The following is a 57671-nucleotide window of genomic DNA, read 5'->3' as shown; positions in this document are numbered from 1 at the left end:
AACCTTTATGATGAACTGTCCAGAGGACCTGTTGTCCTCACTTTCTATCGGGGCGGATGGTGCCCGTTCTGCAACAGTCAGCTGAAGGCTTATCAGAAGCTACTGCCGGACATCGAAGCCCTTGGGGGCCAGTTGATCGCGGTCAGCCCGCAAAGCCCCGACAACACGCTTTCCCAGCAGGAGAAAGAAGAGCTGACCTTCCAAGTGCTGAGCGACACCAACGGTCTCGTGGCTGCTTTCTATAACATCCTTTACGACGTTCCGGATTATATCCAGAACATGATGAAACAAATGGTCATGGACCTGGCGGAATACAATGCGACGAACCGTTGGATCCTGCCGATTCCTTCCACCTTTATGATCGACGAATCCGGCATTATCCGTTCTGCTTACGTGAATCCGGACTTTATGCAGCGGTTGGATCCGGAAAATATTTTGCAGGAATTGAGAAAGCTGTAAACCCTACGATAATAATTGCTATATCTGTGTTCCATAGGAGCGGCATGATTAAATGATTGGAATAAAGAACGAATTTCTCTGATGGGGGAGTTCGTTCTTTTTCTTATAATATCAGAAAGTATAAACTCCAGAGCCATGGCTCCCTAATATTGCAAGAAAAACTTCCTTTAAACGCGGTCTGTCTTCTGGGAAGGTACGTCGATAGAGTTTTTCTTATAATATCAGAAAGTATAAACTCCAGAGCCATGGCTTCCTGATATTGCAAGAAAAACTTCCTTTAAACGCGGTCTGTCTTCTGGGAAGGTACGTCGATAGAGTTTTTCTTATAATATCAGAAAGTATAAACTCCAGAGCCATGGCTTCCTGATATTGCAAGAAAAACTTCCTTTAAACGCGGTCTGTCTTCTGGGAAGGTACGTCGATAGAGTTTTTCTTATAATATCAGAAAGTATAAACTCCAGAGCCATGGCTTCCTGATATTGCAAGAAAAACTTCCTTTAAACGCGGTCTGTCTTCTGGGAAGGTACGTCGATAGAGTTTTTCTTATAATATCAGGAAGTATAAACTCCAGAGCCAAGGCGGCTTCCTGATATTGCAAGAAAAACTTCCTTTAAACGCGGTCTGTCTTCTGGGAAGGTACGTCGATAGAGTTTTTCTTATAATATCAGGAAGTATAAACTCCAGAGCCAAGGCGGCTTCCTGATATTGCAAGAAAAACTTCCTTTAAACGCGGTCTGTCTTCTGGGAAGGTACGTCGATAGAGTTTTTCTTATAATATCAGGAAGTATAAACTCCAGAGCCAAGGCGGCTTCCTGATATTGCAAGAAAAACTTCCTTTAAACGCGGTCTGTCTTCTGGGAAGGTACGTCGATAGAGTTTTTCTTATAATATCAGGAAGTATAAACTCCAGAGCCAAGGCGGCTTCCTGATATTGCAAGAAAAACTTCCTTTAAACGCGGTCTGTCTTCTGGGAAGGTACGTCGATAGAGTTTTTCTTATAATATCAGGAAGTATAAACTCCAGAGCCAAGGCGGCTTCCTGATATTGCAAGAAAAACTTCCTTTAAACGCGGTCTGTCTTCTGGGAAGGTACGTCGATAGAGTTTTTCTTATATCTGACAATATAAAAATTTCGGAGTAATTTGATATATAATATGGTCAGAAGGGTTGGAAGCTCAAGTGTACTTTGATTTAATCATTAAGTTATGAAGCATGATATAAGTGGATAAGAAGTCAAATATGAGGCGTTATATTTTTGGATAACGGCTGAAGCTTTATTATTACGAGAGGATTGAGTTTGAAGTGAACGATAATTTTTGGCTTGATTTACCCCGGCCTTTTTTTATACTTGCACCAATGGAAGATGTGACGCATGTTGTTTTTCGTCATGTCGTGAGTAAAGCAGGAAGACCGGATGTGTTTTTTACCGAGTTTGCGAATACAGAGAGCTACTGTCATCCAGAAGGCAATCATAGTGTGCGCGGCCGTTTGCTATTTACCGAGGATGAACAACCGATGGTTGCACATATATGGGGCGATAAGCCGGAGTATTTTGAAAAGATGAGTATCGGGATGGCGAAGGCAGGATTTAAAGGGATCGATATCAATATGGGTTGTCCTGTTCCTAATGTGGCATCCAACGGGAAGGGAAGCGGATTAATTCTCCGCCCAGAGGTTGCCGCTGAAATCATCCAAGCCGCCAAAGCAGGAGGTTTGCCTGTAAGTGTAAAGACCAGACTTGGTTTCACCAGGGTGGATGAATGGCAGGACTGGCTGACCCATATTTTGAAGCAGGACATCGCTAATCTTTCGATCCATTTGCGTACACGAGAGGAAATGAGCCAAGTCGATGCGCATTGGGAGCTGATTCCTGAAATTAAGGCACTTCGGGATCGTGTGGCGCCACATACGCTGCTCACCATTAATGGAGATATTCCTGACCGTCAAACGGGCCTGAAGCTGGCAGAACAATATGGTGTGGACGGGATCATGATCGGGCGTGGTATTTTTAAAAATCCGTTTGCCTTTGAAAAAGAGCCGAGGGAACATAGCAGCGCCGAATACCTTGATCTTTTAAGATTGCAGCTGGATCTTCATGATCAGTATTCCCAACAATTAGAGGCACGTCCATTCAAAGCTCTTCATCGCTTTTTCAAAATTTATGTCAAAGGGTTCAGAGGGGCAAGCGAATTCAGAAATCAATTGATGAGCACGGCGTCTACCGATGAAGTGCGTGCGCTTCTGGACGAATTTGCACAGCGTATGGATGAGGGTGCAGACAGTTAAATAAGATATGCGAAGTACTCCGTCCCTTAGGGGATGGAGTTTTTTTTGCGTTCTACGATAGACGAATTTAGTCTTATTCGATTGCGATTGTGTTGTACTGAAGGGCAGATTATGATAATTGTACGATAATCATGATCCCTATGGAGTGATGACCTTGAGATACACCGATTACATCCGTCTGAAAATAGGCAGGTACCAATCTGCAGGAAAGTTTGGCGGCGATATCTACGCATATGAGGTCTTAACGGGGATCGCCGACACCCCGGAGTACCACCAAATTTCCAAGGAGGAATTCGAATCGTTTGAAACCTGGAGCGAGGAATACATTACGGATCTTAACAAACTCTATGAAATCATTAACCGCCCTGTCATCTGCAGCGGTTACCTGGGAAGAGCGGAGCTGAATACTTCACTGCTTCGGGATATGTAGCCGCAGGAATGGAGAAGAACTTGTATTCATAGTGACAACAAAAGGTATACAATCATGGGGGTGTTCGTATGATTGATCAAATCAAACAGTTAGTATATGAAAATTGTGGTCAGCCCAATGTATTAGGTGTACTTTTAATGGGTTCGGTTTCAGCTGACGCTCATGACCAGCTCTCAGATGTCGATTTACTTGTCGTCTATCAACAGTCCGAGCCCGTGTTGCGTCTTCCCAACGCGGCTTGGACATGGGATGTATCCTACATAAGCGAAGAGGAGATTAAAGGGCTTCAAAAATGTTCGGATTGGCGAGCGAACGCCTTTTTAACTGCTCAAATCATCGTTGACCATACCACATGGCTGCCATCGGTTATTCATGAAATCTGTACACTATCTGATCAAGAATCTGAAAGACAAGTCACGGAATGGTTGGATGCCTATCTGAATGCTTTTTACCGATCTATGAAGGCAGTAAGAAGAACTAATGAACTTGGGGCTTTACTGCAGGCTTCTTCGTCTATCATGTGCTTAATCCATTGCTTGTTTAGCATGAATAAGCTTATTCCCCCTTATTTGGATAGAGTCGATATCTTACTCGATCGTTTGGAGCATCTTCCAATGCAGAAGACAGCTTTAAGTGAACGATTTGCAGCGATATCCAAATCCGCTAACCCCAAGGATCAAATCATATTGTTTAGAGCTACTGAAAAATTGCTAAGATCTTTTGGTTTTAATCAAGTGTATGAGGCATGGGGAGACCAGTTGGAAAATGAAGTGAATTACTGGGACGGTTGAAGATGAGTCCGTTAGGAAGTAAATTATTGAGTGTTATGAAATGAGCCTCTTTGCAGCGGACGGCATAAGAGAAATTTTTTGAAATTGTTAAATATTCACATAGCCACAGAAAGGGGTTATTACCGTGAGTATCACTTTTGAATCTGTTAAACAGGAAGTTGAGGAGCTCGTACAGTTCCTCACATCAGATAGCTGGCCTTATCATGGAGTTGAGAACCCTGCTGAATCCGATATCAGAAAGGCTTATGAAAATGGCGCCTATCACAATGAGAATACTCGAACGTTCTGGATCATTGATCAAGGCGGCCATCAGAAAATCGGGCTGATCCGATTGTTTGACGTCTCAGATCCGATTGTTATGTTCGATCTGAGAATCCGAGGCGAGTATCGGGGCAAGGGTATTGGAAAGTCAGCTTTGAGTTGGATCGTCTCGCACGTGTTCTCTGAATACCCGGAAGCGATCCGCATTGAAGGACATACCCGAGTGGATAACACGGCTATGCAAACTCTGTTTGCTAAATCGTTGTTCGTGTTGGAAGCGTATCATCGTAAATCTTGGAGACAAGCCGGGCTATTGTTTGACTCCGTCGGTTACGCGGTGATTAGGGAAGACTGGGAGAACAATCAGGTTACACCTATTCCGTGGTCGATAAAATAATTGATGGAATCCAATATATTTTATTAGCAATTACGCTAACGGGAAACGTTATTTTCATTAACCTAAAGGCCAGGATCATTCAATTGTTTCTCGAATATTTTATCAGCTGGATAATTTATTGAACTTTGTGAAGATAACGTTTATCTGAAAGATACGCAAATCTTATAGGTAAGGGTGGTTCGTTTGGAGCAAGGACTTATTGTGTTGTTGAACGGAACTTCAAGTGCAGGAAAGACGAGTATTTCCAGGGAACTGACCAACCAGAAAGAGATTCTTTTTCATCATTTATCCATTGATGATTTTTATCATAATTACAATGATTTTATTAATAATAAATTTCCAGATTTAAAACCTGTAAGAAAATTGGATGATGAAGGTATCGGACAAATCATATTTGATCCCATAATCTCCATGTACTACGCGACAATTAAATTGTTTTCCGAAATGGGACTGAATGTCATCGTCGATACCGTAATCGAAAATGATAAGTGGTTTAATGATTATCTTGATGCACTTTTTGATTATCCTACATTATTTGTAGGTGTCATATGCTCGAAAGAAGAACTCGCAAGAAGAGAGCAAATTAGGGGAGATCGAAGGATTGGACTAGCAGCTTCCCAATTCGACAAAGTATATTCCTTTAATGAATATGACCTTGAAGTAAATACTGAAGAGTTGAGTCCGACAGAATGTGCCGATAAAATTTTAAGTTTGATTAAGTCCGATCAGGATTACTCTGCATTTAAGAAATTAAGTAAAAGAGAGGTCACTGTTTCATAGAAGGCGAATCCATCAGATAACAACATATTCAAGATGGGGGCTATTGCCCCTGTCTGGCGGGGGTTTTGAAATAAACAATGGCTCAATCATGAAGTCAGCCGGACAAAATAATAGGCTGTCGTCGTTAAGTTAACGGGCAGGATAGTTTAATTAAAACAAATCTCTCTAACGCAAAAGAAGCATCCAGACCTGACGTCTTATATGCTTCTTTTGCATCCCAATTTATGCGGAAAGTTTCTTTCTTCTTACGAAACGTCTGTCTGCTAAATAAAGAACGAACAGAGACACCATGCCGACACCGATCGGAATGCCGAACGCTTCATATGAAAAAGGAGCTCCTTCAAGTTTAAGGTGGCTCGTGGCACGGTACTCGAGCCGCTTAGCGGCGAATTTGGCCGTCCGGACATCTTCCTGCCTTGCCAGATCTTCAAACGCTGGTTCCATCGCGAACCGCTCGGGTGAATCGGTATGCAGGTAAAGCTGTTCAGCCTTTCCACCGTTTTCGTTCCAGTTTCGTATATCGCCCGCAGCGACCGTCTTTACGTTCGGGCCTACGAAAATCATTCTGTCGAGTTTCGGAGCATCTGCAATTTGATATCGGGCGATGAGATTGAGACCATGCCGGGTCACGACCGGTTCGCGTTTACTTGATACCGTTATGGTTGTCGTCGTTCCGGAAGCTCCATAAGTGTCAAAAGCAGAGGATAACATGAGTTCGTCGGCACCGTCATACAGTAGGATCCCGTCTTTTTTCTTGCTCCATTGAAAGGCGTTGTTCAGAATATATACGACATCGCTCAATCCGGCTGTGAAAGGCATCATTTGCGGATGTTGAACAAAATGGTAGGAAGGGTAATTCATATCCTTCGCCACTTTCTCAGCAGTCGGCTCACCCATTTGCTGGGAGATGACGTACAGGGTTGCATCGATCCCCGATGTCAACCCGGCAGACGAGACCAAATTGCTGTCAGCCACATAACGCTGGTCTCTCTTCCAAGTAACCTCGCTATATTTCTTCTCTAACCTGCCGATATCTCCCCAGTGCGTTGCTGCAGATTTTCCATCCAGCAGGCCGGTATCGGCCAAATTCTCGGCACCATTGCAGATGGACAGTAATGTTGTTTCTTTGCCCGAGTGCTTCCTTATCCAATCGCGGACAGGCTTGTATTTCGCTTCATCCAAAATCGGCATGAAAGGGATGACGATAATATCCGGACCTTTACTCGTCAATTGATCTAATTCATCAAAAGTATAATGGGGCACGATATCAAGACCGCCTGTCAACGATTTGACGTTTTTATCGGGCGCAGCCGCAAACACATTGTATGAGCCTGTCATCGAGAACATTTCGTAAGGTACAAGGAAATCAAACACCTCGGTCACCTCATTCGCCAACATCACGGCTACTGTCGGCTTTTTCGAATCATAGGCAGGAGCTTGGATGCTTTGTAAAGAAGTAGGAACCGGCTTATCGTAAACCGACATAGACTCCTGCATCGTACGCATGTAACCGACCGCTCCGGTTCCTCCTACTACGAGAATCATAACGCATGCATATACAACGTAACGCCATACTTTCTTCATTTTCTCTCTCCTTTAATCAGTAAGTAAATATTTGTTATTAACTTTCCCAATTAAAGGATACTAAGAAAAGAAAAATTGAAAAACCATCCGAAGACGGTTATTTTCCCCGACTTAGGTCCAGGCAGAGTTTATATCCGGATAACGCATGTCGTTATATTACCATAATAGCTGACCGGACCTTTTCTGAATATGACTCAAAAGGGCTATACGACAACGCTGCCGAAGCATGATGTTAGACCGAAAAAATAAAGTTGTAAATAAGTAATCAAATGATTTTGTTTTTTGGTGTTGACATTAAAAGGATGATCGGATATATTTGTTACATACCAACCGAATGTATGAAAAGAGGAGACGTATGGCAAGGAATAAATATCCTGAAGAAACAATCAACCAGATCTTAACCGTGGCTCTTAACCTGTTCATTCAAAAGGGATACGAGCAGACTTCCGTTCAGGATATCATCAACGAGCTGGGCGGGCTGACAAAAGGGGCAATTTACCATCACTTCAAGTCGAAGGAGGAGATCCTGCAGGCTGTCACCGATCATTTGTTCCAAGGTGTTGATGATATGCTGTCCAGTGTCCGGGACGACAAGGAGCTGAACGGACGGGAAAAGCTTCGCAAGATTTCCCTCGTCTCTCTCGACAATCCCGCCCAAGACGAATTGGCATCGGTGGCACCGAACCTCTTGCGCAATCCGAAGATGCTGGCGGCACTGATCGAGAACATCATCGATAAAGCCGTACCCATCTATATCCAGCCCATTATCGAACAGGGTATGCGAGACGGATCGATCCAAACTGACTATCCTAGGGAGCTTAGCGAAGTGCTGATGGTACTCACCAACATTTGGCTAAACCCGGCGATCATTCCAGCTTCGCCCGAGGTAGTGTTGCGCAAGGTAAAGTTTTTCGATGAAATATTGAAAGGCCTGGGGCTTGACCTGTTCGATGAGCAAATGATTCAACGGTACGAGGAACTGTTGCGTATGTCAGCTAGAGAAGTCAGCAAAGAAAACTAAACTGCCGAGAGGCAGCTTATTTTTAAGCCTATTCATACCAACGGTTGGTATGAATAGGAGACTCGGATTCAAAGTGCTTGTTAGAAAACTTAATTATAAGGAGATGTGAATGTAATGAATCAGAAATTGACAATGACCACCCGCTCGCTGGAACAGCAAGTCGTGACCAACTTTAGTGGAAGCAATCTGGTGAAGAGTGACTTAGCGGGCGTTACGGCCCATAAAGGACAGTTTAAGGGCAGCGCGCTCGCCGGTTCCGACTTTTCGGGCTCGGATTTGAACGGCAGTACGTTTAATAGAAGCGACGTACGCGAAGCCAACTTTGACGGCACGAATCTGACGGACTGCAGCCTGTCTGCGCTTGACCTGACCAATGCAAGCTTCAATAAGTCGATTCTTGTACGAACCAACTTCAGCAGCGCGAATCTTAACGGAGCCAAATTCACGGGCGTAAGGATGACCGACGTCACGTTAACGACAACGGATCTGAAAACAACGATATTTGAGGGCTGTTGGTTTGATGGGGTTGACTTCAAGTACTCCGATCTGAGCGGGCAGCGTTTCGACGGACAGACGTTTATCGGCGTGAAGTTTGACAGAGCGGAATTAAGCAACGCTTCGTTCAAGGGCGCTACATTAAAAAATGTTTCTTTCCAACCGGGGTTTACCTTTACGAAGAAGTACTATCGCATGATCAAAACGATCTGCTTTGACGGCGCGACGATGGATAAACTGACATTTGCTGCTCTCAAAGGCATGGATGCCAATTTGTCAAAAGTCACCGTCATTTAAGGGAAGGGATCCGATGCAAACCAAGACCATTCAAGCAAAGGACTGCAAAAAACCAACAAGCAGCTCCAAGTGCTGAAAGGTAACGTTTCGGAGCCTTCTATAGTGAAAGAACACAAGCGGATCCTTTGATAAAGGAGAACGCCAAGCCGGGAGAGAGTTTGTAGTTTAAACCAATTGGACTGATAAAAAAGTAAAGTGAGGGAAACGAAATGGAAAAGAAAACAACAGAAAATTTTAGTTCGTCAGAAAATATGAAGGAAAAAGGAATCGCTGCCGGGCAGGATCGACCGGAGCTGCAGAAGGCTATCCAGGAGATCGTCGATTCCGGTTTCCTCGGGGTGCAGCTGCGCGTGAACGATGAGCAGGGCGAGTGGGTCGGCAGCGCCGGGGTGAGCAGGTTGGGCGAGGAGGCGAAGCCGCCTACAAACGGGCACTTCCGGATAGGCAGCAACACCAAGACCTTCACCGCGACCGTGGTGTTGCAATTGGTTGCCGAGGGCAGGATCGGGCTGGACGACCCGGCGGTAGACTACCTGCCTGAGTTCGGACTGGACCGGCGGATCACAGTGCGGATGCTGCTGCAACACACCAGCGGGGTGTTCAACTTCACCGGCGAGTACTACGAAGACGGGACGGTCGTTCCAGGGATCCCCTGGCAGGGCCAGGAGTGGGTAGACAACCGGTTCAAGACTTACCGGCCGGAGGAGCTGGTACGGCTGGCTTTATCCAAGCCGGCGCGATTCGAGCCGGGAACGGACTGGAGCTATTCCAACACCAACTACGTGCTGGCCAGGCTGCTGATCGAGAAGGTCACCGGCAGCTCGCTCGCCGAGGAGATGCAGCGGCTGATTCTGGGGCCGCTTGGGCTGTCGGGTACTGTGGTACCAGACACGCAGCCGGAGATCCCCGAACCACACGCCCACGCCTACTACCGGTACGAGGATGCCGGCGAGCAGAAGACGGTCGACATCACCCGCCAGAACCCCTCCTGGATCTCCACCGGCGGCGACATGATCTCGACCACCCAGGATCTCCACACGTTCATCTCCGCGCTGATGGGCGGCAAGCTCCTCCCGGCCCCGCTGCTGGCCGAGATGTGCAAGCCGTATCCCAAAATCGGCTATGGCCTGGGGGTGTTCGTGCAGAACGCCGGTCCGAACGGCGACGTTACTATCATCACCCACAACGGCGGCATTTCGGGCTACGCGGCACTGATGTACAGCACGCCAGACGGCAGCAAGACCCTGACCGCCTCCTTGAACTATGTGGACGACGTCGCAATGTCCCTGGCAGTGGCGTTCCAGAAGGCGACGCAGAGGCTCCTCGAGGAGGTGTTCGGCGGCGGACTGGCCGGGTCGGCTGACGTGGCCGAGCCAGCCAGTAAACAGGACTGAGCACTGTGGCACGTACGAACAAGAAGCCAGCCGATTACTTTGATCGGCTGGCTTTATTCAACTAACGGGCAGGATAGAGTAATTGTAGAACCGAATTATTTAATAACTTATTACTTCAGTAACATATTGGGCCCCGTCTACTTGGAGCGATCAACGACGCGTGATGGCACGAATGGTTGCCACAGCTGCCAAAGGAGAACCAAACAGTGAAAAAGTACATACTTTTCGATCATGATGGTGTTCTGGTAGATACTGAATTCTGGTATTACAAAGCGGGAGAACGCGCTCTGGCTGACATTGGATTTACCTTGGATAAAGATCAGTACCTCCGCGACATGATCCAGTCATTGGGCACTTGGTCCCAGGCTAGGGCGGCAGGTATTGATGAACAGACCATCAGCAAGCAGCGTGAGGTCCGCAACATCTATTATCAGGAGTATCTAAGAACAGAAGCCATAGAGATTGAAGGTGTAGTTGAAACTCTAGCCGAACTGTCAAAGTACGTCCGCATGGCTATCGTGACAACTGCAAAACGTGCGGATTTTCAGCTTATACATGAAAAACGCCAGATCATACAATTCATGGAATTCGTCCTTGTTCGTGAAGACTACGAGCACACCAAGCCGCACCCGGAACCATACTTGACCGGCCTAAAGCGCTTCGGGGCTACCAAAGAAGAGACCCTGGTTGTAGAGGATTCAAACAGAGGGTTGAACTCAGCCGTGGCGGCTGGTATCGACTGTGCTATTGTCCATAACGACTTCACCAAAACACATGACTTCTCACAGGCCAGCTATCGAATCAAGACGCTAATTGAACTAAAGGACATTATCCTGAAAGTAACCTGAGAGACCCTAGAACCTTCGTTTGGGCCTGATAAGGCCGGCACAAGAAGGATTATAGTAATTAATGCATCGGCTTTTCCCATTCACCTTTGATGACTATTCCTGTCTCTTTCGCCGCTGCTTCAAGATCATGGACTTCCTGTGCTGTCAGCGTGATTTCGGCGGCTTTTACAGCATCAGCAATTTGGGAAGTTCTCGTAACGCCGATGATCGGAACGGTTCCTTTTGCAATGGCCCAAGCGATGGCAACTTGTGCAGAATTCGCATTGTGCTTATGGCCGACTTCCTTCATAACATGAATCAGGCCTTCCAGTTTCGCAAGCACCTCTTCATCAAACGCCTCTCCTCTTCTGGTGCCGCTGGGGAGAGGATTTTTCGCATTGTATTTGTCAGTTAATGCGCCTTGTTCCAATACCATATAGGAGAAGAACACAATGTTGTTTTCGTTGCAGTAATCCATAATTCCGGCTTCTTCGGACGAACGGTACAGTAAGCTGTAATGATTTTGTACAGCAGAGATGTTCAGCCCTTCTTCAGCCAAAATACTTTGTGCTAGCTGGATTTCCTCCAGAGTGTGGTTGGAGACGCCTGCATATTTTACTTTTCCGCTTTTCATGAGCGGAATCAGCTCTGGAGTCCATCTGTTTACATCGAGAGGATTGTGGATCCAATAGATATCCGTCTGGTCTGCGCCGAGCCGGTTCAGGCTGCTGTTCAAGCGGTCTTCAACAGGGCCGCCAAGCTGCGGAGTGAATTTCGTTGAGAGCAGCACATCGTCGCGGCCTTTGGTAAACTCGCCCAGAATGCTTTCGGAGGCTCCCATTCCGTACACCGTCGCAGTGTCCCATAAATGGAGTCCGGCTTTCATCGCCGCATCAAAAACCGGTTTTAAGTCTTCCGCGGTAAGATGATTCCCGAAAATAGCATCCCCGCCGCCTTGACCGGTCCCCCATGACCAGGTACCAAGAGCGATCGGAGGAATCATTTCATTTTGTAATTTCACTTTTTTCATTGGTTTCAACACCTTTCTGTATTAGTGAAACGTTTACCGCATGAGATAAGAATATCAAGGAGACGAATGAATTTCTTTGCCTACAAGCTCATTTTTATTTGTTTATTTAGCTCATTTTGGTTTCTGTACATAACAAAATACCGTTCCGCTGTCCGCGAAACGGTATCTTCAAATCAAGTGCCTGTGCAGCCATTTTTTAGCCCCTTTAGGCATCCTCTTTCAACCTCAGCTGCCGTCTAAACTCTGAGGGTGGGAGTCCGAATCTTTCCTTGAATACTTTGGAAAAGTGAGCGATATTTTCAAATCCGGTCGAAAAACAGACATCCGTAACAGATAACACGGTTTCCGCTAACAGTTCCTTGGCTTTATCCAGCCTTCGATTGCGAACCCATTTGAGCGGGGAGGTGTTGTATATTGCTTGAAAATCCCTTTTGAACGCCGCCAGGCTTCTACCGGACAAATAGGCAAGGTCGTTAAGGGAAACGGGATTCATAAAGTTCTCCTCCATGATTTTTGCAATGCTGCCTCTTTCCTTGCTTATGGGTTGTATCATTTGATGCAGCAAACGATCATTCGAATCGGCGATGTGAAACAGCAATTCCATCAGTTTCACACGAACGAGTCCTTCTTTGACTTCGTCAGAGTTCTCGAAAAAGGGTTTTAACGACTCAATATAGCTTCCAATGCGGTCATTGATCGGAAAGACGGTTATCGGAACAACATCATTCACGGGATAAATGGGTTTTAAACCGGCGAACTTGAGGAATTCATCTACGATCTTCTCGTTCAGAAAAAACATCGTATAGTCGAGAATATAATCGGAATCGGGTTCACCCGTTTTCTCGTACTCGACTCCAGTTGATTTATGAATAAACATCATTTGGTTGCTCCGTATCTTGTATTCTCGATCACCGAAGCGAATGGTATAGACACCCGACTTGACGATTAGCAGAAGATGATCCTGCAAAAAAAAGCTTCCTTTTATGCCTTGCGTGTAAAAACAGAATTCGATAACGGACATCCCATCCAGCTTCAAGCTCCCTTTTTTATTCGGAGACTTTACCAGTTCATGAGGCACCCTGACCATTTTGCTTGATCTCATAGTCGTGGACGTCCCCGCCTTACTTGTTCCTGCGATTGCTCTAGTTTCCATTTCATAATCATCCTTTCGGATATGCCCGTCTGCGCTTACCTGTAGAATAATTAGAAGCCGTTTGGACGGCACCTGATAACGATGTGCTTTGCCCGATGTTCAAAGGAACCATCCTCTATGTTTCTTAGCAAACTTTTCAACACTTATACGTTTAGTATAACTGGAACCCGGCGAGAAAACTTTGCTGAAAAGCTCAAACGACTTGTTCATTTAGCTCCAAACGAGCAAGTTTTCCTGGATACTGTTTTCGACTATAAAGATGACCAGGGCTTACTACGAAAGATTGAATCGTGCCTGTTAAGTGATTAGAAAGTAAATTACTAGGTAATCATAAAACCCTTATTGATTTAAAGTGTGATATTATTATTGAAATATCTTCCAAGGTGGCGATGTCGTGAAATTTGTTTTGATTTTTGGTCCGCAGGCAGTGGGGAAAATGACAGTGGGATATGAACTAGAAAAGATAACCGAATTAAAGTTGTTCCACAACCATATGACGATTGAATTACTCGCTCCTTATTTTGGCTTTAGTCGTGAAATGTGGGGATTGGTGAATAAATTTCGACAAGACATTTTTGAAGTCACCGCCGCCAGTGATATGTATGGAATGATTTTCACTTATGTATGGGGATTCGATTTGCAGAGTGATTGGGATTATGTAGATGCAGTATGCAAAATATTTGAAGACAAAAACGGTGAAGTTTATTTTGTTGAGCTTGAAGCCGACCTAGAGGAGAGGATTGAGCGTAATAAAACTCCCTTTAGACTTGAACACAAACCGACAAAGAGGGATATCGCTCGCTCTGAACAAGATTTAAAACGGACGATGGAAGAGCACCGATTGAACTCGTTCGAGGGAGAAATTAAGAGAGAAAATTACCTCAGAATTAACAACACGAAATTATCTGCATGTGAAGTGGCTGATATCATTAAGAATAAATTTAATTTATAACAATTCTCTAGAGTAGAGTTTACCGCCTTATTTGTAAAGGCGGTTTTAATTTGTAATTAAAAATAACTAATTGGATACGGCGGAACCGCTGTTATGAGCAGGAAGGCGGACGTCGCAGAGAGAGCAACGCATTTTGGAGCAGTTTACCGTTGGCCCAAGTCTATTTCGTTTTTTACGGCAGGAAACTTAGATGCTGGCACGAATAGATACGGAAAAAGAACTTAGCGAGGTAACAATCCGGTGGGAATTAATACAAAAGGAAGACGGAAGTTAGAGTATTGCGGCAAAATGTATTATTGGAATGTCCGACAAGACGTTGAAGATTTGGGCCGAATCGGTCTTAATATTGTTTCGGAGGATAAGAAATTTATTGTTTTATATCATGTGGCACAAGCAGATAACGATAAGATTTCACATATTGTTGTAAAGGGAATGGAGTTTGTAGGCTTAGAAAATTATCCTCAAAAAGGTTGGGTGAGAATACAAACTCCAATTTGGGATGATCGTATTGTTACACCAAGTCTTGTGAGGACAATCGTCGAATGGTGCCTGCTTCCAAAAGATCGACTGGCTTTTGTTGATTGGGAAGGTAACCTATTATAAGGCTAACGGAGAACGTTAGTTCAATATAACTTAATGTTGAGCAGGCTACTGGAGCCTGCTCATATTATTAAGCTAACGGGCAGGTTAGCTTAAAACAGTTACATGGAGTGCAGGAAACATTCAAATATTATCAAAGGTTATAAGCTAATTAGATCTAATTTGGGACAGTAGGGAGGATTTACAATGAACATTGCTTTTGCAAATGAATTAGATTACGAATACATAAAAGGTAGAGATCATCATATTTCAGAGAACCTCATATCCGCAAAAATAAAGGGAAAAGAAATCTATATAATACGGAACTCTGATGGAAGAAACATTGGATGGATGAGGTATGGTTATTTTTGGGACAACATACCGTTCATGAACATGATTTGGATAGACGAAGAATTTCGTGACAGGGGTGTAGGTAATAAAGTGGTTCTCTTCTGGGAGGAGCAAATGAAACAAAAGGGCTTCAACATGGTCATGACATCCACTCAAGCTGACGAAGGTGCCCAACATTTTTATAGGAAGCTAGGCTATCAAGATGCTGGATGCCTATTACTTAATACTCAACCATTGGAAATTTTCCTTACCAAGCCACTAAGCTAACGGGAAACGATAGCTCAATAAAGATTTTGAAGGCAGCCGAATACTTGGAATCGGCTGCCTTTTCTAAACAGCAGTAGAGTTTGGCATTATCCAGAAGGTAACTTCGATTAAAATCAAATTATCCATTGTATCTCTCCTGGGTAACAGATTATGCTAATAGATAGAAATGCGTGGAAAGTGAGGGGTGGATATGCCATATTTCTCACTCTAGTCTGATACATGATGTATAACAAATACAGACAAGAGGAGAATCAACATGCAATCCGAATTATCTATGATGCGATTAGAAACAGAGCGTCTAATCATTCGCCCTTACATCGAAAGTGATTTGATGGAATCGTTTGAGCTGATGCAAAACCCAGAGTTGTTCACTTATATGCATATGCGAGTTTTATCGTTCGAAGAATATAAAGGACTATTCAAGTGGCTGATCGACAGTTACAATACGCCCTTTAACATGCCATTTAAATACTCCTTTGCGATTCGGACCAAAGCAACAGACGCTTTCATCGGCTGGTGTGGTGTGGGCGTACTTGATTTAAGTGCTCCTGATAATGAACTGTATTATTTGATTGGCCGAGACTATTGGGGTAATGGTTATGCAACTGAAGCAGCCTCTGCGTTGACAGCCTATGCCTTTAATGTTATTGGATTAGACAAGTTGTTCGCTAAGGCCAATTCACAGAACACTGCGTCAATAGGAGTCTTTAAGAAACTAGGCTTTGTATTTGAACGCGAACTTATGGGTTTGATAGGTGATTACGAGGAATGTAACGGTGAGTTATTGTTTGTTGTCACAAAGGAACGATTTCGCAAACAGGCAGAAATATGATTGGAGTGATGTCCATCCTTTAAGGGATGGATTTTTTATAAACTTGCCTTGAGAACGGATCATTCCACTGCATAAGACGGCTCAATGAAATCATTTGAAGGCAGCCTATGAATAAGTCGTTATGTGAAAAGCATGCAACGATAAAATCTAATTATGAGGAAGAAAATTTATGAAGGCTAATAAACCCCTAAAGAGAAAATCCTTCGGTTTTATCGTACAAACTGATCAGATGGGAAGAAAAAAATTATTAGTTTACTCGAATGAGCCAGGTGTACAGTTTAGGTTACCTGGTGGAAATATTGAGCCTGGAGAAACGGCTGAAGAGGCTTTATATAGAGAAATGTTGGAAGAGTCTGGGTTGACTTATTTACTGATGACGAAGAAACTCGGAGTTCAATATTATTACAAAGCATTTATAGATTCAAATGTGGAACGACATGATTTTCTTGTTGTACCAGATAGAAAACTTCCAGAAAAGTGGGAATTTATTGGCACAGGAGATGGAGGGGATCAAGGGAGCAAATTTAAATACCAGTGGATTACTAAAGATGGAATTCATTTAGTAGATGAAGAATTTAGAAAAGACATTATAGAGAGCTACTTAGAAGAACTATTCAGCTAACACGAAAGAAGCATGCCTATCATATAACATCATATCTACGATGCCGTCGCTACACCGTAATATCTAATTTAACTACTCACAAACGCATGTGGTTGCAGAGACTTCGCTAAGCTAACGGGAAACAATAGTTCAATCATGATACGACGGCAGACGACCAACTGATTGGTTGCCGAAACAGTACCGTGTGAGTGAGAATTATTTTTTCGGGGGAGATGAGATGTACGGAGTTGTTGCTCACTTTGACTCGAATACGGAACTCTATATAAAGAATGTTTGGAAAGGGTTGAGTGATAAAGCTATATCCCAATATGCTGAGGAAGTACAAGATAGACGACCACATATTACGATAGCAGGGTATGATTCTGGAATAAATATTGAACAATTTATCGCCGATTTTGACCGCTTCTATGAATCCCAAAAACAAATATCCATTACGCTGAGTTCGTTAGGGACTTTCTTAAACTCTGGAGCATTATTCCTAGCTCCTGTTCCTTCCAAAGAATTTTTAGAAATCCACGGTAACCATCATAACTACTTTGAAATATATCGAGCGAGTGCTGAAACTCAATATCTTCCGAATAATTGGATACCTCACTGCACGTTAGCTAATAGACTGAACGAAGAGAAGTTAAAAGAGGCGACTGTTTATTGCACTAAAAGAATCGAACCATTAACAACTTCAATTGTTGAAATATCAGTAATAAAAGCTATATATGAAAATAATAAGTGCATAAAATCACCATTGATTCACACAAAGGTATTAAAAAGGAACATCTAAAAACGGAAGTATAACAGATCTTCACTGAGGTGCGATATTTTAATGATCTTGGGAGCAGTTTGCTGGCGGGCCACTGCTTCACCCTTTGTTCAATTAACGGGAAATGTAATGTACTTCAGCCGTGGGATGTCTGAAATTCTATTGTAGTTTAGGGGCGACAGTAATTGTCGGAGCGTTTCATAACATGCGGAAGGAGTATCCCGGGGTAATGGACCCTATGGGATACTCCCTCCGTTAGGGACTACGCTCTTGCTCCGCCATCCACCGGCAGAACGACGCCTGTCACGTAAGAAGCGCGATCGCTCAATAACCAGGCAGCTGCTTGTGCGATCTCATGAGGATCGGCAGGACGTCTTAGAGGCGTCACAGAGTTGCTTTTTTCGATTATATCTGGAACTTGTGCAACTAACCCCTCGATCATCTCGGTCATGGTCGTGCCAGGTGCAATAGCGTTTACGCGGATACCCGAAGGCCCGTATTCAATGGCAGCCGTCTCGGTCAGACTATTAACAGCCCGTTTGGCGGCTCCGTAGACAGACAACCCCGGATTACCTCTGAAGCTGCCGACGCTGCTGTTATTGACAATGGCACCGGTACCCGCAGTATCGAGCATTGCCTTGATTTCCGCTTTCATTGCCACCCAGATTCCTTTGTAATTTATAGCTTGAAGAAGGTCGAAATCCTCTTCTGTGACCTCTGTTAATGGCGAAAGGGGAGCCCCAATTCCAGCATTATTGAATGCTATATCCAGGCGACCGTGACGCTCAACGGTCGTTTGAACCGCCCGTTCGATGCTGGCGGAATCGGCTAGATCGGCTACAATGTAATCGGCTTTACCGCCTTTCGCGATAATTTCCTCAACTCCAGAGCGTAGAGCTGCTTCTGTTCTTGCGACGAGAGTAACCGCCGCTCCTTCTTCGGCGAAGAGTTTGGCTGCCGCTGCTCCGATGCCGCGGCTGGCCCCTGTAACCAGAGCTACTTTATTGATAAGCATTCCCTGAGAATTGTAATGTTTGTGCTGTGTTATTGATTGCATGGCCTGTCTCCTTTAAAGTCTGGTTTGAAACGTTTCAAACTGAGTTGAAGCGATTTCTATGATTGAGTATAATTTTCTAATACACTTTTAACGAGAGGTTGCTTAATCATAGGTTTCCGAGTAATAGGTTAGGAGGGATTGAGATGAACGATCGCGAGCGCCGCTTGGCTCTTGGTGATTTTTTGCGTAAACAGAGGTCAAGCCTTTCTCCAGAGGATTTGGGATTGCCGACTGGGTCGCGCCGCCGGACAGCCGGATTGCGCAGGGAAGAGGTCGCACAGCTGTCGAATATCGGCACATCCTGGTATATGTGGCTTGAGCAGGGACGTGATGTCCGTCCGTCAGTACAAGTGTTGGAAAGCCTAGCTGCGGCTCTAAAGCTTAATCCCAATGAACGACGCCATCTTTTTTTTCTTGCAGGAGAATCACTGCCTCCTTACTTGTCTCCTCATAAAGAAAGTATCGGGTCAGCATTTCAAAGGATGCTGGATGACCTTACTCCGAATCCTGTATATATTCTGGGAAGACGTTGGGATTTTGTGGCCTGGAATGATGCTGCAAATGAGGTTTTCTCTATTTCCTCGGCAGCACCGCCTCATGAATTCAATTTAATCTGGCGGTATTTCACGGACCCGGTATGGAAGAGGCGCTTCAAAAATTTCGATCAAAAGGCTACGGGAATGATTGCGGAGTTCCACACGGCATCCGCCCGCTACGTTGAGGATTCGTCGTTTGCCGAATTAATAGAAGATCTTAAACGAATAAGTCCTGAATTTGACCGGCTATGGCTGCAGCATGAAACGCCCGGCTCTCTTGAAGGATTTAAAGAAGTGGAGCATCCCTTCATGGGGCTGCTTGAGTTTGATCATATTACCCTGCAAATCCCCAATGATCCTGATATGAGAGTGATGATTTACATGCCTCTACCAGCAACAAGATCAAAGCTGGAAAAATATTTGCCAAAGGGATCACCTGCAAAAGAAAGTAAAGGATAACATCATTATCCTAAGCGCGGGGGGCTTTCGATGTGGGAGTTTTATAATGTCGGAGGACAAGAACGTACACACATAAGAAGTCGCGGGATCCGCGGCTTTTTTTGTTTTAACGATGCAAGTTCTTGCCCTCAGTTAGGGACATGAACTTGCATCGTTATTTAGAGAAGCCTGCGGCCATAATCTCCCCTCTTATTCCTCGAAATCGGTACTCACCGTCGTTTCTTTCCAATTTTCAATGTCGTTAAGCATGTCACCCAATTTTGCGGTTGCTACCGCATATGTGTCTTTGCCCAGCAATAATGTTGTCCAAAAGCCGGCTGCCTTTTCCTCAATTAACGGGCAGGGGAGTTCAAAGTTTTTCACGAATACCCTACAAATGGATTATTTACGAAGATCGTGAATTAGACGTTAACCGAAAGCTGAATAGAGCATAAGTAGAGGAGCCTGAAATGAATAAATCTAAAAATATTATAACTGTATTAGCAGTTGTAGTTATTATTCTGGTAGTTTTTCTAATATATTCTATGAATTTACAAATGAACAATAAAGAGATTTTAAAATACAAACAAAACATGATTGATATGGAATTTAAATATCAGTTAGGTGAATCAGCTGCATGTTTTAGTAGGGATTTTACCGGTGGAAACAACACTAATTATGAAAGTTGTGTAGGTACAGTAGCTGCCGCTTCAGCTGTATCTAAACCCTCGTCTTATGAAGCCACTAACGATTTGATAGATGTAGGACTTGATGGTTTATACAAAGCAATGATAAATGGAGACAAGAAAGAAATAGTAATAGGTAAGGCTGAAAAGATAAGAAATATCTTCATAAAATTAAATCTAGATCCAACAGATATAGAAACCACAGCTGAACTAAACAATCTTGTTGCAAGTCTTTATAAATAAAGAATTCTTCAACCATAATTACCAGCAAAAAAGAATTGAGAAAAATAACTTGAAGAAGCAGCGGAAATGGGGGGCAGAGGAGTCCGCCACATCGTTCGATATGAAAAGTTAAGAAGGAGGTGCTCTCGAAAAAATGCTGGATAATCACGAGATTATACGGGTATCCGATAATGCCCAGAGATCACTTGATGCGGAAACGGCCCGACTGGCAAGTCTGATTTACGCTCATACTTCGTATGACGGGACCTATGATGTGCGGATCCCTGGGTTGTATGTCATTCGTTACTCACATGTAGAAGCAGCGGATTACTTACATACCATCTACTCGCCTGCCGTCGGCATTGCCGCGCAAGGAAAAAAAATCTTAACCGTGGGGCAGGAGGTACATGAGTATGGCGGGTCTCGTATTTTTATTGCTCCCGTTGCCTTACCGGTTGCGATGAAAACCATACAAGCCAGCCCTGCCGAACCGTTCTTGGGAGTAGGACTGTACCTTGATCCACAAAGGCTCGCTGATTTGGTTCCGAAAGTATTTCCGCAGGGGTTGCCTAAAGTCCGCAATCGTAGTGCGGGTTACGTGGTTGATGCTGATTTGGCCATTATGAATGCCGTGGTAAGACTTGTAGACTGTCTATCCCATCCGGGTGATGAAAAATTGCTTGCTCCGCTCGTCATGGACGAGATTTACATCCGGCTTCTCCGCAGCTCCATCGGCGTTAACGTTGCCGAGACGGTTTTTGCAGATTCCGGTGTGCAGCGGATTGTGAAAGCAATTGACTGGCTGCAGGCCAACTACTCCCAGCCATTAAAAATCGCAGATTTGGCAGAGATGGTCCATATGAGCGAGTCATCGTTTCGTGAGCATTTTAAGTCGGTTACGGCAATGAGCCCCATACAATACCAGAAAGCTCTGCGCCTTCAAGAAGCAAGACGCCGGATGTTATCCAATAAATTGGATGCGACGACTGCGGCCCGGGCTGTGGGATATGTGAGCGATTCCCAATTCAGCCGGGATTACAGCAGCTTCTTTGGAAGTCCTCCAAGCAGAGATATCGCCAAATGGCGCAAATAAACACAGTATTTGAACGGATCGGGAGGCATCATCGCTTTTTTCCATATATATACCCGCGGCCATAAGGCTTAGCGGGTTTTACCTTTTCTGGAGAGCAGATTTCGTTGAATCAAGCAAAAACTTAAGCGAATAAGGCAAACTTCGGGATGAACAAACTCCTATACTATGGTTAAAGCGAGGTTCAAGAAATCTGTTTAAAAATTTGAGGAGGATTTTACATGCATGTTTTTGTTACGGGGGCTGCCGGCTTCATCGGAGCAGAGGTTGTTCGTAAACTAATAGATGCTAACCATCATGTAGTTGGTCTGGTTCGTTCCAAAGAGGCTGGCAGGAGGCTCACTGCTATAGGTGCAAAGGTGCAAATGGGTTCAATAGAGGATATCGAATGCTTGCATAGAGGAGCTGCAGAGGCTGATGGTGTTATTCACTTGGCCTTTTTCCATAAGTTCTCGCATGCCAGTCTCCGGACACGCCTTCGAATTTTGCTCGGGGGCAATCCCCGCCTTGCGTCTTTGAGGTTCACGAAGGCTGCTGCAGAGGCTGACAGACGCGCCATTGAGACATTTGGTACTGTGCTTTCGGGCCGCGACTGTCCACTAGTCGTCGCTATTCCAACTATGAGCCTCTCACCGGGTGGACTGGCAACAGAAGAGCATGCACCCGATCCTAACTCCTTAGGAAGCGGACGGGTTCCGTCGGAGATCGCTACACTGGCATTGGCAAAACGGGGAGTCCGCTCCTCAGTTGTTCGTCTTCCTCCGCTTGTACATGATTCTGGCGGTGATAAGAACGGCTTATTACCGCTTCTGATTCGCACGGCTCGTGATAAAGGTATCTCCGCCTATGTGGGCGAGGGGACCAACCGCTGGCCGGCTGTGCATCGCCTAGATGCGGCTCAATTGTTTAAGCTTGCATTGGAGAAAGCCCCGGCAGGGTCGCGACTCCATGCGGTGAGAGATGAGGGAGTGCCATTTCGAGAAATCGCCGTCACCATCGGCCAACATCTGAAGCTCAAGATAGATAGCATTGACGTGGACAAGGCGGGTTCACATTTCGGATGGATAGGAGCCTTCGCGTCGGTGGATAATCCTGTATCAAGCGCATTAACTCAAGAGCGCCTGGGGTGGCGTCCCGTACATCCATCCCTTATTGAGGACATTCATGAGGGGCACTACTTCCGCAGATAATTTGATCTTGGCTAGGAGCGGTTTGCCGGCGGCAGCTGCTCCTTTTGTTATTTATCAAGCTCACGAGCAGTTTAGCGCAACATTACTTCACACTTCTCGTCATAATATTAGTTCACTAAAATATGCCAAGAAAGGAATAGAATATTATGAAAAAGGTTCTAACAGGAATTTTCGCTGCATTCATTTTATCTATCTCTTCACCTGCATACGCGGCAGATATGCAAATAAAAGTTGAAGGAATTACTATTGCCTCCGCTGTGAAGCCCGAAATGAAGAACAATCGAACGATGGTGCCTTTGCGTTTTATCAGTGAAAATTTGGGAGCCAAGGTCACCTGGTCGGGTTCGGAATTTACGCTCGCAAAAAGCGATATGCTGGTAATCTTAAAATTGAAGAGCCGTACGGCGATGAAAAATGGTAAACCTGCGCTACTGGATGCAACCCCATATATCAAGAATGATCGCATCATGGTTCCGCTTCGCTTTATTGCAGAAACGTTTAATTGCAGCGTCGGATTCAGAAATTCGACAGTATCTGTTGAACCTGCCCCATTTGTTCTAGATGGAGTGAAAGTCAAAGCATTGCAATACGAAGTTAACTATACAATGGGCAGCATAGTAGAAGAAATTAATGGGAGTGCCTATATCGAAGCGATTTATCATATTTTTGACAACAAAGGAAGTAAGTCGAATCCCCCTGCCAGTTACACTTCGAGTGTTATAGAGCTTACAAGGGGGGATTATTACATGAGTGGAAAGTTTGATTTTTTGGATCAAAAAGGGAACAGCATTAAACAATTTTATCTCTATACTTTATCTCATTCCGAGGGCAACCCCAGTGTTATGTTATATGATGCGACTGAAAAACAATGGTACTCGTTTACCTACCCAGCATTTCAATCGATTGATAAGTTCATTGAAACTGCCGGGAAGAACGGTTTTCTGACGACGATCAGTGATACAAATCCATAAGGCAACAACTTAGAGGCGGCATTCTCATAGTTCAGAAAATGGCAGTTTTAAGGAGAAGATACAGAATGGACAGAACAATTCTCGCAATTTCTGGCGGTGGTTTTTCCGAAGAAGACCAAGCCTACATTGATGAATACTTATTAAAAATACCTAGAAAGCAAGAACCATTAAAAATTGCATTTATTGCAACAGCCAGTAACGATGCACAAGGCTATATCGATAAGTTTTATAAGGCTTTTAAAAATGAACAATCAAGCCATCTTACTATAAATGATTTTGACACACCCCACATTCAAGAAATTGTTAATGATTTAGATATTGTGTATGTAGGCGGCGGGAATACCCAATATATGCTTCGACGTTGTGTTAAGAAATGCTTATCAAAAAGGTGTCGTATTAGCAGGTATAAGTGCAGGGTCCATGTGTTGGTTTGGAACTTGTTTTAGTGAAAAAAATGAAGAAGAATTCGAAGAATTTGAAGGTTTAGGATTGTTAAAAGGCAGTCTTTGTCCGCACTATAATGATAAAGAGCGTCGTATTGCATTTGATATTTGGGCTTCTACTCAAAAAAACAGCACGCTTTATACTTTATTGGATAATGAGAATTTACACTTTAAAAATGAAAAGTTAGTTGCAAAAATAATTACATGACGCTCTAAAGATCAGTGTGCTTTTTATACAAACGTTCCGCATAAGGGGGTTGTAGTATGCCATTTCCAACGCACATCGTAACCGCAGGTGGATTTGTGGAAGATGAGCAAGGAAATATCCTTTTAGTAAAAACTCGTGACGGTGGTTGGGTATACCCCGGTGGACAAGTGGAAGTTGGAGAAAACTTGATGGATGCTTTGGTTCGTGAAATTAAAGAGGAAAGCGGAATTGACATCACGGTTAGCAGCTTAATTGGTGTTTATTCAAATACAGGGATTTTTAAATGGTATGATGGCGTGACTGATATTCCTACACAAGTTATTTTTGATTTTGTATGCAAAACTGTTGGAGGGGAGTTAGCTGTTTCTGAAGAAACAACCGATAGCCGTTGGGTAGCGAAGGATAGAGTTCTTGATTTCATTACACATCCGGCGATTCGCACTCGCTATCAGGCTTATTTTGAGTTTAACGGAGCCGTAAATTACATAGAGTATGTAACGAACCCTGAGTTCCTAATCAAACATCAAACACATATATCGAAGTAGATTGTTTCTTGTGACACAATGTTGCCAGAGGACAAAAACTTTGACCCATTAAGGTCGCTAATTAAGCGACTTTTTTATTTTATCGGTATAATTGCTAGTCCCAAGCCAAAGGACAAAAACCTCTTTACCGATTGCCGCCGGAAAATGAATGTGCGCCGAATCTCCCGCTAAAAACAATCGACCATGTAGATAGCTTCCCGCTTGCCGCGTAGCATTTCCGAAACGGGACATCCATTTCATTGTTTCTTGATAGAGTCTCTCCAACTTGCTCAATCGGCTGATATCGGCTTGAATTGCCGTTCTTATGGGGACATCCTTCATCAGGACGAGATGCAATGGTCTCGTGAGTTTCAGGGCTTTTTCCTGAGGTAGGAAAAGCCCTTTCTACATCCTCGTATGCGAAATGAAAGTCTGTTATATTAAATTCTCTTTTAGTAATGCTTTTAATCCTGCCGTATTTATTACATTCCATGGTGTGTTTAATTCTGGCTGAAAGAAGAAGTCGGCATATGCCAATTGTTCTAATGTGCATCCGGTTTGAATCGCAAGGGAGACCGTATTGATATTAGCAGTCAAATCAACTTTAGACATGATTTGTCCCCCTAAAATCTCTAAAGTTGTTGGATCGTAAACCAGTTTGAACATAACGTTTGTCTCCGGAGAAAACAGGGACGTCTCTTGTTCCAAGTAAACGGATTTTATTTCAATGCCAAGCTTTTTTGCTGTTTTATCATTCAAACCCGCTGTAGCGAAATAATAATCGAAAATATGCGCACCTGAAGAGCCTTGTACACCAGGAAGCGGATGAATGGCTTCGAATAAGTTTTTCACTGCATAATGTGCTTGACGACGCGCGTTGGTTCCTAATGAAACATTCATCCGCATTTTACCGGGATGGTACCAAACCGTTGTTGCATCCCCAATGGCGAAAATATCGGGATCACTTGTACGCATGTATTCATCTGTTTTAATTCTGCCATCCGGCAATAATTCCACTGCGCCCCGCAACCATTCCGTGTTGGGACGATTGCCGGCAGACAAGATGACCAGGTCAGCTGAATAGGTGCCTTTTTTAGTTACAACCTTGATGACTTTATTATTTTCATCACCGACAAATTCGATGATCGAGTTGCCCAGTGCCAATTCGACATCGCGATCTTTCATTTCTTTTTCAAGCACATCCGTAAATTCTTGATCTAAATAGGAGCTTAAAGGACGATCGTTGATGTCCATTAACGTAACCTTTTTCCCTGACTCGGCAAATAAGGAAGCTGCTCCAGTCCCAATGTACCCTGCGCCAACAATAACAACGGTTTTAATATCTGGATCTGCCGCATGTTTTCTCATATTGAATATATCTTGTCGACTGCTCATCGTACCGATGTTTTTTAAATGATGTCCAGGGACAGGAAGAATAAATGGCTTTGCACCAGGACTTAAAATGATTTTGTCATAACCCTCCGTTCGCGTTTCCCCTGTCGCATGATTGAATATTTCCACTTGGTGTTTGCCAGGTACTACTTTAGTTATTTCAGTGTTGCCGAAGACGGTTACTCCTTGTTGTTGAATGGATTCAAGATCCTTGGCCGGAATGGAGGAGAAGTCTCCTTTGTCATACCATTGAACGTTCGCTTTCGGGTACATCCATCGTAACGCTTCAACCGCTTCAATACCTCCGTGCGATCCTCCTAAAACAATAGCTTTCATGATGACCTCTCCTTTAAATACATCTTTGTATCTTATTTGATAATTAGGATACATTACTGTATCTTAAAAAGTCAATTAGATACATGTGTGAATCTTATTCATTTAAGATACAGTTTGATGTATAATGAACGTACAAGGAGAGAAAGAATGATGACCGAATCAAATAAAAGCCGCCGCCGCGGCGACCAATTACAAAATGATATTTATGCAGCTACGTATCGTCTGCTGGAGACGGAAGGGTACAGTGCGATTAATTTTTCGCGTATTGCTCGTGAGGCGAACACCAGTCGTTCGGTGGTTTATCGTTATTGGGATACCCCGTTTGATTTAGTGTTTGCAGCTGTCCAACAACAGATGCAACAATCGGAAGAGGAACTCAACAATTTGGATTTTGACAGAGGCAGTCTCCGTGATAGTTTAGTATACGTTGGTCAGTATTTTATTCTGGAGTCCAACCAGGGACCGTTTAGATTGTTTAAAATGCTGTTTTCCGAGATGATTAACCAGCAGGAGCGAGAACGGACAGGCCAGATGTTGGCCAAAGCAACGGGTTCCAATATTAAGATGATGGATTACGTTCTTCAACGGGCCGTGCAACGGGGAGAAATCACAAAATTCCCACCTAAAGCGACCAAACTAATTCTTTTTGAGCAAATTCGCTATACGTTTATGCTTGAAAATGGATTGGTGTCGAATCAGAAATTGGAAGAGATTGTTGATCATGTAGTGTTGCCGGCAATTTTGTATTTTTCTAAACAGTGAATAAGCTGGTACCGAGCGTAGCTTACACACTTTTTGATTCCATCATAGACTGGGGCATATGCTCCAGTCTTTTTTTTGTTGCGCTCATGGCCATGTAACCCTAAAGCGAGGTCCGGCTGCCTTTCAGGCAGAAGCGGTGATATTTTGCAAAGTAAACAAGTACAAATTTAGTGAAAATAGTTTAAGATAGGGATGAAATAATATTTTGTAATTAATTTGTATTTATGAAATTTTATTGGAGGGTTGTCATGGTGAACCGTTTCTGGCAAACGTATCGCACAGTGCTGTTTTGTCGGTTATTCGCTAACTACTTCGCACTGATTCTTACCCCAGTCATCGTAGCCGCCGTACTGACCAATTTTTTTGTCGTCCGGTTGATTGAGCATGATGCGGAAAGATTGAACAATACCATCATGCAGCATTTCTCGGAGCAAACCGACGACACCTTCGCCTCTCTCGAAGGCGATATGGTGAACATGCTGTCAACTGCAAGCCTCAAGAACTTTCCCGGAACGTCTGGCGATCCGGCCGACCTCACGCAGCACTATGAATGGATTCACTCGCTCATGCAACAAATGAATAAACTGGATTCGGAAGATCTAGTGTACAAATCGTTCCTGTACTTTGCCAGCGAAGATCTTGTCATCGACGGCAATACATACAACAACAAGGACGAGTATTTCCGGGAACAGTATCTGATTAAAGATACGGATATGCCATCCTACTTTGCCAATTTTACTGGCAAGAAATCGATGGTTTTTACAAAACCGCATACCGTATTTGAAAGGCCGCCGTTCACTCGGGACATTGTCTCAACCCACTCGAACACCGCCATGCTGATGAGCTATCCATTCAACAATAGCAATCCCGAAGTCTATTTGGTCGTGAATCTTGATCTAGATGAGCTTCGCGGGCGATTGGGCATTCAGGAGAAGTGGGTAACGGATACGATGCTGGTCAACTCGTCCGGCTCTGTCCTGATCTCGAACGGATCGTCCGAGCTACAGCCTGATTCATTTGCAGCAATGATCCGGATGAATCCGGAACAGACTTTATTTTTATACGAAAATAAGAAAGCGCTATCATTTACCAAATCCCGGTTCAATGATACTTGGTATTACGTAAGCATGATCGATCTGCCCACCCTGATGAAGCCGGCAAGCACGATCCGCACGATGACGTTCGTACTGCTTGGCATGTTTATCATCGTAGGCGGCTTGGTTTCTTATGATTTGAGCCGGAGATTGTACAATCCGATTCGCGAAATTAAAACGGGGCTGGAATCGCAGCATCCGCATCTGGACGACGCACCCGGCTCCCACAGCGGCAACGAGTTCGATACGATAAAACGGTTTTCGCATTTGCTAATCTCTAAGAACAAAGAGCTGACACAGACCGTAAACGGCATGTTCCCGATCGTTCAGGAGCAATTTATTGTTCGAGTGTTGTTTGGTGAATACCGCGACAGCTTGTCCATCGAATATTACGCGAAAGAAATTGCCTTCCCGTACAAGCCGGTATCAGCCGCAACCGTCCTCTGCATTGATATCCAATACTATTCGCCATTCGCGGAACAGCTGTCTGAAACGTCCAAATCATTTATGCTGGCGGAGCTGAAGGAGAAGATTCGCAAGCTGTCCCCGGCATTGATTTGGGTATGTCAAACACGTTCCGAACAATTGTCCTGTGTGTTACATCACGAAGAGAATGGGATCTGTGACCCCATGGAAACAGCGAATGTTATAAAGCTGCTCCTGGAGCATCCTTATTACAAGGCTTCCATTGGGATCGGGGAAACAGTCCATTCCGTCGCCGCCCTCCATCAGTCTTACAACCATGCGGTTTCGATGCTCCATTATAAGAGTTTGCACTCTGGTGCGGAAATTTGCAGCGAACAAAGGGTGTGGAAGGAACGATCGTCAGGAGATAGTTTCTTGTCTGCTCAAGAAGTGAACCGGATCTTCAATAGGTACAAAGCTGGCGATTACAAAAACTTGCTTCAGTCCGTGTTCGACTTGCTGGACGCAGGAATGCGAAGTAATGCGAACGCAGATCAGATGAAGAACTTGGGCACCGATGTGCTGAATACTTGGGCCAGGGCCATCGAAAGTGAGCAAAACGATTTTGACATCTCGGTCTATTCCGAGTTGTTTGCCTCCATCAACCGCTGTGTAACCTGGGAAGAAATGAGGCAAACATTTCGGGAAATACACGGCGTATTGTTCCGGAAAATCGAAGTGCCGGATCGTAAACAACAGTTTGCCGAAATTTTGGACTATATTCGGACCCATTATAACGAAGAACTCTCCATTGAGCATTTCGCGGAGCAAATGAACATGTCCGCCGGGCATTTCAGCCGCATGTTCAAGGAAGAGGTAGGTGAGAAGTATGTGGAATACATCGCCAAGTACAGGATTTCCAAAGCGAAGCAATTTTTGCTCGAAACCGATCTAAAAATCGATGATATAGCCGAACAAATCGGCTATTGGGGAAGGAACTCATTCATCCGTAATTTTCGCCGTTACGAAGGAATTACCCCGGCTAAATATCGCGCGATTCATCAAGCATGAGTCTTCTTTTTTTCGAAGTCTCATTTTTTTCACCTGCTTATTATGCGAGTTGGCGTTGTCATGCGGTTTGTAAAAATGGAGACAACCCGAAAACATGGTGCTTTACCCGCGGCGTGTCACCACATATAGTCAGAGCAAAGATTCGGCTGGCGTTCAAACGCCTGCCAAAGGAGGTGAAACCGTTGTCATTGGATCGAAGCGACGCCGCGAAGGCACAAATACCAGCCCGAGATCAAAGTGGAAAGGGCACTTCTCTCCGATTCAAGCTGAAGAAATACAAAACGTTATATTTGCTGATGCTGCCCGGCATCCTGTATTACATCCTCTTCAAGTACGCGCCGATGTACGGGGTGATCATCGCGTTTCAGAATTTCTCGATCGGCCGTGGTATCATGGGCAGCAAGTTTGTCGGCCTGCAGCATTTTATTGATTTTTTCCTCAACACGCCGGATGCCTGGAAGCTGGTCCGGAATACGGTCATGCTCAATGTATACGACCTGATATTTCGTTTTCCGGCACCAATCATTCTTGCCTTGCTGTTCCATGAAATCCGAAGCCGGAAGTTCAAATGGTTCGTGCAGAGCGTCAGCTACATGCCTCACTTTTTATCTACCGTCGTGATCGCCGGCATTATGGTGACCTTTTTGTCGCAGCAGACCGGAATCGTCAATCATATACTCGACTGGCTCGGCTTCGGGCGAATTATGTTTCTCGGCGAGCCAGGTTGGTTCCGTACGATCTACGTAGGCTCGGAAATTTGGCAGACGATCGGCTGGGGCACCATCTTGTACTTGGCGGCTATTGCCGGCGTCGATCCGACGTTGTATGAGGCTGCAAAAATCGATGGCGCCAATCGGTTTCAACAAATGCGTCATGTGACCTTCATCGGCATGATTCCGGTAATGATCGTCCTGTTTGTCCTGACGCTTAGCCACTTTATGGAAACCGGCTTCCAAAAAATTATTTTGCTGTACAATCCGATGACCTATGAAACCGCGGATGTCCTCAACACATACATTTATCGCCGCGGCATCCTATCCGCCGACTTCAGCTTCGCTACGGCTGTCGGTTTGTTCCAGTCGGTGATCGGATTCGTGCTAGTCGTCTCAGCGAACCGTGTCGTCAAGAAATTTTCGGACACTAGTCTCTGGTGAAGGAGGCCGAGAAATGAAAATCAAGGAAAGCTTCGGCTCGAAGTTATTTGACGCTGTGAATATCTTCCTCATGTCCATCCTCATTATCGTCATGGTCTATCCACTCGTATATGTGTTTTCCGCTTCCATCAGTGATAACGCCATGGTCATGAGCGGGCGGGTCGTTCTCTGGCCCAAAGCGATCAACTTCATTGCTTATGAACGGCTCCTCGGCAATCCGGATCTATGGATCAGCTATTGGAACACGATTCGCTATACCGCCGTTCAAACCTTCTTATCGCTCGCCGTTACATCTGCCATGGCTTATCCGCTTGCCAAAAAGGGGCTACCTGGCCGTCCGCTGATCCTGTTCCTGGCGGCCTTCACGCTGATGTTCGGAGGAGGGATGATCCCGACCTTCCTTGTTGTACAGAAACTGGGACTGCTTGATACGATGTGGGCGATCGTGCTGCCCTCGCTAGTCAGCACTTGGTATCTGTTCATCATGCGCACCTTTTTCGAAGGATTGCCGGAAGAGCTTGAAGATGCCGCCACCATTGATGGCTGTGGCACGATGCAGGTGTTCCTAAAGATTGTACTTCCGCTTTCGCTTCCGGTACTCGTCTCCATTGGTCTGTTCACCGCCGTTAATCAATGGAACTCGTTCTTCGATGCGCTGATCTATTTGAACGATCGGAGCATGTACCCCTTACAAATCATGCTGCGCAACATTATTATCGCCGGCTCGAATGTCCAGGGCGAAGGCAACACGGACTATATAGAGACGCTGAAATATGCCATGATTACGATTGCTACGGTACCGATATTATGCGTGTATCCGTTCATTCAAAAATATTTCGTACAAGGCACCATGATCGGCGGAATCAAAGGGTAGATGTAGATTCCACCGGAACTTATTCCTATATATATCCGATGTCAATATAAGGAGGGTATAAACAAGTGAGTAAAAGAATGATGGCCATCATCCTTTCTGCCGTTATGCTGAGCGTTCTGACCGCAGGCTGCAGTGGAAAAGGCGGGAAGCAAGAAGGGGCAAATGGAGGAGGGACAGACTCGCAAAAGCCAATTTCGTTCTCTTGGCTAGTTTACGATCGCCCGGAAGGAAAGGTAAAGAATGATTGGGAGATTTTCAAGGAAATCGAAGCGAAAACGGGCGTCAAAGTGGATTGGCAGGTTGTCAGCCAAGAAGGCCTGACGGAGAAGCGGCAGATTATGATCGCTACCAACACGGTCACTGATTTTAGTCAGCCGACAAATCAAGAGGCTAGGGAGAACGGGCCGGAGAACGTGTTCCTGAATTTGAACGATTATTTGGATATCGCGCCCAATCTCAAAAAGTTTTATGAAACTTATCCCGAAGCGAAAGCTGTCGCAACTGGAGCGGATGGCGGTATCTACGACGTTCCGGTACTCGAAGGGGACCCTGCTGGGAAAGGCTTCAATTATATTTGGATGGCCCGCAAGGATTTGATGGATAAATATAACTTGAAAGCCCCGACAAATATTAATGAATTTTATCAATTCCTGAAAGACTTGAAGGCTAAAGAGCCGGACAGCTACCCGCTCAGCTTCAATACTCCGGTCACGGCGGATACCGGAATGTATACCGTATTCGGAAAGATTTTCACAGGTATTACAGGCTTTTTCAATCAAAGTCCGACGGAAGATAAGTACGAATTCGCGCCGTACAATAGCGGATATAAAGATGCACTTGTATTTATGAATAAGCTGTATACGGAACAACTGCTCGACCCCGAATTTTATTTGTTGACTCCGGATCAGTGGGAAGAACGGTTCTTAAAAGGGAAGTCGTCCGTAACCTACTACTGGAAGGCGGAAGTGAACCCGACGATCGACAAAGCGAAGCAAGCCGGCACGTCGGATTACGATCTGGATGCGCTTCCCGAGTTTGCCGCAGACGGCGTAAAGACCTACCAGTTTTCCCGTCCGGTCGTAGGATCGGTGGGGCGGGCCATTTCGGCGAAAGTCAAAGATAAGGAAAGAGCCGTCAAATTTCTTGATTATCTAGTGAGTGAAGAGGGCACCAATTATTTATCGCTCGGTATTGAAGGCAAATCGTATACCCTTGAGGACGGGAAGCCGGTCTACATGAAAGAGTTCGGAGCTAGCCCCTATGTGCCGCTGCGCCGCGATTTCGGTGTATGGTACGACAACATTTCGCTGAACAACGCATTGGCACGTCAAACGTGGGAGAGAGGTCTCGACGACAAAAGCAAAGCGATCAACAGCAGCTATGAAAAGTTCATCATTCCCGCGCCTAAGGCACTCGTGAAGACTACGGAAGAGCTCGATCTGGAAAAATCGAAGCTGACCCCGCTCACCAAGTTTTTGGAGCAGAAAATTACGGAATTCGTGACAGGCAAGACGCCGATTACCGACGCGAACTACCAGCAGTTCTTGGATCAATTGAAGAAACTCGGCTCCGATGAACTGCTGGAGATGTACAATACGGCATATCAGCGCACGTATGGCTCCAAGTAAGCGGTAAGATTCAAGTCAAAGGAGGGCGTGAAATGCGATCCGCATCGTTTATCGTTGATGCTGACATCCACAATGCGATCGACAAACTGCAGGACTTGCTGCCTTATTTACCGAAAGTATGGCACCAACAATGGCTCGAAAGTGGTATCGGTGTGCACGGGCAGTATTATTCGCCCGTAGGTGTATTGCGTCAGGATGCAAAGCCCGACAATGGCGCCACGCCCGGAAGCGATCCGCAGTTTGTCCTGCAGCATTATATGGAACCGTTCGGAATCGATTACGGCATACTAACGGGTGGGGGAGAACAGGGCCTTTCTCTTCACGCCGATCCGGACTATGCGAATGCCGTAGCTGCCGCCTTCAACGACTGGTTGGCGGATCATTGGCTTAGCGTCAGCCCAAAATTCAAAGGCTCCATTCAGATTAACCATTCCGATCCGGCCGAAGCCGTCAAAGAGATCGACAGGATGGGGCCGCATCCTGGCATGGTGCAGGTTGTTATGGGAAGCGGAGCGCGTATGCCGTACGGCAACCGCTTTTACCATCCGATCTACGAAGCAGCTGAACGGAATGGACTGCCGGTCGCCATTCATCCTGGCACGGAAGGGAAGGGGATATCCGGCGCCCCGACACCGGCCGGGTACCCAACCCGGTATATGGAATGGCACAATATTCTACCTGCGAATTTTATGACTCATATCAATAGCCTGGTATGCGAAGGGGTGTTCGAAAAATATCCAAAGCTTAAATTTGTAGCGATCGAAGGCGGTATAGCCTGGCTGCCCCATTTGATGTGGCGCATGGACAAAAACTATAAAGCGCTGCGCGATACCACGCCATGGCTCAAGCGTCTACCATCGGAGTATATCGTGGAGCATGTGCGGGTAACAACGCAACCGATCGAAGAACCGAAGCAGCCGGAACATCTGCTGCAAATCTTTCAGATGATGCATGCTGAACAAATCGCCATGTTCTCATCCGATTACCCGCATTGGGACTTCGACAATCCGAAAGTCGTGCTGAGAAACCTTCCTCAGAAGTTGAAAGAACGTATTCTAGGGGATAACGCGGCAGAGCTGTACGGCTTCCCGATCCCGGAGAGGCCTAAGGAGGCGGGTCCCGCATGAGAGTGAAAGTGGCGGAGCCAGATGCGATCAGTGACGGCGGCAAACTTATCGTAAAAGTGAAAGAGATGGAAATCGGTCTGTTTCGGATCGAAGGTAAATACTATGCATGGCGTAACGTTTGCCCGCATGCGGCGGCGCCGGTATGCGCGGGGGTGATTCGAGGGACCCGGCTTCCCTCCGATGTTTACGATTATTGTTACGGATTGGAAGATCGAGTGCTGCGATGCCCATGGCACGGCTGGGAATTTGACCTGAAGAGCGGTCATCACCTGGCTCCAGGCAGCGACGCGAAGCTGCGTGGTTATCCGGTGGAAACCGACGATACCGGGGTATATGTTGTGTTACGTAAGAGGAATTGAAGCTTGGTTTGCGGCTAAGGATAGGATTCCTTAGCCGTTTTTTTTAACAATATAAGTACTTGTCAGAACTAGAAGACATAAAAACAAGCAGAACAAACAAGAAAAACATTTGAAGGCAGCCGACAAAAGCCGGCTGCTTTTTTTCATTAAGTTAACGGGCAGGACGTATCTTTAAAACAATAAAAGCCCTAAGCGTACAACCTTCCTTATGGACATTCGTATATAGCACTGCTATAATGGGCGTATGAACACATATGACAAAATATTGGCAGCTGCTCTTAAGGTACTCGAAGAGGAGGGCGGAGCCCAATTTTCGACGCGAGCCGTAACGGCGATCGCACAGGTTACGGCTCCTACGCTCTACCATCATTTCGGCAGTGCCGATGGACTCCTGAGTGCAGCTATAGTGGAAGCGTTCAAACAGTTATTTGAAAGCAAGATTGCCGCTGTGGAGTCCGCCATTCCAGAGATGGCTCTTCGTCAAGGATGGGATGACTATGTCCGCTTCGCGGCAGCCCGTCCTCGGATTTATGCAGCAATGATGGGGCGGTTGCTCGAGGGAGCCCATATCGCGGCGGCAGATCAGTCGTACCAAGCATTGGTGCAAAATATTCAGAGAGTCGCCGACGAAGGCAAACTGGCCGTGTCAGTCCAGGCTGCGGCAGATCTGGTCTGGGCTTCTGCGAATACGGCCTCTTGGCTGTATGTGACGGCCCAGGTTCGTAAGACACCCCCACCCCAGCCCGACGTCGTTGATCTCATTCGGGAAAGCGTAATGCAGATCATTTTGATCCAAAGGCCGGAAGACGATTCAAAATGAGGAATTCGGTGACAGAGCCTGGCGAGTCCAGGCAAAGCCCTAATTTAGAGACGCATAAGAAAGATCGCCTATCCAACCTGGACCTCCAGGAGGATGGCGATCTTTTTTATGTTTGGAGGATGCGAGTCAAACGATGTTCGAACCGCAGGACAACACTTCGAGAAAATATATAGCACCGCTATAGACAGTTCTGTATAGCGGTGCTATAATACCCGTATAGCAGTGCTATAACGTGACAGTGATCCACATTTTATCAAACCTAGGAGGGTTACTATGCCATCTAAAACTCAAGAGCTGGTCGTCGTCACAGGTACGTCCAGCGGCATCGGCAGGGCTACTGCGGAGCAGCTCGCCGCTGAAGGATTTCATGTTTTGGCAGGGGTTCGTCGTCAGGAAGACGCCGACAAAATCAAACGCAAAAATATCGAACCGGTGATCGTCGATGTTACCCATATCGACACCCTGAAGGCGCTGGCCGAACGGGTGGAGCAAGATCCGCTGGGTCGCCCTTTGCGGGCCGTGGTCAACAATGCCGGCATCGCCGTTAATGCCCCTCTCGAGATGGTTCCGCTGGATGAATTTCGCCGCCAGATCGAAGTCAGCGTGATCGGACAGGTCGCGGTTATTCAGGCACTTACCCCGGCCTTGCTGAACAGCGGCGGACGCGTGGTCAATATCGGTTCGCTTGGGGGCAAAGTTTCCATGCCTGGGTTCGGAATTTATTCGGCTGCAAAGTATGCTATGGAAGCGATCAATGACAGTCTCCGCAGGGAGATGTCCTCGTTTGGCCTCAAGGTCATCATGATCACTCCGGGTGGCGTCAGCACAGGCCTGTCGGAGCAAGGGATTACGACTGCAGAGCGGCTGGCGAAATTGATGACGCCGGATCAGCACAGGCGCCATGATCGTCTTTTTGATGCCGTGAAGGCTCAGGCTGAAACATGGGCAACGGACGGTATCCGCCCCGAGAAAGTGGCAGCAGTGGTTTCACGAGCCATCCACGTAAGTAAGCCGCGCACCCGCTATACGGTCGGTCGCGATTCCGCGCTGCTGACCCGACTGGTCCGAATTCTCCCAGACAAACTCCTCGATCGGATGCTCCGCAGCCAGATGAAATTGCAGTAACGGGAGAATGAATAATGTCACAAAAACAGTTTGAACATGCCATTATTGTAGGTGGATCTTTAGGTGGTCTAATGATGGGGCTTGCGTTATCTCGTTCTGGTTATACCGTGACCATTCTTGAACGTGCAGATTCATCATTAAGAAATGGCGCTTTTATTCGTTTACACACAAAGCCTTATCGTAACAGTGAAATTGAACGTGAATTAAGACACTTGGCATCCAATGGTAGCAACCATGTTGAAGCTTGGTCAGCCATTCAAGAACGTTTGCGCAATGCGGTCGCTAAAGAACCTGGCATTACCCTTCAGCACCAAACACGAATTGTTAGTGTTGGGCAAAATGAATCATCTGCTTGGGCTACCAGTGAAGAGGAGACGTTTAAAGGAGACTTATTAATTGGCGCAGATGGATATCGCAGTATTGTCCGCCGTTATTTAAGCCCTGACAAACCATTTGCAGATTATGCTGGCTATCTGGCTTGGGTAGGGAAAGTGGATGAACATTTGCTGCCCAAGAAAGACTGGAAAAAACGGCAACTTTCGAGCGCTTATTTCAACGATAGTGCTGCCGGTAAATTGACAACTGCGGTGATGCCAGGGAAAGAGGGGGGGACCCATCCTGGCCAGCGATGGATAGGTTTTTGCTGGTTTGATCATTCGCATAATCCATTGCTGTCTGAATTAGGGGTGTTAAAGGACGGGGTTGCCCAGCATTCCTTATACGGTGAAGCTATTCCGGATTCGCTGCTGGAAGAACTATCACAAACCAGCCAAGCCCACTGGAGCAAAGAAGATGATGCCATTTTGCAAATCGCGATTAAGGACCGCAGTTTAATCGGGGCACCTGTTAATGAATACATCCCTAATATATTGTCAAAAGGAAGAATAGCCATGATCGGCGACGCAGCTCATACCATGTCACCAATGACGGGCGCAGGCTTTAATGACTCACTTGATGATACGGTTGCCATTATAGACTCTATTAAACAGTATCCGAATTCGATAACAAAAGCTTTGAGTGAATACCAAACACGCCGTTTAGATGTGGTTCGTCAAGATGTTCTAGCGGGCCAAGGCTTTAATCGTTCTTTTGGACGCTTATAACAGCATTAAGCTGGGCCATTGATACACTGGAATTTCAAGTATAAACGGGGAATTTGCCCATTTGAGAAAACGGTAAAGCAAAAATACGAAGTATTTATAAAATAGGAGGAATTAGCATGAACGATACAAAGAACCGTTACGTTACTGTACTCTGGGAGGCGAGAGCTAAAGCAGGGAGAGAAGCCGAGATGAAGGCATTCATGACTGCTGCCGTCACCCCGTCGCGCAACGACCTGGGCAACATTGACTACGAGGCTCACGAAGTAGAAGGCCAGCCTGGCACATTCATCATCTACGAACGCTGGGAAAACCGGGATGCCCTTGATCGGCACCTGAACGCCCCCCGAATGAAGGAACTGGTACCCCAGCTCTTAGAGTTGATGGAGGGATCCATTGAGGAAGGGATTCGACTCCTGCAGCCGTTCCGCCCAGCGCAGTAAAATGCAACACCGAGGGGTTAAAGACTTTAGTAGAGGAGGCAAACGTTGGCAACGATCGATGATTTTGCAGCACTAGATATTCGTGTCGGAACGATTAAGGAAGCGGAGTTTTTTGAAGAAGCAAAGGTCCCTGCGATAAAGCTTAAGATTGATTTTGGACCGGAGATCGGGATGAAATCCTCAAGTGCACAAATAACTAAGCGTTACAAGGTTGAGGAAATTGTAGGGAAGCAAATTATAGGAATCGTCAATTTTCCTCCTCGGCGCATTGCGGGATTCAAATCGGAGGTATTAGTGTTGGGCGGAGTCCCGGAAAAAGGAGATGTTATTCTATTAAAGCCGGATACTGAAATGCCTAATGGTACGCCTATTGCGTAAAAATAAGGATCTACCTAAATTGTTTTTAACAAAGGAATAATGCTTGGAAATAAAGGAGTTTAAATTTTAAAAGCGTTAGCTTTCGGAGGTAAACATGGATCTTAAATTAGCCAACAAAGTAGCTGTCGTTACCGGAGCAAGTAAAGGAATTGGACTTGCAATCGTTCGGAAATTTATCGAGGAAGGGGCAAGTGTCGTCGCGGTAAGCCGGACATTAACGGAGGAATTGGCTGATCTTGTTGAAAAAAATTCAGTCAAACATCTACCTATTGATGTCAATATGGAACGCAATACCGTTGAACTTTCTAAAAAACTCGGTGGAGTGTTCGGCAGAGTCGACATTTTAATCAATAGTATCGGGGCGGTTGACAAGAGAAGAGGAGAAGGTTTTTTGGCTACGCCAAATGAGGAATGGGAACAACTTTATGATTTAAACTTGTTTAGCGTTGTTCGTGTTACTCAAGCAGCATTACCGCATATCCTAAAGAACAATGAGGGTGCAATTGTAAATATCTCTTCAGTAAATGCACGGATGCCCGAATTGTTATTGCCTATTTATGGCACCACCAAAGCGGCACTTAATAATTTGACAAAAATGCTGGCTGGTGAGTTTGGACCTCGTCATATTAGAGTTAACTCGATCTCACCTGGACCGGTCGTAACCCCTTTGTGGCAAGACCCTGAAAACGGAATGGCCAAAACAATCGGTTCAGTTGCAGCGATGGATTCCGAAAAAGTTTTTGAAGAGCTGCCTAAAATGGCTGGTATAACATTGGGGAAATTTGCAGAAGCCGAAGATATTGCGAACCTTGCAGTGTTCCTTGCTTCGGAGCGAGCTTCAATGATTACCGGAGCGGATTATGTTATTGATGGAAATATGATTAAAACGATTTAAACCAAAATTGACGAAAAACAGGTACTGTGTATTCAAGCCATAGACAATTAGGAACGAACAAAATTTACTCTTTGTGGATCAACACAAAAAGGACAGGCCGCCTGTCCTTTTTTTAATTGATATAAGGATAAACGCGTGATAAATCTACGATTTATTTGACCGCACCGCCTGTACGCGGCACCAATTATTCCCCTATTACGGGTGCTATACCTGCAGCAACGACCACTAAAACTTCTCGCGCCATGTCTTCCGCCGATCGATATTCCGGATGTCTGCTCCACTCCAGGGCTGATCCAAATATGCCCCAGCTTGCAATCCGGGCGGCAGTCTCCACCGTCTCTCGTGAAACGGATGGTTCCGATTGTTCACTTAACCAGGTGAATAATAGGTCATACAGTTCCTTTTGCATCGCGACCTCAAATAACGGTTCATACTGACGATCAGCTAAAGTCATATACGGACGAGTACAGAAAAGAAAATCAAAAACGATTAAAATAAGCGTTCGCAGGCTCCCTATATCGGATAAAGCAGCATTAGGCAGCTCATCCTTCAGCTTCTCTAGAAATTTTTCCCTCATCCAGCTCTCAAGAAATGCGAATTTGTCTTCAAAATGCGCATAGAACGTGGAGCGGTTTACGGTCGCGTATGCCGTAATATCTTGTACGGTAATAGAAGTGACATTCCTCTTCTGCTCAAGCAATTCCATAAAAGCTTGCATCAATAATTGACGCGTCCGTTTCACACGGGGATCGTTTGTGTTAGTCGACATGTTATGATCCACCCTCTCTCTCAGGATATATTGGTTATCATGCGTTTAGGAAAACTAAAGGCCAACAAATAAGTACGTGTGTTGGATAACCCACAAAAACGGTTTTTTACTGGTTGTATAAGCCAAACCGCTTAGATAAGATTAGCACAGACAGTGTTGCTTTTACTACACTGTTGGGTCAATTTGTCGGTTCAAAGTAAAGGCTTCTTATCCAACATTTGACCGTTAGTTTAGCACATAAACCAAGGGAGGACGATGGAGATGGCAAACCATACTGGAAGTAAATACGCAGGCAAGAATGTAGTGATCACAGGAGGCAGCAGCGGGATCGGCCTCGTAACAGCTCAGCTGCTGGCGGATGAAGGAGCGCGTGTTCTGATCACTGGTCGTAACCAGGATAAGCTTGACACAGCTCGTGAAAAAATTGGCAGCAACGCGGTCGCAGTGCTGAGCGACGCCGCGTCTTTAACGGATATCGATAAATTGGCTGAACGGGTAAAGGCTGAGTTTGGAACGATCGATGCCTTGTTCATAAACGCCGGCATCACGCACTTTATCCCCTTCGAGTCGGTGACCGAGGAAGTGTACGACGAGTTATTTACAATCAACACCAAAGGCCCGTACTTCACCGTGCAGAGACTGACCCCGTTGCTAAACGCAGGAAGCAGCGTGGTGTTCACCACCTCGATCGCGAACGCAGTGGGTATCCCGATGCTTAATGCTTATGGGGCCAGTAAAGCAGCGCTTCGCTCCATGACGCGCAGTCTGGCCCGTGAGCTGTTGCCGAAGCAGATTCGCGTCAACGCGGTCAGCCCAGGCCCTATCGACACCGGCATCATGGAGAAGTCGATGCCGAAGGAAGCTGCAGAACAGACCAAGGCACAGATGAGTCAGCAGATCCCCATGCTGCGTTTCGGTGACCCCATCGAGGTTGCCAAAGCAGCCGCATTCCTTGCGTTCGACGCGACTTACACAACCGGAGCCGAAATTCCCGTGGACGGAGGCGGCTCTCAGATCTAAGTTCGTGTCCAAGCTCGCAGCTGGATAAACATGTTGTACCTGATCAGAGCATGCCACTAGTTTTTGGATTGAACAGAGGAAGGAAGAAACCACATGACAACACCATGGACAGAAGACAACATGCCAGATCAGACCGGTCGAGTGGCCATTGTAACCGGATCAAACAGCGGGATTGGTTGGGAAGCGGCGCGGGTGCTAGCCACCAAAGGGGCGACGGTCATTATGGCCTGCCGCAGTATCGCTAACGCCAACATGGCGGCTGACCAGATTAAAACACTTAAGCCGTCGGGCAAGGTCGTAGTCATGAAGCTCGATTTGGGTGATCTGGAGTCCGTCCACGCTTTTGCCGCGGCCTTTCGCCAGCACTATGATCGGCTGGATCTCCTGATTAACAACGCCGGCGTGGCGAAGCCGCCTTACGGGAAGACAGCGCAGGGCTTCGAGCAGCAGTTTGGGATCAATCACCTTGGGCACTTTGCGCTGACCGGTTTGATGCTGGATATGCTCGACGCGACGCCGGGCGCACGCATTGTGACCGTAAGCAGTTTGTCGCATCGCTCGGGAGTGATTCGCTTTGATGATCTGAACTGGGAGCGGAATTACCATCCAGCGCGCGCCTATGCTCAGAGCAAGCTGGCGAATCTGCTGTTCACCTATGAGCTGCAGCGCAGGCTTGTTGCAGCAGGCCAATCAACGCTGGCAGTAGCTTCGCATCCGGGCTGGTCCGCGACCAATGCGCTGCGGCATTCCAGCATGATGCGGAGCCTGAATCCGTTTTTCGCGCAGTCCCCGAAAATGGGTGTTTTGCCGACCCTGTATGCAGCCACTGCGCCAGGCGTCCGAGGTGGAGATTACTACGGGCCAACGAGTCTCGAATTGCGCGGCTACCCCAAGAAGGTTGTTTCGAGTGCAAGCTCGCATGACGAAGCCGTTGCGCGGCGGTTGTGGACGATTTCCGAGGAGCTGACACAAGTGAAGTATACACTTATGTAAATACACGAATTTGCTAAAACAAACGGGAGGGGATATCAAATTGGAGAATTTAGATACGTCAAGCAAAGATGTGAACAATCAGACGTCCAGCCCTGCTACTATGCGGGCGATCCGCCTCCACGACTACGGCGAACCGGCCGATGTCCTGCGCATGGAACAGGTAGAGATCCCTTCCCCAGGCCCGGGACGCATTCGTGTAACGGTGCGAGCTTGCGGACTGAATCCGGTTGACTGGGTCTTGTGCAAAGGGTTATATCCTGGTAAGCTGCCCCGCGGTATCGGGCTGGAAGTGTCCGGGATTGTGGAAGCGGTCGGTGAGGGGGTCACCGATGTCGTTATCGGTGACGCCGTCCTGGGCTCCGCCGACTTTGTCGGCGCCCCGAGCGCCGGCGCTGCGGATCGGGCGATCATGGACTATTGGATCCGCATCCCTGCAGGACTCGAGTTCGTGCAAGCAGCGGCGCTTCCAATGGCGGTCACCATTGCATACAACCACCTTAAAGCACTTGGTGTTAAGTCGGGACACACCCTGCTGGTGCACGGAGCAGGCACAATGATGGGCTTCGCTGCCGTCCAGATCGCCCTCATGGACGGCGCCAACGTGATCGCTACCGCCGGTGACACTTACGCCGACCGGCTCCGTTCGATGGGAGCGGCGGTGACCTCGTACGGTGACGGAATGGTCGAGCGGGTAACCGAGCTCGCCAGACAGCCAGTGGACCTGGTTCTGGACACGGCTCCGGTCAGCGGCATATTGCCCGACCTTATCCGGATCGCCGGTGGTGATCCCCGCCGTGTTCTAACCATCAGCGACTTCGGCGCAGCTGCCAAACTCGGCGTCCGCGCCAGCAGCGGAGAAGACCAGACCTTACGCTATGATGTTCTCGGCGAGTTCGCCCAGTATGCTGCAGAAGGCAAGTTCACCGTTCCGGTCGCCCAGACTTTCGCCCTTGAGGACTGGCGTAGAGTGCTCGACATCAGCCAGAGCGGACATGCCCGTGGCAAACTGATCCTCCTGCCTGCCGGCGACTGATGTAGAGAAGATCGGGGCCACACCTCTGGTTCGGTTTATCGAATTCATGATTGATGGATATAGTGGTGCGCAAATGTACTGATGATGTGCGAGGAGGCCTCGTTTGTAACCTGATATCTGCAAGGACCTATTCTGTGTGTAGGAATTGGCCGGGCGTGTGGTAGAGGGGCGGGAAGATTACTGGCGCCGAGGATTAGGCGAATGATATAGCGAATAATGAACCGGAAGGCCTTATTGGGGCTTTCCGGTTTTTTTGCAGCAAAGTTAGCATGTGGGAAGTACCGCAGCCTTATTCAGGATTGTTGCTATAATTGAGAAAATAAGCATGGGTGGGGGACAACTAATGGATCATAAAATTCCTTTGTTTATCGTAACAGGTGCAAGTGGGTCAGGGAAAACATATGTCATTAAGGAGCTACGGAGAATGATGCATCACTTTGGTATTTTTGACCCTGATGATCTTGTTGAATTTCTTGGGCATGATTGGGAGAAAATTCGAAATATTTGGCTTCGGGTTGCACGAAGTATCGCTCAAAGTGGACGCATGACTATCATATGCGGAACCATGATGCCGTGGGATATTGAAAAATGTGCGGACTATCCTTTTTTTAAGCATGTGTATTACCTGAACCTGCATTGTGATGAAGAAACTCGCGAGAAACGTCTACGTGAAAGGAATTGGTCAGAGGAAGAGATCCAAAACCACAAAAACTTTGCTAAACGAATGCTTGAAATCGCTGATGAGGTCTATGACCCGCCTATGCCTACTATTGATACAACGGATACTGATGTAGCCGAAGTTGCTTCTCGGATAAAAGAGTGGGTTCTCCAATATGCTTGAAGTAAGTAACGGACAGTTTAGTTATATCTGTTAAGTACCATTTTGTCCCATTTGGAAGTGGTATACAATAGGTTGTACTAGCCCAATCAAGGAGAGTGTGAACCTAATGCTATACGGCAGTACAAAATGTGCAATTGAATATGCCCAACGTGGTGCCATTGATGAGTGGATTCAGTTATTTCTTAGAAATGACGGAGACAATGTTGCATTGGCAGACGGGTTATTGGAGAAGAAGAGATACTATATCGGTCCTGTCGTAACGGATATATCGGAGTTTGGAATTGAAGAGGGAGCTCCATCGTATCTGACTAAGGAGAATGATATAGCATGGTTTTTCCATGTCGTGGATAAAATGAAAATCGCCTATGGTGATTGGGACTTTCCGCCGCTAATCGTCTTTTATTCCGCTGGCAAATATGAAATCGCTGATGGGCGTCACCGCAATGAAGCGTTTCGACAAATGAACATAAAACAAGTACCGGTTATTTTTTGGACCGATACGGAGGAAGATTTTCGTTATATGATCGAGCATACCTCATCTATGGGAATGAACCTTGGATGACTCGCTAACGGAGAACGATAGCTCTATAAGAAAGAAGAGACGGCAGCCGTGAAATGACTGCCGTCTTCTCAGCTAACGGGCAGGATTACGCAACAAAGTTCGAGAATACAGGTAACTGAGGAGGCCTTCTTTAACGAATAGGAGAGTTAAAATGGATCATGCATTGTCAAATAAGTGGTGGGAATTAGTTTTTAGAGTCGTTAAAGACCTTGATGAAGGAAACGTTCCGTATAGCTTCGATGCTTCAACTTCACTTTTTGTACATGGTATTGAAGATTTTGAAATGGATGATCTAGATATTATGATTCAGTGGGATTACTTTGAGATTGCCCACAGGTTATTTCAAAAATATAATCCTAGTCCAATAAATAAAGGCGGGTTTTGGCAATTCAACTTCTTTGTTGACGGAATGGAAGTACATATTATGTCTTCAGAACAAATAACTTGTCTTGAGAAAGATAGAGAACGTACAGCGATCCAAAAGGGAAACAGGACCATATGGTCCAAATCAATTCTTTTTTATCGTCGACATACAAAGAATCCCCATCTAATTGAATTAATTGATGATTTCCTTAACGCAAAGAATAACTGAGATTAATATCATTAAGCTAACGGGCAACGATAACTCAATGAAAACATTTCAAAGGCAGCAGGTATTTTGCTGCTAAAATGATCATAGCCATTTCAAAAGGAGCAATGAAATGTGAAATGGCACAGCTTACATTGGGGGGTAGTTCCATGCTTATTTCCAAGATGAACCCGGCAGAATTAACTATAGATCAAACCACCAAAGTAGTGTTTGGTGATGGTAAGTACACCGATGACGGAGCTGCGAATGGAGATTGCATATTTGTTTTTGGTGGGTCGTATTTATCAAGAGCGGTAAAGGCGGTTGAATTGTTTAAGAATGGTCGAGCCCCTTATATTTTGTTTACTGGCGGGGATAAATTTGGACAAATACATCCGCCAGAGGCAATTGTCCTGCAGGACGAGGCAAGAAGACTGGGTGTGCCTAATGAATCAATTTTAATAGAGACACAGTCTAATCATACGAAAGAAAATATACTTTGTTCACTCACCGTTCTTGATCGAGCAATCGGCTTAGAAAACATTAATCGGTTATTGTTAGTTAGTTCGCCTGGGCACATGCGCAGATGCCTTCTGATGTTAAAAACATTTATGCCACCATGGTATCAATATGTGTGGTGCCCTGATGATCGAGTTATAGGGCAGGCTAACAACTGGTGGCAGGATGAGCAGGAAGTTATCAGGGTCAGAGCTGAACTGCATAAAGTCATCAACGGTGTGAAAGGGAAATATTTCGTAGACGACGAAGTGGAGTTAGATCGTTGATTATTTTGAAGTCACCTAAACGAGCGAGAATTTCACTAACGTAAACGTTAATGTAATAACTAAATGAAGAAGCAGTTTGCCGGCGGCAGCTGCTTCTTTTATTTATTATGCTAACGGCAGATTAGATTAGCAATCTGTAAGAAACAATCCGAACTGAAATGTCCTAAACTTAGTTTAAGAGACAACCCACCTGTGAACAAATTTAAATCTGAAAGGAATGAAAAGCGAAATGGGAAATCTAGTTGTGCACATGTTCATGACCTTGGACGGCGTAGTTCAATCTCCCGGGTCGCCCAATGAAGATCGTGAAGGCGGTTTCGGCTACGGCGGATGGCAGGAACCGTTTCGGGATCCGGTGACAGGACAACGGATCGCGGATGATTATGCGAGCCTCGACGCTATGTTGATCGGACGTAAAACGTATGAAATCTTTGCATCGTACTGGCCGCAAGCTCCAGACACCAACCCGTTCACTAAGCTGATGAACGAGAAACCGAAATATGTCGCATCCCGGACATTGACCAGCGTCGATTGGAATAATACAAAACTGCTCGACGCGGACGTGACCACAAGTGTGCCTTTGTTGAAGGAGCGTTACGAGGAGGTGCATGTCGTCGGCAGCAGCGACCTGGTCCAGACATTGTTGCGTCACGAGTTGATTGACCGAATGAACATCTGGCAGTTTCCAGTAATACTCGGAGAGGGAAAACGATTCTTCGGCGATGGAACGATACCGACGAATCTGGAATTACTTGAATCCAGAGCGTTCTCCAAAGGTACGGTTCTATTGCGCTACGCGCTTGCGGGAAAACCGTCTTTTGGCACCATGGCGTGAGATCCTACAAAAAGGAGTGGGGTTATGAAATTTCTGCTCACATCTGCAGGCATCAATAATAACAGCATACAGGACGCGCTGGTTGACATGTTGGGCAAGCCCATTGCCGAGTCTAGCGCCCTGTGCATCCCCACCGCGATGTACGGACACCCCTGGGTCGGCCCCGGTGTCAAAGCCTGGCAGTTCATCAGCGGGAATTCCGAGAATTCCATGGTCGAACTGAACTGGAAGTCCGTCGGCGTGCTGGAGCTCACAGCGCTGCCAAGCATCGCCGAAGACCGCTGGGTGCCGCTGGTCCGGGAGACGGACGTACTGCTGGTGGCGGGCGGCGACGCCCTCTACCTGTGTCACTGGATGCGGCAATCCGGGCTGGCAGACCTCCTGCCGTCGCTGCACGCAGTCTATGTGGGAATGAGTGCAGGGAGCATGGTGATGGCCCCTAATATTGGGGAAGACTTCGTTGGCTGGACTCCACCCAACGGTGGTGATGAAACGCTGGGACTGGTTGATTTTGCAATGTTTCCGCACTTGGATCACGAGATGCTGCCGGGAAACACCATGGCTGCTGCTGAGAGATGGGCCGCCGGGATGCAAGGGCCAGCATACGCGATGGATGACCAGACCGCCATCAAAGTGATTGACGGAGCAGTCGAAGTGGTCTCCGAAGGGCATTGGAAACTGTTTTCACCCTGATCCTTCATTAAATTAAATTTGTATTTGGTCAGGCCAGGACCTGTACACATCAGCAATCCATGAGAATCCGGACATGCTGTTGGATGATAAAATGCAGACATAAAGGAGACTGCATATGGAACGTGTAATCTTGATGATGAATGTGCGAGAAAACCAGGGAGGAGAGTCAGTCGCATGGCAAAGATCGTTTTCGCATTGAACCAGTCTCTGGACGGATTCGTCGACCACGACCACCCGGCATTTCAGCCCGACCCCGTGCTATTCCGTCATTTCATCGACGACGTGCTCGGTCTGGCGGGCTGCTTGTACGGGCGCCACATGTACGAGACCATGCGGTATTGGGACGGAGACCATCTTGAATGGGATGCGCCGGAACGGGAATACGCAGCGGCGTGGCAAAGCAAACCGAAGTGGGTGGTGTCGAGGACATTAAAAACCGTCGGCCCGAACGCTTCTCTGATCGAGGGCGACCTCGCAGCGGCCATACGTGGGCTGAAGGCTCAGCATGAAGGGGAGATTGAAGTTGCCGGGCCGGAGTTGGCCCACAGTCTAACGGAGCTCGGTCTCGTTGATGAGTATCGACTCTATCTCCATCCAGTCGTGCTGGGTCACGGCAAGCCGTTCTTCGCCGGTCCGCGTCCGCCGCTGCGCCTCGTGGCAAGCGATCGAATTGGCGAGAACGTGATCAGGTTGACCTACGTTCCAGTTTAGTTGTGCGGTTGGCCCAGCGGCCTAAAGGGCACGTTACTTTAATAGGGATTCTCCGGCTGTAGAGGCAGTCAGAGGATCCTTTATTCTTTAAAATTTGTTCAGTTATGCGAAATGACATAGTTATTTAAGGAATTGACGATTGACCTAAAGAGAAACGATAGTTCAATCAGTAAGGAGCATTTTGCTACGGTGAAGTGCTCCTTACATTTTTTGTTCAACAACCTATAGGTTAGCAAAAGATAGGGGGGCCAAAAGTCGGGATACCAATGACGGAAAATTCCTTGGTTAGCGCGACAGGACCTTTAACTGGCTCGATATCGTTCCAAGGTGAAAAGCTTCGTGAATTAGAGTGAAGTTTAACAGCTCGCCTGGGGTGCTGAATTTGAACGGTCCCAGGGAAAACGGATTAGAAAGCTTCTCGCCCAGCATTTCAGGCACCAGATCAGATATGCGGGACAGCTGCGCCGTTAACATTTCGATCAACTCTTCCTTCGATGGAGGATTAAACGTCCAGTCCAAGGGTTTTGTTCCTGTGTTAAACAGCACTTCATACGAATCCGGTATGGCCGATGGGGAGCCAAAAATCAAAGGAGAATATTTATCCATCCAAAAAATCATATGGCCGAGATTCCAACGGATTGTATTGTTGAAACCTGTCGCTTGAATATCGAACAATTCCTCAGGGATTGCTTTTACCTGCTGCAGCACCAATTGACGTCCGGTTTTTGCCGTGTTGATAATCATTTCAGACACGTCGATCCCCTCCTTTATAGTGAGACGCTTGATACGTTTCTAGTTTAGGTCTCATGGAATCTACCATCAATGTAGTGGGCATTACCGAAACGTTAAGTATGAGTTAACGATTGTTCATTGACAGACAAATAAGATGGCAAGACAATAATCATTGAATATTCATTCAGCCATGCAATGTGAGAGCGGGTGTTAGTCATGGAGTTAAAACAACTACAGTATTTATGGCGATTTGTGAGGAGCTTCACTTCACGAGAGCAGCCGAAAAGATGGGAGTCAGCCCACCCAACATCAGCCAGCAGATCAGGAGATTGGAAGAAGAGTTAGGGGTGCTATTATTCGATCGCGTGGGGAAAAAAATAGTACTAACTGAAGCCGGAACGATTCTTCAAAAACATGCTGCTGCCATGTTCGGGCATCTACAACAAGCGACCGACGCTATTGTTGATTTGAAGCATATGCAAGGCGGATCGTTATCCATCGGCGTTTTGCCCGGTGACGCGGAATTCATGTTTAAAGCCTTTATACTGAACTTCCATCAGACCTATCCCACCATCTCACTGTCCCTTTTGGAAACCATGAAAATAACAGAACAAGTTCTGGATCGAAGCATCGATTTCGGCGTAACCGTTGGCCCTGTTATCGATACACGTATCACGTCTATTCCCCTGTATCATGAGGAGTTCTCATTGGCGGTAAGCAAGAATGATCCTCTTGCCACGGAAAGCTTCATCCCCTTAAACAAACTGCAGACCTTGAAGATGGTCATGTTTCCGCCCGATCATCAATACCGCATGCTGATTGACCGCTTTTGCATGGACCAGGGATTTACTTTGCAGCCGCATATGGTGACGACAACGTTATCATCCCTCCTCCAGATGGTCCAGAGCGGAGTTGGCTCCTGCATTCTGCCGAAAATGCTGCTGGACAATCTTCGCCATTCAGACATCAAAGTCTTGGACCTGAGGTATCCTACGCCATCTCAGGACTTTTGTCTGATTTACCGCAACGACAGATATGTCGGATACGCCATGCGCACGTTCATCAAGACTTTGAAATCTTACATCGAGACCGCTATCAATGAATCGAAGTCCTAATGCAGCATAGGGTTTGACCTGATCGGGCCTATGATTAATTACAGCTAAGAGAACTGGGTCCGATAAGTAGGGAATTATCATATTTCACCAAATAGCAGCTCCTGTGTCCGTAAGCCTCCGGAAAGAAACAGCATTTTCTGATCAGCAATATGTGGGCGGGAGACATGTGGGATTAAGCGAATGCTTTTGTGATTTATTCCCAGTCACTCACAACAAAACTGGTACAAGCGTCGTCAATACTAAAGAATGGAAAATAGTCTCTGAGGGAGCGTGGACAACAGTTGCTTAAAAAGATGGCTGTTACTCTTATATTTACGACGATGGTATTCAGTACAACCGTGGCGGGGCAATCTCAAGCTGCTAGTGCGACCGTTATGCAGGCGCAGACAGGCGATCAACTGTATCCGATTGAAGTTAACGGAAAATACGGTTTCATCAACGGCAAAGGCAAGGAGATTATCGAGCCGTTGTACGACGGATACGGATATTCAGGAGTATCCGGAGGGAAGGTGTATGTCGAGGACCATGCGGCTAAAAAGCAATATTACTTCAGTTCGGCGGGCAGTGAGCTGTTCGAATACAAGCTGAGAGGTGCCAGCGTTCTTTTTAATGACCGTGCGCTGTATGCGACGCAGGTTAAGAACGCTGACGGAGGTACGGCGACACGGTACGGATATATAGACAGCCATGGCAAGGTGATCATACAGCCCATCTACGCCAATGCGTATAATTTCTCTGAAGGTCTGGCTCGGGTCAATGTGGGCAAAGCAGCGGGGTACATCAACACGGAGGGCGAGCTGGTCATTCCATACCGGTATAGCTCGACGTCCGATTTTTCCGAAGGTATGGCGGCCGTAATGCTTGCGTACGGCGGCAAATACGGCTATATCGACACCACCGGCAAGCTCCGCATTACACCCCGGTATGATCACGCCATGCCGTTTTCAAACGGGGCGGCAGTAGTTTACGTGAACGGAAAATACGGGTACATCGACAAAAACGGCAATTACCTGCTAACACCGCAGTTCAGCATGGCGCAGCCGTTCTCAGAAGGACTGGCTTTTGTCGAGCGTAATGGAGCCACCTTTTATATCAACAAGAAGGGCACCAAAGTCATCCAGGGCATTAGAGCCGGAGGTTTGTTCAAGGGCGGCCTGGCTCCGGCCAGCCAGGGGCAGAGGTACGGCTATATCAATACATCCGGCCGTTTTGTGATTCAGTCGAAATTTTATTGGGCTGACGATTTTAAAGGCGAATTGGCGGTGATCAGTTTGCTCGTTCCGAATTCGCGCGAAGAAATCAGAGGGTACGTGAACCGCAGCGGAGCGATCGTCTGGCCGCCGGCTTCCGAACTTCCGAACGGAGTGACAAAGCCACAGTAAGGCAGAACAACCGAGCTTCACGGTTTGTATCGGAAAAAGAGCGCATTACAGCTAACTCATCGAAACTAACTTGCCGTTGGCAACTGTTTCATTTTTCGTTAAGCTAACGGACAGTATAGTTTAGTTATAAACGTACTTTCCAAAAAAGTGTGTGATAAACTGTTTGAAGCACAAGCCTGACTATACTGCGGATGACTTTTTAAACGATGAAAAGCTCTTTTCTTTACTTTACATGAGTCCAGCAGAATTGAAACAAGAATTGGCGAGGGGACTTGAAGACGAAAACCGTTAGTGAATGTAAAGTGCCCCCCTGTCAATTTTGTGTATGTTAATAGGTAAACAAATGAGCAGCGAACAAAATTTGTATTAGGAGGAGTATCTGCCATGCGCATAGAAACTCAAAATGTTGTTATAAGAACATTGGAAAAAAAAGATGCTAAAAGATTTTATTCAATTGCCAGGGAATCGGCTGTATACCGCTATATGCCAGATTGGGCTGACGGACGCGCACATCCGAAGGATTATTATGGATTGATTGATCAGTATCAAAAGCAATCGGATAATACGGATATTTCCATTGGCCGTTCCTACGCGATTGCCTTGCCAAACACCGATGAGATGATTGGTAGCATAGGAGTGGGGCTTAAAGAGAAGCTAAATGAAATCGAACTGGGATATTTCATGTCAGAAAAGCACCAAAGGAACGGATATACCAGAGAAGCGATAAGTGCCTTGGCAGAATGGTGCTTTGAGGTATCTGATGTTAAGTATTTAATCCTGACAATTAATTGTGCCAATGTTCCCTCGAACAAATTGGCTGAAAAATGTGGATTTAAATTGCTTGAAAAACGAACGCCTATAGGGGATAACCAATTTTATATGGAAAATGATAGTTACTTTTATTACAGAAGCTACAGAAAATAAGCAATGGTCCACGGTCTCCGTGGACCATTTGCAATTGGATATTGTCTCAGGTGATCTGCAGCCATAAACGCTCGTTTTACGGATCGAATTAAAAATGCTCCAAGCTTCTGGACGAGCCTAGTCGCCAGAGGCAATTTGTAGACATAAAGCTATCGGGGAACGATAGCTCAATAAATACACAAATACGCGGGCTGCCGTATGATCGGCAGCCGCGTTGTGCTAACGGGAAGGATACTTCCAATTGCTGTATAATGAATATGCGAAATGGTTTGGTATAAGGGATCCAGTTTGCGAAGCTGGATCAAATGCTTCAGGTTGGAGGTGCTCCGGTGAATGAAAAGTCCATTGCTCAGCTTTACGTAATGACGGCAAAGATTCCGGAAGAAGGCGTAGAGAAATTTAATGAATATGAAAGTCATGTACTACCTTTACTTAATGAGCACGGCGCGAAAATGGAAAGAAGACTCCAAAGCCCTGATCGTCTCATTGAGATTCATATCATCTGGTTTCCATCTTCCCAATCGTTTGAGAATTATTGTACAGACCCTAGGCGCAACGAGCATATCTATCTTCTTGTTGAATCAGGTGCTGAGATTGAGTTAAGGGTGATGGAAGACTTGAAGTAATAAGCTATCGGGGAACGATAGCTCCATGAAGACATTTGAAGGCAGCCGCCACAAAAGCCGGCTGCCTTTTTCTTAAACTAACAGGCAGAATACTATAAATTTTACGCGTGATCCTTATCCCGCTCATTTACAGAACGATTGGGAAAAAGCCATCCTTTATATATTGTGCGAACGGAATATGTCCCCCGGTCAATTCGTTTCCGACCAAAGAGATCCCAGCTTCCTGGATTTCGTCCTCCACGTCGAAGAATCCCGAACAGGCTTGGCAGCCGCCCTTCACGATCCCCGATTTCAACACCTGCTTATACAAACCGTTAAATGGATGATCCGCCTTGCTGAGTTCGTTTGGCCACTCCGTTCCGGCTCCGTCAAAGAGAACTGCAACCTCAAAGCCCTCTTCGTGCAGCTCCTGCCCGTACAACAAACCATGAACTGCCTTACCGAGATCCTGTTGATTCGCTTGAATGATGATGACAAATTTATTGGAAACTGACATTTTGAATACCTCCAATTTCATTTTTATTAATTGCGTACAAGAGATGGATTTGCAGGGGAAAACTCGTGAAAGTCCCAGATAATCGGCGTGTCATTTTCAATATACAGAACTTCATCGATCTCAAACCGAACCAGCCGCTCTGCCCCCGGATGAAGAGAAATCTGGCACTTATCCCAAATGATATAGGAGCGCCCGGTCAGTTGAAGCGAATGTCCCGCTTGAAAGTCAATAAACAACATACCGGTGTTCGGATTGCTGTAAAGATTGCCAAGCGTATTAAACATGGAATTCCCGAAATAATCCGGAAAAAGAAGGGTACTCTCATCCAACAATTCTACGAACCCAGGATGACCTCCACGATGAGAGGCGTCCATTTTCCCTTCCAAACTTGCGCTGCCAATAAAAAAAGTATCCGCTAGGCGAATCCATTCCTGTTGCTCGGAACTTATCTTGTTGCTGTGTTGTACATGTCTTTGCGTCCGGCGGAACCCCCCACTCGGTTGGAGCGACCGCTTCTGTATGTATTTGGGGCAATTACCGTATACCTGCTCCGTTGTGACCGTCAATCGTCCGCTCTCATCGATTTCTCCCTTTCCATTTATTCTCATTCGGATTCTTCGGTTGAAATCGATCGCAAGCAATCCGATCTCCGGGTTAGAAAGCAAATTTTTGATGAGGGGATCGCTTGCAGGAGGACAGGCCATGATGGTTACCATAGTCTCCGATGCAGCGCTGATGAACCCTGGTGTACCGGTTAAAAAGGAAATCCATACCTTCCCGTTCTCACCAACAGTGGAAGCAATGATCATGGATTGTGTCTGGATAAATGCCATGGCACCCTTAAAAATAACAGACCTTATGCTTTTACTGTTCTGTTCCGCGAGAAATTCTTCACCCGCCAGCTTTTGAACGGCCAATTCCCCGGCATGATACACACCAATCACGTATTACACCTCCTTTTTTAACCAGTATAAACTTCATATGGGTATTATATATTGATTTATTTAACCTGTAAACATTAAATATGGGTATTAATAAATGACTGCAAAAAAAAAGAGTCCTAGACAATTATGAATCTAGGACTCCTTGGTATCTTTATTTTTATGCCGCTCCAAATAGGCCGTGACTTTCATGCGGTTGCCGCACGTTTTCTGGCTGCACCATCGGCGGGTGCTGTTCCTGCTATTGTCATAAAAATAAAGTACGCATGCCGGGTTCTCGCACTTCTTGATCAGACGAATATCATAATGACAGAATAGATCGACGGCAGCCTCTGCTACGGGAATGAGTAAATCGCTCGGTTTCCGAAGGGCAACCTGCTTCTCGGCAGCAAATCGGTGATCGGTTCTGATCAGTTTGGTGGTGATGACCTGCTCTTGAAGTACCTTGTTGATACATGACATGTCCTCTTCCGAGACTTCGATATTCCGCGTTCTATTCTGGACCATCGTGAGCATACTTTTTCTAAGCGCTATTGCTTCCTCAACCAGCGATTCTCCTTTCCCGTACTCCCATTTCTGTATCACAGCATTGAGTTGTTCTTTCGTGTAGAAATTCATTAGGGATAACCATTCAAGCACGTCTTCCCAGCTACACAGTAATTCTACGGGTTGTCCGCCCACCGCAATTTTCGTATTGATAAAATCCAGTGCTGGATGATTCCCGATAAATTGAAAAGCAGGGGCAATTTTCTTAGGCATCTTACCGAACTCCTTACAAACTTATTCTTTCATCATTATAGTCTTTCTGCTGTTATTCGCCTAGGACGTCGCCATGGCCCGTCGATAAGGTTGAGATCAAGTGAGGGGAAGATAAATAATGCTTGCCTTAGAGTGTACTTTAAGATGTAAGATGAATATATTCCAATTCTTGGATGGAAAGGTGTGAATGAATAATGAAGCAAAGAACGTTAGGTAACAGCGGCTTAAAGGTATCAGCGCTCGGACTCGGTTGTATGGGCATGTCCGACTTTTACAGCGGTCGTGATGAAGAAGAGGCCATTCGGACCATACATAGAGCTATAGAAGTGGGAGTTACTTTTCTGGACACGGCTGATATGTATGGCGTCGGGAAAAACGAAGAGCTAATCGGCAGAGCGGTGAAAGGGCGGCGCAGCGAAGTCATTCTGGCAACGAAATTCGGCAATGTGCGAAGTGAAGATGGTAAATTTCTGGGGATTAACGGCAGTCCGGAATATGTAAAAGCAGCTTGTGACGCCAGCCTTCGGCGCCTTGGCATTGACTATATCGACCTGTACTATCAGCACAGGGTAGACCCAAATACGCCGATCGAAGAGACGGTCGGCGCTATGGCCGAACTGGTGAGTGAGGGCAAAGTCCGCTATATCGGGTTATCAGAAGCCGCCGCTGCGACTATTCGGCGAGCGCACGCCGTACACCCGATCACGGCGCTGCAGACGGAGTATTCACTCTGGAGCCGCGATGTGGAGGATGAGATTTTGCCGGTTTGTCGCGAACTCGGTATTGGTTTTGTGCCATACAGCCCGCTCGGACGCGGATTTCTTACAGGTCAAATCCAAAAGTTTGAAGACTTGGCGGATGATGATTATCGACGGTTCTCACCCCGGTTTCAAGGTGATAATTTCATTAAAAATTTGGAACTCGTAAGACGAGTAAAAGAAATAGCCGCCGAGAAAGGTGTCATGCCGTCCCAATTAGCTTTATCTTGGCTGTTGGCACAAGGAGACGACATCGTACCCATTCCGGGAACCAAACGCAGGAAGTACCTGGAGGAAAATATCGGTGCTATCTCTGTCGAACTGACTAAAGAGGATTTGGTGCGAATTGACGAAACTGCTCCCAAAGGAGCGGCCTTCGGAACCCGATATCCGGATATGAGAAGCGTAAACTTGTAGCAGGGAATATTTGATAGGAAAGTGTTGATTGAAATAAACGAACGGTGAACGTTAGTTGAATAAAACTTGATGTTGAGCAGGCTGCAGCAGCCTGCTCATTTTATTAAGCTAACGGGCAGTATAGTTCATCAAACGATCTCCCAAATAAGTTCGTGGTAAACTATTCAAAGCAGGGTACTTGAGGGAGGATACAACTCACAATGAAAGAGTCTTTAGTTAAACAAGCAGCACGAATTGCAGGCCATTTTCTTCAGGAAGAAGTTAAAACTTCTTATCAGATCGAAGGAAAAGGCATCACAAATCAGGTATGCGTAGTTGAAACAGAGATCAATAAAGTGGTTGTCCGCATGAACGTAAAGGATGAATATCAAAGCTTTATCAAAGAGAAATGGTGTATCGAGCAAGCAGCTGAAGTAGGCGTTCCTGGACCTAAGGTCATGTCCATTGGCATTGTTGATGAGACAGCATATATGATTCAAGGCTTTATTGAGGGAGTCAACGGGGGAGACAGTACTTTACAAAAGTCTATTATTTGGAGAAGACTGGGCGAATATGCCAAGCTTATTGATTCTATTCAAGTGAAGGGATACGGGGAAAATCTGATTGATCCTGTCCAAGGAGAGTTTCAGTCACCACCTCATGCTGGATCAGACGGTACATGGCAAGGGTATGTACAGCATAATATTAATAGTTTGACTGAGCATGATCCCTTGATTGAACTTGGAGTAATCAATCAGGCGGAATCACAGAGAATAAAACAACGGTTTGAGGATATAAAGAGTGAACCGTTCCGTTTCGGATTAATCCATGGTGATATCT

61 protein-coding genes and 3 pseudogenes (2 of these 64 cut by a window edge) are annotated in these 57671 nt (G+C 46.1%); 52 read left to right on the top strand and 12 right to left on the bottom strand.

Annotated elements, in window-relative coordinates:
* From BCV73_RS24820 to BCV73_RS24795, 6 genes are all read left to right on the top strand, one after another.
* On the top strand, positions 1-459 hold the 3' portion of the coding sequence (locus tag BCV73_RS24820) for a peroxiredoxin-like family protein (protein ID WP_089548953.1). The gene continues 183 nt to the left of window position 1, outside the view; the window shows 459 of its 642 coding nt (coding positions 184-642); the start codon falls outside the window, past its left edge; its stop codon occupies positions 457-459.
* A 1301-nt stretch (positions 460-1760) separates the two neighbouring features.
* Positions 1761-2744, top strand: a complete 984-nt coding sequence (locus tag BCV73_RS24815; RefSeq protein ID WP_089548952.1) for a tRNA dihydrouridine synthase — start codon at positions 1761-1763, stop codon at positions 2742-2744.
* Positions 2745-2898: 154 nt separating this feature from the next.
* Positions 2899-3174, top strand: coding sequence for a hypothetical protein (locus BCV73_RS24810; RefSeq protein ID WP_089548951.1), 276 nt, complete (start codon positions 2899-2901; stop codon positions 3172-3174).
* Positions 3175-3242: 68 nt separating this feature from the next.
* Entirely contained in the window at positions 3243-3965 is a 723-nt protein-coding gene (locus tag BCV73_RS24805) for a hypothetical protein (protein WP_089548950.1), read from the top strand.
* 124 nt (positions 3966-4089) lie between these two features.
* On the top strand, positions 4090-4623 hold the full coding sequence (locus BCV73_RS24800) for a GNAT family N-acetyltransferase (RefSeq protein WP_089548949.1): 534 nt from the start codon (positions 4090-4092) through the stop codon (positions 4621-4623).
* A 183-nt stretch (positions 4624-4806) separates the two neighbouring features.
* Positions 4807-5403, top strand: coding sequence for a chloramphenicol phosphotransferase CPT family protein (locus tag BCV73_RS24795; RefSeq protein ID WP_089548948.1), 597 nt, complete (start codon positions 4807-4809; stop codon positions 5401-5403).
* Between the two features lie 222 nt (positions 5404-5625).
* Here the strand turns inward: BCV73_RS24795 and BCV73_RS24790 are convergent, their stop codons facing one another.
* On the bottom strand, positions 5626-6987 hold the full coding sequence (locus BCV73_RS24790; RefSeq protein WP_089548947.1) for a DJ-1/PfpI family protein: 1362 nt from the start codon (positions 6985-6987) through the stop codon (positions 5626-5628).
* 355 nt (positions 6988-7342) lie between these two features.
* Between BCV73_RS24790 and BCV73_RS24785 the strand changes: the two genes are divergently transcribed.
* The 4 genes from BCV73_RS24785 (at position 7343) to BCV73_RS24770 (ending at position 11042) form a co-directional block, all read left to right on the top strand.
* Positions 7343-8008, top strand: coding sequence for a TetR/AcrR family transcriptional regulator (locus BCV73_RS24785; protein WP_089548946.1), 666 nt, complete (start codon positions 7343-7345; stop codon positions 8006-8008).
* Between the two features lie 114 nt (positions 8009-8122).
* On the top strand, positions 8123-8800 hold the full coding sequence (locus BCV73_RS24780) for a pentapeptide repeat-containing protein (RefSeq protein WP_256992985.1): 678 nt from the start codon (positions 8123-8125) through the stop codon (positions 8798-8800).
* A 209-nt stretch (positions 8801-9009) separates the two neighbouring features.
* Entirely contained in the window at positions 9010-10194 is a 1185-nt protein-coding gene (locus tag BCV73_RS24775) for a serine hydrolase domain-containing protein (RefSeq protein ID WP_218828189.1), read from the top strand.
* A 206-nt stretch (positions 10195-10400) separates the two neighbouring features.
* Positions 10401-11042, top strand: a complete 642-nt coding sequence (locus tag BCV73_RS24770; protein ID WP_089548944.1) for an HAD family hydrolase — start codon at positions 10401-10403, stop codon at positions 11040-11042.
* Between the two features lie 58 nt (positions 11043-11100).
* Here the strand turns inward: BCV73_RS24770 and BCV73_RS24765 are convergent, their stop codons facing one another.
* Both BCV73_RS24765 and BCV73_RS24760 read right to left on the bottom strand, forming a co-directional pair.
* A complete protein-coding gene (locus BCV73_RS24765; RefSeq protein ID WP_089548943.1) occupies positions 11101-12051 on the bottom strand; it encodes an aldo/keto reductase in 951 nt (316 codons plus the stop codon).
* 205 nt (positions 12052-12256) lie between these two features.
* Complete coding sequence (locus BCV73_RS24760; protein WP_256992984.1) at positions 12257-13204, bottom strand: helix-turn-helix domain-containing protein; 948 nt, start codon at positions 13202-13204, stop codon at positions 12257-12259.
* Positions 13205-13598: 394 nt separating this feature from the next.
* Between BCV73_RS24760 and BCV73_RS24750 the strand changes: the two genes are divergently transcribed.
* The 6 genes from BCV73_RS24750 to BCV73_RS24725 all read left to right on the top strand — a co-directional run bounded on the left by BCV73_RS24750 (position 13599) and on the right by BCV73_RS24725 (position 17585).
* Positions 13599-14156, top strand: coding sequence for a DEAD/DEAH box helicase family protein (locus BCV73_RS24750; RefSeq protein WP_089548941.1), 558 nt, complete (start codon positions 13599-13601; stop codon positions 14154-14156).
* A gap of 288 nt (positions 14157-14444) precedes the next feature.
* Positions 14445-14759 carry a hypothetical protein gene (locus BCV73_RS24745; protein WP_089548940.1) on the top strand — a complete coding sequence of 105 codons (315 nt, stop codon included), beginning with the start codon at positions 14445-14447 and terminating at the stop codon, positions 14757-14759.
* A 183-nt stretch (positions 14760-14942) separates the two neighbouring features.
* Positions 14943-15353 (top strand): GNAT family N-acetyltransferase, encoded by a 411-nt coding sequence (locus BCV73_RS24740; RefSeq protein WP_089548939.1) that lies wholly within the window; start codon positions 14943-14945, stop codon positions 15351-15353.
* A gap of 256 nt (positions 15354-15609) precedes the next feature.
* Positions 15610-16185, top strand: coding sequence for a GNAT family N-acetyltransferase (locus BCV73_RS24735; protein ID WP_089548938.1), 576 nt, complete (start codon positions 15610-15612; stop codon positions 16183-16185).
* A gap of 169 nt (positions 16186-16354) precedes the next feature.
* Positions 16355-16807 (top strand): NUDIX domain-containing protein, encoded by a 453-nt coding sequence (locus BCV73_RS24730; RefSeq protein WP_089548937.1) that lies wholly within the window; start codon positions 16355-16357, stop codon positions 16805-16807.
* Positions 16808-17024: 217 nt separating this feature from the next.
* Positions 17025-17585, top strand: a complete 561-nt coding sequence (locus tag BCV73_RS24725) for a 2'-5' RNA ligase family protein (RefSeq protein ID WP_089548936.1) — start codon at positions 17025-17027, stop codon at positions 17583-17585.
* A 241-nt stretch (positions 17586-17826) separates the two neighbouring features.
* Here the strand turns inward: BCV73_RS24725 and BCV73_RS24720 are convergent, their stop codons facing one another.
* Positions 17827-18621 (bottom strand): SDR family NAD(P)-dependent oxidoreductase, encoded by a 795-nt coding sequence (locus tag BCV73_RS24720; RefSeq protein WP_089548935.1) that lies wholly within the window; start codon positions 18619-18621, stop codon positions 17827-17829.
* A gap of 143 nt (positions 18622-18764) precedes the next feature.
* On the opposite strand from BCV73_RS24720, the gene BCV73_RS24715 reads away from it, so the two are divergent.
* Positions 18765-19616 (top strand): helix-turn-helix transcriptional regulator, encoded by an 852-nt coding sequence (locus BCV73_RS24715; protein WP_089548934.1) that lies wholly within the window; start codon positions 18765-18767, stop codon positions 19614-19616.
* A gap of 189 nt (positions 19617-19805) precedes the next feature.
* Here the strand turns inward: BCV73_RS24715 and BCV73_RS35150 are convergent, their stop codons facing one another.
* Positions 19806-19979: a hypothetical protein gene (locus tag BCV73_RS35150; RefSeq protein WP_179232059.1), complete on the bottom strand. Its 174-nt coding sequence runs from the start codon at positions 19977-19979 to the stop codon at positions 19806-19808.
* Between the two features lie 86 nt (positions 19980-20065).
* Here BCV73_RS35150 and BCV73_RS24710 point away from each other — a divergent pair, with 86 nt between their 5' ends.
* The 6 genes and pseudogenes from BCV73_RS24710 to BCV73_RS24680 all read left to right on the top strand — a co-directional run bounded on the left by BCV73_RS24710 (position 20066) and on the right by BCV73_RS24680 (position 24950).
* Positions 20066-20524, top strand: a complete 459-nt coding sequence (locus tag BCV73_RS24710; protein WP_089548933.1) for a hypothetical protein — start codon at positions 20066-20068, stop codon at positions 20522-20524.
* A gap of 133 nt (positions 20525-20657) precedes the next feature.
* On the top strand, positions 20658-21596 hold the full coding sequence (locus tag BCV73_RS24705; RefSeq protein WP_089548932.1) for an AraC family transcriptional regulator: 939 nt from the start codon (positions 20658-20660) through the stop codon (positions 21594-21596).
* A 218-nt stretch (positions 21597-21814) separates the two neighbouring features.
* The gene (locus BCV73_RS24700) at positions 21815-22783 is read left to right on the top strand and encodes an SDR family oxidoreductase (protein WP_089548931.1); all 969 of its coding nucleotides are present in this window, start codon (positions 21815-21817) and stop codon (positions 22781-22783) included.
* Between the two features lie 146 nt (positions 22784-22929).
* Complete coding sequence (locus BCV73_RS24695) at positions 22930-23754, top strand: copper amine oxidase N-terminal domain-containing protein (protein WP_089548930.1); 825 nt, start codon at positions 22930-22932, stop codon at positions 23752-23754.
* 38 nt (positions 23755-23792) lie between these two features.
* Positions 23793-24405 (top strand): annotated as a pseudogene (locus BCV73_RS24690) (Type 1 glutamine amidotransferase-like domain-containing protein).
* A 56-nt stretch (positions 24406-24461) separates the two neighbouring features.
* Positions 24462-24950: an NUDIX hydrolase gene (locus BCV73_RS24680; RefSeq protein ID WP_089548927.1), complete on the top strand. Its 489-nt coding sequence runs from the start codon at positions 24462-24464 to the stop codon at positions 24948-24950.
* 135 nt (positions 24951-25085) lie between these two features.
* Here BCV73_RS24680 and BCV73_RS24675 read toward each other — a convergent pair.
* Positions 25086-25271, bottom strand: a pseudogene (locus BCV73_RS24675) (FAD-dependent monooxygenase); the annotation flags it as partial.
* Positions 25272-25364: 93 nt separating this feature from the next.
* Positions 25365-26657: an FAD-dependent oxidoreductase gene (locus BCV73_RS24670; RefSeq protein ID WP_089548926.1), complete on the bottom strand. Its 1293-nt coding sequence runs from the start codon at positions 26655-26657 to the stop codon at positions 25365-25367.
* Positions 26658-26807: 150 nt separating this feature from the next.
* Between BCV73_RS24670 and BCV73_RS24665 the strand changes: the two genes are divergently transcribed.
* The 13 genes from BCV73_RS24665 to BCV73_RS24605 all read left to right on the top strand — a co-directional run bounded on the left by BCV73_RS24665 (position 26808) and on the right by BCV73_RS24605 (position 39892).
* The gene (locus BCV73_RS24665; protein WP_089550390.1) at positions 26808-27419 is read left to right on the top strand and encodes a TetR/AcrR family transcriptional regulator; all 612 of its coding nucleotides are present in this window, start codon (positions 26808-26810) and stop codon (positions 27417-27419) included.
* 251 nt (positions 27420-27670) lie between these two features.
* Complete coding sequence (locus BCV73_RS24660) at positions 27671-29989, top strand: helix-turn-helix domain-containing protein (protein ID WP_481855801.1); 2319 nt, start codon at positions 27671-27673, stop codon at positions 29987-29989.
* Positions 29990-30285: 296 nt separating this feature from the next.
* Positions 30286-31143: an ABC transporter permease gene (locus tag BCV73_RS24655; RefSeq protein WP_084204339.1), complete on the top strand. Its 858-nt coding sequence runs from the start codon at positions 30286-30288 to the stop codon at positions 31141-31143.
* A gap of 13 nt (positions 31144-31156) precedes the next feature.
* Positions 31157-32017, top strand: coding sequence for a carbohydrate ABC transporter permease (locus BCV73_RS24650; RefSeq protein WP_089548923.1), 861 nt, complete (start codon positions 31157-31159; stop codon positions 32015-32017).
* A 65-nt stretch (positions 32018-32082) separates the two neighbouring features.
* A complete protein-coding gene (locus tag BCV73_RS24645; protein ID WP_089548922.1) occupies positions 32083-33645 on the top strand; it encodes an extracellular solute-binding protein in 1563 nt (520 codons plus the stop codon).
* Between the two features lie 32 nt (positions 33646-33677).
* On the top strand, positions 33678-34772 hold the full coding sequence (locus BCV73_RS24640) for an amidohydrolase family protein (protein WP_089548921.1): 1095 nt from the start codon (positions 33678-33680) through the stop codon (positions 34770-34772).
* A complete protein-coding gene (locus BCV73_RS24635; RefSeq protein ID WP_089548920.1) occupies positions 34769-35131 on the top strand; it encodes a Rieske (2Fe-2S) protein in 363 nt (120 codons plus the stop codon). Before BCV73_RS24640 ends, BCV73_RS24635 begins: the two co-directional genes overlap by 4 nt.
* Positions 35132-35375: 244 nt before the next feature.
* Positions 35376-35951, top strand: coding sequence for a TetR/AcrR family transcriptional regulator (locus tag BCV73_RS24630; protein ID WP_089548919.1), 576 nt, complete (start codon positions 35376-35378; stop codon positions 35949-35951).
* 273 nt (positions 35952-36224) lie between these two features.
* Positions 36225-37076 carry an SDR family NAD(P)-dependent oxidoreductase gene (locus tag BCV73_RS24625; protein WP_089548918.1) on the top strand — a complete coding sequence of 284 codons (852 nt, stop codon included), beginning with the start codon at positions 36225-36227 and terminating at the stop codon, positions 37074-37076.
* Between the two features lie 14 nt (positions 37077-37090).
* A complete protein-coding gene (locus BCV73_RS24620; RefSeq protein WP_089548917.1) occupies positions 37091-38179 on the top strand; it encodes an FAD-dependent monooxygenase in 1089 nt (362 codons plus the stop codon).
* A gap of 116 nt (positions 38180-38295) precedes the next feature.
* Positions 38296-38619: a putative quinol monooxygenase gene (locus tag BCV73_RS24615; protein WP_076177137.1), complete on the top strand. Its 324-nt coding sequence runs from the start codon at positions 38296-38298 to the stop codon at positions 38617-38619.
* A gap of 45 nt (positions 38620-38664) precedes the next feature.
* Positions 38665-38997 carry a chaperone CsaA gene (csaA, locus tag BCV73_RS24610; RefSeq protein ID WP_089548916.1) on the top strand — a complete coding sequence of 111 codons (333 nt, stop codon included), beginning with the start codon at positions 38665-38667 and terminating at the stop codon, positions 38995-38997.
* 94 nt (positions 38998-39091) lie between these two features.
* Entirely contained in the window at positions 39092-39892 is an 801-nt protein-coding gene (locus BCV73_RS24605; protein WP_089548915.1) for an SDR family NAD(P)-dependent oxidoreductase, read from the top strand.
* Between the two features lie 184 nt (positions 39893-40076).
* On the opposite strand, the gene BCV73_RS24600 is transcribed toward BCV73_RS24605, so the two are convergent.
* Positions 40077-40598 carry a TetR/AcrR family transcriptional regulator gene (locus tag BCV73_RS24600; RefSeq protein WP_256992981.1) on the bottom strand — a complete coding sequence of 174 codons (522 nt, stop codon included), beginning with the start codon at positions 40596-40598 and terminating at the stop codon, positions 40077-40079.
* Positions 40599-40922: 324 nt separating this feature from the next.
* On the opposite strand from BCV73_RS24600, the gene BCV73_RS24595 reads away from it, so the two are divergent.
* From BCV73_RS24595 to BCV73_RS24550, 10 genes are all read left to right on the top strand, one after another.
* Positions 40923-41681, top strand: a complete 759-nt coding sequence (locus tag BCV73_RS24595) for a glucose 1-dehydrogenase (protein WP_089548913.1) — start codon at positions 40923-40925, stop codon at positions 41679-41681.
* 93 nt (positions 41682-41774) lie between these two features.
* Entirely contained in the window at positions 41775-42674 is a 900-nt protein-coding gene (locus BCV73_RS24590; RefSeq protein WP_089548912.1) for an oxidoreductase, read from the top strand.
* Between the two features lie 40 nt (positions 42675-42714).
* A complete protein-coding gene (locus BCV73_RS24585) occupies positions 42715-43707 on the top strand; it encodes an NADP-dependent oxidoreductase (protein ID WP_256992978.1) in 993 nt (330 codons plus the stop codon).
* Between the two features lie 343 nt (positions 43708-44050).
* The gene (locus tag BCV73_RS24580; RefSeq protein ID WP_089548911.1) at positions 44051-44548 is read left to right on the top strand and encodes an AAA family ATPase; all 498 of its coding nucleotides are present in this window, start codon (positions 44051-44053) and stop codon (positions 44546-44548) included.
* Between the two features lie 106 nt (positions 44549-44654).
* Complete coding sequence (locus tag BCV73_RS24575; RefSeq protein WP_089548910.1) at positions 44655-45110, top strand: ParB N-terminal domain-containing protein; 456 nt, start codon at positions 44655-44657, stop codon at positions 45108-45110.
* Positions 45111-45261: 151 nt separating this feature from the next.
* Entirely contained in the window at positions 45262-45702 is a 441-nt protein-coding gene (locus BCV73_RS24570; protein WP_089548909.1) for a C2 domain-containing protein, read from the top strand.
* A gap of 146 nt (positions 45703-45848) precedes the next feature.
* On the top strand, positions 45849-46463 hold the full coding sequence (locus tag BCV73_RS24565; RefSeq protein WP_089548908.1) for a YdcF family protein: 615 nt from the start codon (positions 45849-45851) through the stop codon (positions 46461-46463).
* Positions 46464-46713: 250 nt separating this feature from the next.
* A complete protein-coding gene (locus BCV73_RS24560; protein WP_218828188.1) occupies positions 46714-47298 on the top strand; it encodes a dihydrofolate reductase family protein in 585 nt (194 codons plus the stop codon).
* 24 nt (positions 47299-47322) lie between these two features.
* A complete protein-coding gene (locus BCV73_RS24555; RefSeq protein ID WP_089548906.1) occupies positions 47323-47991 on the top strand; it encodes a Type 1 glutamine amidotransferase-like domain-containing protein in 669 nt (222 codons plus the stop codon).
* Positions 47992-48165: 174 nt separating this feature from the next.
* On the top strand, positions 48166-48702 hold the full coding sequence (locus BCV73_RS24550; RefSeq protein ID WP_089548905.1) for a dihydrofolate reductase family protein: 537 nt from the start codon (positions 48166-48168) through the stop codon (positions 48700-48702).
* Positions 48703-48987: 285 nt separating this feature from the next.
* Here BCV73_RS24550 and BCV73_RS24545 read toward each other — a convergent pair whose 3' ends face one another.
* Complete coding sequence (locus tag BCV73_RS24545; protein ID WP_089548904.1) at positions 48988-49455, bottom strand: DinB family protein; 468 nt, start codon at positions 49453-49455, stop codon at positions 48988-48990.
* 195 nt (positions 49456-49650) lie between these two features.
* Between BCV73_RS24545 and BCV73_RS24540 the strand changes: the two are divergent.
* The 4 genes and pseudogenes from BCV73_RS24540 (at position 49651) to BCV73_RS24525 (ending at position 53481) form a co-directional block, all read left to right on the top strand.
* Positions 49651-50549: pseudogene (locus tag BCV73_RS24540) on the top strand (LysR family transcriptional regulator).
* Between the two features lie 320 nt (positions 50550-50869).
* Positions 50870-51931 (top strand): WG repeat-containing protein, encoded by a 1062-nt coding sequence (locus BCV73_RS24535; protein ID WP_218828187.1) that lies wholly within the window; start codon positions 50870-50872, stop codon positions 51929-51931.
* Between the two features lie 384 nt (positions 51932-52315).
* Positions 52316-52855: a GNAT family N-acetyltransferase gene (locus BCV73_RS24530; protein WP_076176579.1), complete on the top strand. Its 540-nt coding sequence runs from the start codon at positions 52316-52318 to the stop codon at positions 52853-52855.
* Between the two features lie 329 nt (positions 52856-53184).
* Positions 53185-53481, top strand: coding sequence for a hypothetical protein (locus BCV73_RS24525; protein WP_218828186.1), 297 nt, complete (start codon positions 53185-53187; stop codon positions 53479-53481).
* A gap of 127 nt (positions 53482-53608) precedes the next feature.
* Here the strand turns inward: BCV73_RS24525 and BCV73_RS24520 are convergent, their stop codons facing one another.
* The 3 genes from BCV73_RS24520 to BCV73_RS24510 all read right to left on the bottom strand — a co-directional run bounded on the left by BCV73_RS24520 (position 53609) and on the right by BCV73_RS24510 (position 55677).
* Positions 53609-53977: a hypothetical protein gene (locus BCV73_RS24520; RefSeq protein WP_076176581.1), complete on the bottom strand. Its 369-nt coding sequence runs from the start codon at positions 53975-53977 to the stop codon at positions 53609-53611.
* Between the two features lie 26 nt (positions 53978-54003).
* Positions 54004-54921: a pyridoxamine 5'-phosphate oxidase family protein gene (locus tag BCV73_RS24515; protein ID WP_256992977.1), complete on the bottom strand. Its 918-nt coding sequence runs from the start codon at positions 54919-54921 to the stop codon at positions 54004-54006.
* Positions 54922-55053: 132 nt separating this feature from the next.
* Positions 55054-55677: a CGNR zinc finger domain-containing protein gene (locus BCV73_RS24510; protein WP_089548901.1), complete on the bottom strand. Its 624-nt coding sequence runs from the start codon at positions 55675-55677 to the stop codon at positions 55054-55056.
* 194 nt (positions 55678-55871) lie between these two features.
* Here BCV73_RS24510 and BCV73_RS24505 point away from each other — a divergent pair, with 194 nt between their 5' ends.
* Both BCV73_RS24505 and BCV73_RS24500 read left to right on the top strand, forming a co-directional pair.
* The gene (locus BCV73_RS24505) at positions 55872-56852 is read left to right on the top strand and encodes an aldo/keto reductase (RefSeq protein ID WP_089548900.1); all 981 of its coding nucleotides are present in this window, start codon (positions 55872-55874) and stop codon (positions 56850-56852) included.
* Between the two features lie 200 nt (positions 56853-57052).
* A protein-coding gene (locus BCV73_RS24500) for a phosphotransferase family protein (protein ID WP_089548899.1) crosses the window boundary here: on the top strand, positions 57053-57671 show its 5' portion. It continues 320 nt past the right edge of the window; only the first 619 of its 939 coding nucleotides appear in the window; it begins with the start codon at positions 57053-57055; its stop codon lies beyond the right edge, outside the window.

Source organism: Paenibacillus sp. SSG-1 (assembly GCF_002224835.1).
Lineage (GTDB): Bacteria > Bacillota > Bacilli > Paenibacillales > Paenibacillaceae > Paenibacillus_AQ > Paenibacillus_AQ favisporus.
This window is presented reverse-complemented; position numbering and strand designations above follow the sequence as displayed.

Bases quoted from the DNA above. Each gene is read 5' to 3' on its own strand.
- BCV73_RS24730 (WP_089548937.1), top strand. From the start codon at position 16,355: ATGAAGGCTAATAAACCCCTAAAGAGAAAATCCTTCGGTTTTATCGTA.
- BCV73_RS24695 (WP_089548930.1), top strand. From the start codon at position 22,930: ATGAAAAAGGTTCTAACAGGAATTTTCGCTGCATTCATTTTATCTATC.
- BCV73_RS24710 (WP_089548933.1), top strand. From the start codon at position 20,066: ATGAATAAATCTAAAAATATTATAACTGTATTAGCAGTTGTAGTTATT.
- BCV73_RS24510 (WP_089548901.1), bottom strand. From the start codon at position 55,677: ATGCCTAAGAAAATTGCCCCTGCTTTTCAATTTATCGGGAATCATCCA.
- BCV73_RS24700 (WP_089548931.1), top strand. From the start codon at position 21,815: ATGCATGTTTTTGTTACGGGGGCTGCCGGCTTCATCGGAGCAGAGGTT.
- BCV73_RS24575 (WP_089548910.1), top strand. From the start codon at position 44,655: ATGCTATACGGCAGTACAAAATGTGCAATTGAATATGCCCAACGTGGT.
- BCV73_RS24775 (WP_218828189.1), top strand. From the start codon at position 9,010: ATGGAAAAGAAAACAACAGAAAATTTTAGTTCGTCAGAAAATATGAAG.
- BCV73_RS24670 (WP_089548926.1), bottom strand. From the start codon at position 26,657: ATGAAAGCTATTGTTTTAGGAGGATCGCACGGAGGTATTGAAGCGGTT.
- BCV73_RS24615 (WP_076177137.1), top strand. From the start codon at position 38,296: ATGAACGATACAAAGAACCGTTACGTTACTGTACTCTGGGAGGCGAGA.
- BCV73_RS24530 (WP_076176579.1), top strand. From the start codon at position 52,316: ATGCGCATAGAAACTCAAAATGTTGTTATAAGAACATTGGAAAAAAAA.
- BCV73_RS24625 (WP_089548918.1), top strand. From the start codon at position 36,225: ATGCCATCTAAAACTCAAGAGCTGGTCGTCGTCACAGGTACGTCCAGC.
- BCV73_RS24635 (WP_089548920.1), top strand. From the start codon at position 34,769: ATGAGAGTGAAAGTGGCGGAGCCAGATGCGATCAGTGACGGCGGCAAA.
- BCV73_RS24715 (WP_089548934.1), top strand. From the start codon at position 18,765: ATGAACGATCGCGAGCGCCGCTTGGCTCTTGGTGATTTTTTGCGTAAA.
- BCV73_RS24665 (WP_089550390.1), top strand. From the start codon at position 26,808: ATGACCGAATCAAATAAAAGCCGCCGCCGCGGCGACCAATTACAAAAT.
- BCV73_RS24740 (WP_089548939.1), top strand. From the start codon at position 14,943: ATGAACATTGCTTTTGCAAATGAATTAGATTACGAATACATAAAAGGT.
- BCV73_RS24745 (WP_089548940.1), top strand. From the start codon at position 14,445: ATGTATTATTGGAATGTCCGACAAGACGTTGAAGATTTGGGCCGAATC.
- BCV73_RS24595 (WP_089548913.1), top strand. From the start codon at position 40,923: ATGGCAAACCATACTGGAAGTAAATACGCAGGCAAGAATGTAGTGATC.
- BCV73_RS24780 (WP_256992985.1), top strand. From the start codon at position 8,123: ATGAATCAGAAATTGACAATGACCACCCGCTCGCTGGAACAGCAAGTC.
- BCV73_RS24535 (WP_218828187.1), top strand. From the start codon at position 50,870: ATGGTATTCAGTACAACCGTGGCGGGGCAATCTCAAGCTGCTAGTGCG.
- BCV73_RS24805 (WP_089548950.1), top strand. From the start codon at position 3,243: ATGATTGATCAAATCAAACAGTTAGTATATGAAAATTGTGGTCAGCCC.
- BCV73_RS24630 (WP_089548919.1), top strand. From the start codon at position 35,376: ATGAACACATATGACAAAATATTGGCAGCTGCTCTTAAGGTACTCGAA.
- BCV73_RS24640 (WP_089548921.1), top strand. From the start codon at position 33,678: ATGCGATCCGCATCGTTTATCGTTGATGCTGACATCCACAATGCGATC.
- BCV73_RS24590 (WP_089548912.1), top strand. From the start codon at position 41,775: ATGACAACACCATGGACAGAAGACAACATGCCAGATCAGACCGGTCGA.
- BCV73_RS24550 (WP_089548905.1), top strand. From the start codon at position 48,166: ATGGCAAAGATCGTTTTCGCATTGAACCAGTCTCTGGACGGATTCGTC.
- BCV73_RS24565 (WP_089548908.1), top strand. From the start codon at position 45,849: ATGCTTATTTCCAAGATGAACCCGGCAGAATTAACTATAGATCAAACC.
- BCV73_RS24655 (WP_084204339.1), top strand. From the start codon at position 30,286: ATGCTGCCCGGCATCCTGTATTACATCCTCTTCAAGTACGCGCCGATG.
- BCV73_RS24725 (WP_089548936.1), top strand. From the start codon at position 17,025: ATGTACGGAGTTGTTGCTCACTTTGACTCGAATACGGAACTCTATATA.
- BCV73_RS24760 (WP_256992984.1), bottom strand. From the start codon at position 13,204: ATGGAAACTAGAGCAATCGCAGGAACAAGTAAGGCGGGGACGTCCACG.
- BCV73_RS24705 (WP_089548932.1), top strand. From the start codon at position 20,658: ATGCTGGATAATCACGAGATTATACGGGTATCCGATAATGCCCAGAGA.
- BCV73_RS24720 (WP_089548935.1), bottom strand. From the start codon at position 18,621: ATGCAATCAATAACACAGCACAAACATTACAATTCTCAGGGAATGCTT.
- BCV73_RS24790 (WP_089548947.1), bottom strand. From the start codon at position 6,987: ATGAAGAAAGTATGGCGTTACGTTGTATATGCATGCGTTATGATTCTC.
- BCV73_RS24650 (WP_089548923.1), top strand. From the start codon at position 31,157: ATGAAAATCAAGGAAAGCTTCGGCTCGAAGTTATTTGACGCTGTGAAT.
- BCV73_RS24600 (WP_256992981.1), bottom strand. From the start codon at position 40,598: ATGGAATTGCTTGAGCAGAAGAGGAATGTCACTTCTATTACCGTACAA.
- BCV73_RS24765 (WP_089548943.1), bottom strand. From the start codon at position 12,051: ATGAAAAAAGTGAAATTACAAAATGAAATGATTCCTCCGATCGCTCTT.
- BCV73_RS24680 (WP_089548927.1), top strand. From the start codon at position 24,462: ATGCCATTTCCAACGCACATCGTAACCGCAGGTGGATTTGTGGAAGAT.
- BCV73_RS24735 (WP_089548938.1), top strand. From the start codon at position 15,610: ATGCAATCCGAATTATCTATGATGCGATTAGAAACAGAGCGTCTAATC.
- BCV73_RS24560 (WP_218828188.1), top strand. From the start codon at position 46,714: ATGTTCATGACCTTGGACGGCGTAGTTCAATCTCCCGGGTCGCCCAAT.
- BCV73_RS24785 (WP_089548946.1), top strand. From the start codon at position 7,343: ATGGCAAGGAATAAATATCCTGAAGAAACAATCAACCAGATCTTAACC.
- BCV73_RS24620 (WP_089548917.1), top strand. From the start codon at position 37,091: ATGTCACAAAAACAGTTTGAACATGCCATTATTGTAGGTGGATCTTTA.
- BCV73_RS24570 (WP_089548909.1), top strand. From the start codon at position 45,262: ATGGATCATGCATTGTCAAATAAGTGGTGGGAATTAGTTTTTAGAGTC.
- BCV73_RS24520 (WP_076176581.1), bottom strand. From the start codon at position 53,977: ATGTCAGTTTCCAATAAATTTGTCATCATCATTCAAGCGAATCAACAG.
- BCV73_RS24555 (WP_089548906.1), top strand. From the start codon at position 47,323: ATGAAATTTCTGCTCACATCTGCAGGCATCAATAATAACAGCATACAG.
- BCV73_RS24605 (WP_089548915.1), top strand. From the start codon at position 39,092: ATGGATCTTAAATTAGCCAACAAAGTAGCTGTCGTTACCGGAGCAAGT.
- BCV73_RS24505 (WP_089548900.1), top strand. From the start codon at position 55,872: ATGAAGCAAAGAACGTTAGGTAACAGCGGCTTAAAGGTATCAGCGCTC.
- BCV73_RS24580 (WP_089548911.1), top strand. From the start codon at position 44,051: ATGGATCATAAAATTCCTTTGTTTATCGTAACAGGTGCAAGTGGGTCA.